This is a genomic window from Maribacter polysaccharolyticus (genome assembly GCF_028882255.1).
Classification (GTDB): Bacteria; Bacteroidota; Bacteroidia; order Flavobacteriales; family Flavobacteriaceae; genus Maribacter_A; species Maribacter_A polysaccharolyticus.
Genome location: NZ_JARBUY010000008.1, coordinates 4,509 through 62,179, shown reverse-complemented (window position 1 = coordinate 62,179; position 57,671 = coordinate 4,509). Strand labels below are relative to the sequence as shown.

The window sequence follows — 57,671 nt, the reverse complement described above, 5'->3', positions numbered from 1 at the left end:
TTAGAACCGATTTGGACAATGCATATGGCCATTTCTTGGTAAAGGTATTGAACGATTCTTTCGGTGAGGATGTGGTCCAGATCCGGATTATGGGGGGTACCGTACCCATTGCCCCTTTTATCAACGAATTGAAAATACCGGCTTTCATCGTACCTTTGGTAAATGCCGACAACAATCAGCATAGTCCGAATGAAAACCTCAAAATCGCTCAAATCGCTTATGGCATCAAAGCATTTTATGGCATTTTGAGTACCCCTTTGAATTAATACGTAGTCTTGTTGCCATTACTGTAATGCACAGTGGTCATTAACATTCCTTAACAGAGGTTTACAACGCCTTTAACGGAGATTTCGACTTGCGAATCCTATATTAAGGTTGAACATAAAAACCGAAAAAATGGGAATAATCAAAGACAAAAAGAAATTCAAAAGAAAAGTACAACAATCAAATCCTACCAATCCAACCGGTAATACCGGTATCGATACCAATACGTTCGATATAGACAAGACCACTATAAAAAAGCAACAAAACAAGAAATAGTCTTTACTACCCAATAGGGTTTAAAAACCCTACCGGTAATAAAAGTGATTTAAGCTATATGGACCTACAAGATCAAACAACCTTGTAGGTCCTTTTTTTACCATTACATTAAGCCGAGTTTCGACTCGCATTGATATTTCCGTAAAGGGATCTGGTTACTATCTTCTCATAGATTTCCTTATAATCCGTTTCCTGACCTATTTTTTGGAGGGCATATTGTTGGATCACCAGAAGTGGCAGTACGATATTCTCCCTGATTTGTATCGATTCCCGTGAAATACCTTCATTTTCCATTAAAACATTGGATCCTGAAATCAACAATAGCATTTCTTTCGATAGGAGGTATTCATTATAAAGGATATTCCAAAATTCGCCGTATTTCGCATCTTCCTTCATATAACTCGTCAATTCAAAATAGCATTTGGTGAGCGACATCATACTATTATGCATCAAGGCCTTAAAAAAGGGAACTTCCTTGTACATTTTCTTCAATTCCCTGAGGCGCCCCGAGTCACGGATGGTTTTTATAGCCGTACCGATACCAAAGTAACCAGGTACATTCTGTTTCAATTGACTCCATGAACCGACGAATGAAATAGCCCTTAGGTCGCTTAATGTCAATTGTTTTTTATTCCCACGTTTCCCAGGCCTACTGCCGATGTTCGCCTTTTGGTAATATTTGAGCGTACTCCTGTTTTCGAGATAGGGAATGAACATTTCATGGTTTTTCAACGCATCGTACTTGGCAAAACTCAATTCGGACAATTCCTCCAATAATTTTCGATGCTCCTTGGAAATCACATTTTCCTTTCCGAATAGGTTATTGGACAATCCGGCGGTCAACAATTGTTCACAATTATGCTGAAATTGTTCCTTCGTCCCATAGGTACTCGTAATGGTCTGCCCTTGAATGGTGAGCTGAATCTCGTTATTGGCGATATCTTTGGTCTGGGCAGCATAAAAACGATGTGTTCTACCTCCACCACGTGCCGGTGGGCCTCCCCTACCATCGAAAAACATGGCTTTTATATCGTTCTTTTTACACACCTTCGACAATTGTTCTTTGGTTTTAAGGATAGACCAGTTGGCCTTAACATACCCTCCGTCTTTGGTACCATCGGAAAATCCGAGCATCATGGTCTGTCTTTTCCGCCGCTGCTCAAGGTGTTTTTGATATTCAGGCAGATCAAAAAGGGTCTGCATGATACCTTCTGCCCCGGACATTCCCTTCATGGTTTCGAATAGGGGAATGATATCAAAGGTAATGGCATCCTTTTCCCAACCGGCCCATCGGAATAGACCGAATACAAACAACACGGAGAATATATCCTCAGAATTACTGATGATATACCTATTGCAACCGTCTTCCCCATTTTTGGCTTGTATGTCTTTCAACTGTTGAATATTCAACAAAGTGTCCTTGACAATATCCTCATAGGTATCGGGATCGGCCGTTATTTCTTCCCTCAATAACAAATCAATCAGTTCCGACTCTGAAACCTCGGACAAACTTTCCTTTAAATACCCGTTTTCCTTTAAAATGGTTTCAACGGCCAAGACATGTTTGCTATGATCCTGCCGTATATCAAGTGAGGCAAAATGGGTCTTGAAAATCTTTACCTTATCAATAAAATGATCCAATTTACTTAAGAAGAGACCATGATACTCATTGACCAATAAGTCGCGCATTTCCATCAAGGGATCGATGATCTCTTCGTAAGCGATCGGCCTTTTTGAATCGAACATTGCCGAATACACCTTATTGCGCAAAGCCTTTAAAGGGTCCTGTATTTTGGCGAAGGTTAGTTTTTTCTGAAGGGATTTAAGGTCGTTATAATAGCATTTTAAAAGGTTCAACCTTAATTCATCGGCAACATTCTTGGTGATTTCAGCGGTCACAAAAGGGTTTCCGTCCCGGTCACCGCCCGGCCAGAACCCAAGTTTCATGATGTTATGGTTCTCAAAATCATCGTTATCAATATTCTCTTTTATATAGGCATACAGATCACCCATCGCATCATAGTAAACATGCCGTAGTATATAAATGATATTCTTGGCCTCATCCAAAGGTGTGGGCTTTTGACTGTTCATTAATGAGGTAAGTCCCAATTGTTGTAGGGTAACATCGATGTCATCGATCTTATTATCCACGATAAGCGACCGCAGATCGTTCATAATATCGAGAACGGCCGAAGTATAAAATTGGGTTGGGTGCGCGGTAAGAACGATCCGGGCACTGAAGTTCGATAGTTTTTCGGCCACCTTATCCCAACTTTTCGTCTTGTTCACCAGTTGAAAATAATCCTTGATGGAAAGGGAATCGCTATGCTCTTGCAGCTTTGGAAAAGCCGCATCCTCTACACTATCGTATAAAACAACTTGGCGTTCTACATATTGTATAATGCGGAACATAAAATCGATCTGCTCCTTTTCATTCTCAATATTCACATAATTCGCAAAAAATGATTCCAGGATTTCTTGTGGATTAAGGCCCGCTTTCAAGCCTTTAACGGATTGATGGTGCAAAAGGGGCACGACCATACCGACATTCTCGATATTCCGATAAGGTAAATTAAGGAACAGGCTGTTATACACATTGAACTTGTTCTGAACCGATTTTTTAAACTCCTCTAATCTTTCTATTTGATGCATAGTTTCTCGTAAAAGTATCCTATTAACCAAGGGATACGGATGTACCCCCATTGACGTAACAAATACCGGCATTTTACACCGGTCGATTTTGCTTGTTTTTTATACCAACAAAATACGGCACTAACCCCACAAAACCAACATAAAGGTCAATTTAATATCCGTTTTGTTATGGATTTCACTAAAAAAACGGCCGGTATTGCAACACCCTATAATCCAACGTATTGAAGCTTGGGTTTTTGGCCTTTAGCACCTTATACGCTGTCAGGCTGCCTACTGCCCTATTGGCAGCTCCTGAGGGTGCGGTCAATGAAACGGTCCTGATGTTTCTTTGGGTACCTTTGGCGTTCGGAAGATTGAATTGGTGGATCCTAGGCACTTGATCATCGACCACTTCCAATTCAACATGAAATTCTTTTAGGTGTTGCCGAAAAAAATACTCGGGACCGTTTTTACTATTACCTCCCGTGAACAACAAAGTGTCAACCTTTTCGTAAACTCCCAGATAACCCAAAAGGTTCCTTAGCTTAACATGTTGCATTCCCGAATCCGAAGCATCTATTTTGCTCCGCCTGGCACTTTGCACAATATCGCAAATTCCGATTTTACGTTCAAGCAGAAATCGCTTTCGCTCTTCGATGGCCTCCGATGTGGTTTCAAACTTCAGGTCCAATTCGAATATCTTATCCAGTATGTGCCATAATTGGCCGTCCTTACTTCCATAACAGAAGTCGACATCACCCTCCTTTAACCGTCCCATGGTAAATCGTGGGGGCGGCAAGGTGCCAACGATCAATTTTGTAGCCTCTTTGAACAGAAAGGGCTCATAGGGGTGGTCGTGAAAAAACATAATGTGATTTTTGGTATTGACAAGAGCGGATTTATCAGCATCAAAGATACCACTTTCATCCCTTGGAAATCACCATTGACTAGCAATGCTAAAATCCGTACTTTTAATAACATCGAAAAAAACAAGATATGGGAAAAGGGGACAAAAAGTCGCGAAGGGGCAAAATAGCCAATAATTCTTATGGTGCAAGAAGGCCTAGAAAAATAAAAAAAAGGGTTACCGTGGAAGAAAAAATAGATATCAAGAAAAAGAAATAATGCCTAATCGATAACGAAATCCAAGGTGACATCACCGTTTTCATCCAAACCGACTTCATAGGTGTAATAGCCTAAAGGCAATGGGCTCTCCCCAACAAAGTCGATGGGTTGCAATACATAGGTTTCCTCACCAACCAAAATATGGATATAGGCATAGACATATGCCGTTTCATAAGCCAAGTATTCGGAATATGAATCGGAAGCAAGATTCGTATGAACCATCTCTTCGTCCCCTACCTGAATGGCGTCATACGGTAGGGTACTTACATTCTTTACCCTTATCCACACCCCATCCAACACATCATCGCGATCGGTACAACCGATAAGGAATACAAACACACTGATTGTTAAAATAAGGAACCGTTTCATATTCTTGGCTTTAGCTTCGTAAGAATACAACGGCGTAATCGCAAAAATATTCTACCGGATAAAAACGGGCTCGTTTTCTTTTAACGTATGTTCCTCACTGTAGCGGTAACCATCGCGGTTAAAAGCACGCACATCTTCCAAAGTTTTTACGTCTTCGTCCACAATATACCTGACCATTGCCCCCCTTGCCTTCTTTGCGAAAAAACTGATGATCTTCAATTTATCGTTTTTCCAATCCTTAAAAACCGGGGTAATCACGGGCACTTTCAATTTCTTTTCATCAATAGCCCCAAAATATTCCTTACTGGCCAAATTTATGAACAGTTCATTTTCTTCCAACTCGGTATTCAAATGATCCGTCAATTCTTTTTTCCAAAATTCGTAAAGATTTTTTTTGCGCCCTATTTTCAAGGAGGTTCCCATTTCCAGACGGTATGGCTGAATAAGGTCCAACGGTTTCAAAATTCCGTATAGACCGGATAAGATGCGCAATGAATCCTGAAGTTTATCCAATTTTTCTTGGGGAATGGTATAGGCATCCAACCCTTGGTAAACATCACCACTGAACGCATATATGGCAGGTCTGGCATTTGAAGGATCGAAAGGGATGGAAAAGTTTTGGTTACGCTCCCAATTCAACTCGGCCAGATTATTTGAAATCCCCATCAACTTTGATAATGCAATGGGCTTCTTTTTCACAAGAACCTTGTTCAAGGTTTGGGCCTTCTCCAAAAACAACGGTTGGGAAAACCTATCTGTAGGTAAATCACGTTCAAAATCCAAGGATTTTGCCGGTGAGACAACAATCTTCATACGTTTCAATTTTGACCCTAAAAATACTAAGGATTATGGTATTGGTCCACCCCTTTAAGGTAGTAGTTTTCAATACCGATATAAAGGGAATTTATCATGGCTTACTATGCTTGGCATAATCTTGCCATTTTAGGATACATTGCGCCATATCTTCCGGGAGTTCCGTATCAAAACGCATATACTCCCCGGTTACGGGATGCACAAACCCCAATGTTTTTGCGTGTAATGCCTGTCGGGGCAAGATCTTAAAGGCATTATCTACAAATTGTTTGTATTTGGTAAACGTAGTTCCCTTCAATATTTTATCCCCCCCGTAACGTTCATCATTGAAAAGGGTATGCCCAATGAATTTCATATGCACGCGTATTTGATGCGTACGCCCCGTTTCCAATTTACAGGACAACAGGGTTACATACCCCAACCGCTCCAACACCTTATAATGGGTCACGGCTTCCTTGCCTTCGTCCCCAAGTGGAAACACCTGCATTTGCAATCTATTTTTCGGATTCCTGGCTATATGTCCTTCAATAGTACCTTCATCCTCCTCGACATTACCCCAAACCAAGGCTATATATTCACGTTCAGAGGTTTTATCAAAAAACTGCTTGGCCAAATGTGTCATTGCCGCCTCCGTCTTTGCAACCACCAAGAGTCCGGAGGTATCCTTATCGATACGATGTACCAAACCTGGTCGCTCATCCTCATTTGTGGGCAAATCCTTCGTATGGAACAATAGGGCATTGATCAAGGTACCCGAGTAATTCCCGTGTCCGGGATGCACCACCATCCCTGCCGGTTTATTGACCACCATTAGGGACTCGTCCTCATAGACGATATCCAATGGAATATCTTCCGGAGTCAGCAATAATTCATGGGGCGGATGCTCGAATAAGACTTTCACCTCATCCCCGGCCTTTACCTTATAATTCTGCTTTACAATAGTCCCGTTCACCCAAATATGGCCATCCCTTGCGGCCTGTTGAATTTTGTTACGGGTGGCATTTTCGATGAAATTCATCAAAAATTTATCGACACGCAGGGGTTCTTGCCCCTTTGAGGCAAGGAATTTGTGGTGCTCATAGAGCTCCTCGTCGTTAGGTTCTTGTTGATATGGACCCATAAGTTATTCAGAATCGGCTTTAATTTGGGCACGTTCGGTAATACTGCCGTTACCACATATCAATTCTATTTTGGAAGTCTTGGGAAGTTTATCCCCTGGTTTGATATACTTGCCTTTATATTTTATTTGATACACCATATCTTTCCCAAGCTCATCGATATAGGTTACCCGTTCCACATCCAAACCAACCGCCTTAAGCATTGACGAGGCATTACGCTGGGTTACCTGAATGATATTCGGTACGGTAACTTTTTTGTATCCCGATGGATTTACCGTTAAATAAATCTTCCGGTCTTCCTTTACCTTGGTTCCCGCTTTTGGATCTTGTTCGATTATCGAAAACCGGGGATAGTTGGGGTTGTATTTGGCCGAATCCAAAACCTCATAGCGGAGCCCGGCCTTTTCTACCGCTGACCTCATATCCATTACGGACATCTTTGCGAAATCGGGGACCTCAATAAACTCCCCATGACGGGTAGAACTGTTCAACCATCGCAGCGTAACGATGACCAATACCACTGCAACCACAAAGGCCAAAACCAATTGTATCAAAAACGTACGACTGCGTAAAAAGTTAAAAAAATGTCTCATCAAATTTTATTAATCCCACAAATATAGGAAATGAGGTAAAACTATATGCGACCACAACCCCAAATGTTAGTTAAAGGACAAGGCTATTTTCAAAACGCCAAAAAAAACACCGTTTGGTTCAAAAGAAACCCACCGCTTTTTCTTTACTTTGAACCTTAAAATCACTCCTGGATCAATTGAGATACTATGAAGACAAAAGTGGCCATTATCATGGGCGGTTATTCAAGTGAATATAAAATCTCACTGAATAGCGGCAATGTGGTACATTCCTATCTGGACAAAACCGAATTCGACAGTTACCGTATACATATTTTCAAGGACAAATGGGTCTATGTGGATGGAAATGAAACCGAATTTACTATCAACAAGGACGACTTTTCCGTTGTCGTCAATGGGCAGACCATTACATTTGACTGTGTTTTCAATGCCATTCATGGTACACCGGGTGAAGATGGATTGATGCAGGCCTATTTTGAACTGCTCGGCATACCCCAGACTTCATGTGACTACTATCAAGCGGCACTGACATTCAGCAAGCGCGACCTTTTAAGTGTATTAAAACCCTACGGAATCAAATCGGCCCCTTCCTATTACCTCAATATGGGCGACCCTATCGATTTGGATGCCATAATCGAAAAAGTGGGTTTACCATGTTTTGTAAAAGCCAACAAGGCGGGAAGCAGTTTCGGTATATCCAAAGTGTATAAAAAGGAGGCTTTACGAACTGCGATCGAAACGGCCTATCAAGAAGACGATGAGATTATCATCGAAGCCTTTTTAGAGGGTACCGAAGTCTCTGTAGGTGTCATAAAATATAAAGGTGAAACCATGGTTCTACCGATTACCGAAATCGTTACCGAAAACGATTTTTTCGATTATGAAGCCAAATACGAAGGAAAGTCACAGGAAATTACCCCCGCGAGAATAAGTGCGGAACAAGAAAGGAAAGTCAGCGAAATGGCAAAACACGCCTATGAGGTTTTAAAGATGAAAGGGTTCTCCCGCAGTGAGTTTATCTTTGTTGACAACGAACCCTACATGCTGGAAATGAATACCACCCCTGGATTGACAACGGAAAGCATTCTGCCCCAACAGGCTAAAATAGCGGGAATATCGCTTTCCGAGCTATTCGGGAATGCCATACAGGAAGTATTGCCCAAAAACCCCTAACTTTACCCCATGAGACGCGCTATTTTCCCAGGTTCTTTTGATCCCTTGACCTTAGGACACCACGATATTATTACGAGGGGAATAACCCTTTTCGACGAACTTATCATTGCCGTCGGCATCAATGCGGATAAAAAATACATGTTTTCCCTTGAGCAAAGACTCGAATTCATCACAAATGAATTCAGGAACGAACCGAAAATAAAAGTGCTTACCTATGAAGGGCTAACCGTGGATTTTTGTGAAAAAATGAATGCCGGTTTCATATTACGTGGGTTGCGTAACCCTGCGGATTTTGAATTTGAAAAGGCCATCGCCCACACCAATAGAAAACTTTCCGACATCGAAACGGTCTTTTTATTGACCTCTTCGGGCAAATCTTTCATCAGTTCTTCCATTGTAAGGGATGTTATCAGAAATGGAGGGAATTATTCGATTTTGGTTCCCGAAACGGTAAAGGTCTTATAACACCTTTTGGCCATTTTCAATGGTCCCAAGGTCATCCAACCGCAACAAAACCTACATTATTGTAATCATTTTCGCGCTTTTATGGGACTTGCAAAATGTTTTGATATTGCCTAAATAACCCATCACAACTAGTATTGCCCAATTCACAACAAAGCTTAAGGCAAATTGGATAATACCGATATCTTCGTAAGAAATTACACCGCAATGATAGATGGCAGACGGACTAAACTGAACAATTATTTGATAAAACAACTGCCGACGGCAACTGTTTTTTTGAATAAAAACCTCGAGGTGGCACATGTTTCCGACAAATTCGTGGATGATTTCGAATTGGTGAACGATGTTATTTTAGGGCAAGGGATAGCTGTAATATTCAAAACATTAAGCCCGGAAGGTCTTAACAATCTCAAAGCAAACCTAAAGGGCATAAATAACCCGGCACACCGTGAAAGTTTCATTACGAAAGACAATCAGAAAAAAACATTCGAATGGAACCATGTACCTTGGTATGATGAAAATGAAGATATCATTGGGGTAATTGCCCACACCGAAGATGTCACTTCCAAAGTCAAAAATGAAATAAAAGTTGAAAAACTCGAATCGATCCTGACCGGAAAGTCCGAAATTGCAAAAATAGGTACCTGGGAATACGATATCGAAAAAGACACCTTATACTGGTGCGACACCACGAAGAACATCCATGATTTACCGCTTGATTACGAACCGAATGTAGATGCCGCATTGGAATTCTACAAAAACGGATACAGTAGGAACACCATATCCATGAGACTCAATAACGCCATCCAAAATGGGACTCCATGGAATGATAAACTCCAGATCATAACGGCGAAAGGAGAGGAAAAATGGGTCCTTGCTTCAGGAAAACCCATTTTCCACAATGATAAATTAATCGGAATCATGGGCACATTCCAAGATATTAATGACAATGTCCGATCACAAATAAAGATAAAGGAGAGTGAACAACTTTTAAAAACCTTGATCGATAACCTTCCGGTCAGTGTTTACATCAAAGACGTTGACTCACGAAAAATCCTGGTAAACAAGGCTGAATGTGATTTCGCCGGTGTGGAATATCCCAGCGAAATCCTTGGAAAGACCGATTTCCAACTTTACAATAAAAAAACCGCCCAAGAATTCCGGGACGAAGACCTGGAGGTCATAAGAACCTTAGAACCGATTTTGGGTAAAGAAACCGTTGGTAAGAAAAAAGATGGGTCCTTGATTTCCATGTTGGTCTATAAATTACCCTTACTCAATACGAATAATGAAATTGAGGGCATTATAGGGATGACCCTGGACATTACCGAAACAAGAAAGACCCAACGAAAGCTTGAGGAAAAAGAGCGTAATTTCAAAAGTATATTCAATACCTCATACCAGCTTGCCGGTATTCTTGATGTCAACGGCACCCTCGTCGAAATCAATGACACCGCCTTGGATTTTTCGAATACTACCGCTGATAAGGTTATCGGGAAAAAATTCTGGGAAACGGATTGGTGGCCAAAAACCGAAACGACCAAAAAGAATCTTCTAAAAGATCTAAGATCGGCCTTAAGGGGTAATTTCATTCGAAAGGAAGTTGTCATCCTCGATAAAAACCAAAATAATATACCCGTAGATTTTTCCATAAAACCCATTTATAACAAAAAAAACAAAATTGTTTCCTTATTGGCCGAAGGTCGCATTATCACTGAAATGGTCGTAGCAAGGGAGAAAATAAAAGAAAGTGAAGTAAAATTTAGGACTCTCTACGAAATGTCCCCTGTCAGCAATGTATTATACGATACCGAAACCGGTCAAATCATCGATTACAACCCCTCTTTCAAAAATACGTTCGGTTATGACACCAATAGCCTCCAGAACATGACCTTCTGGGAGCTTTTCGAGAATACCGGTAAAGACATAAAAAATAAATACCTTGGTGAAATATTGGACAAAGGTAGCTTTGGGCCATACGAAGACAAACTGATTCACAAAAAAGGTACGATCCATACCGTAATCATCAATAAATCCCTGATCGTCGACAAATTGGGCAAAAAACTTGTTTGGTCGACTATTCAGGATATTACCGAAGCCGAAAAGCAAGAGCGTCAAATACGTGAAGAACGCCAGTTACTGAAAACGGTTATCGATAATTTACCGTTGAACGTATATATAAAAGACGAACAATCAAGAAAAATCCTCGTCAACAAAGCCGAGTGTGATTATATGAACGTTGATAATGCGGATGAGATCTTGGGTAAAAATGACTTTGAACTTTTCAGCAACGAAATGGCACAAATGTCACGGGAAGAGGATTTACAGGTATTCAACACCTTAAAACCGATCTTGGGGTATGAGAAAAAACATAAAAACCTGGATGGGAAAACAACCACTTTCCTTACCTCCAAAATCCCTTTGATCGGCGAAAATGGAAGTGCCTATGGCTTAGTAGGTATAAGCCTTGACATCACTGACTTAAAACAAAAAGAGGAAGAACTCAGAAGTTTGATCAATGTCACTTCCTTACAAAACAAAAAACTGCTCAATTTTGCCCATATCGTATCCCATAATCTTCGATCCCATAGCGCGAATTTTTCGATGCTATTGAGTTTCTTGGTAGACGAAAAGAATGAGGAAGAAAAGAAAATCCTAACGAAAATGTTGGTCGAAGCATCGGATAATTTACTTGAAACCTTGGACAATCTAAACGATATACTCGCCATAAATTCCAACGTAAATTTAAAAAAGACCTCTCTAAACCTAAACAATATCCTTCACAAGATCAAACAAAACCTTTCTGCCTTCCTTGAAGACAAAAAAGTAACGATAATCAATAATATACCGGATCATGCCAACATCAAATCAATTCCCGCTTATGCCGAAAGCATTATCCTGAATTTAATCACCAATGCGGTTAAATACAAATCCCCGCAACGTGACCCTATCATCACGTTGAACACAACCCAAAAAGAAGGGTACACCGTTTTTAGTGTCCAGGATAACGGACTGGGAATAGACCTGGCTAAATATGGAGATAAATTATTCGGACTTTACAAAACCTTCCATGACATCCCTGAGGCCAAAGGCATGGGGTTATATATGTCGAAAAACCAAATCGAAGCCATGAACGGAAAGATCACGGTAACCAGCCAAGTTGGGGTCGGAACAACTTTTAATATATATTTTAATGAAAAAAATTAATTCCATCTTCATTGTGGATGATGATCCGATCACCGTTTTCGGCATTCGAAAAATGTTGGATACCTCAGTAACGTTCAATTCGATCAGCACCCATGTCAATGGTCAACTCGCTATTGACAGTATAAAGAAGATCATCGATGCAGCAGAAAAGACCCCGGAAGTTATTTTCCTGGATATCAATATGCCCATCATGGATGGTTGGCAATTCTTGGCCGAATTCGTTGAACTCCCTATAAAGGAAACCATTATCATAAACATCGTCACCTCATCCATAGACCCTGTCGACTATGAGAATTGGGAATTTTACAAGAAAAAAACCCATCATCTGATCCGGTTCAACAACAAACCGATAACCAAGGAAAGAATAGTTGAAATAACCCGACCTGTAGCATAAAGAACACGGAAACTCGGTAGTGTGGACTACCTACTCACCGAACAACGATTTTATATTCGTATATGAATTCTCAAGTGCCTTTTTGATTTTCTTTGGTCCCTTCCATTTCACCTTTTGGATCCCCTCGTCTTCCTGACCTACCAATTCACCATTATAGGAGGTCTTCATTGCGAACCAATGCACTTCTTTCAACTTATATTTACCGTTGCGCTTAAAAATGTGATAGGTGGTTTTCAAAAAGTTCTCGATCTTCAATTTTTGAACTCCCGTCTCTTCCATGACTTCCCTAACCGCACATTCCTCAATGGTTTCTCCCTTATCCAATTTACCTTTTGGCAAATCCCATTTATCATTTCTGTAAATAAATAGCACTTTCCCTTCGGAATTGGTCACAACCCCACCGGCAGCGATTTCTTTGGGAATGGTCTTGCAGAATTTTTTGAGGATCTCTTCATGATTGGGATGGTAGATGTAAGCTTGACCCAACTTTTTCTTAGCCAAAGCTTCTATAGCCTCACGGACAGAACCATTATTCAACAAAAAATATTTACTATTGGCAATATCCGACAATTCATTTGTCAAGATCAGGGGCAGTTCTTTAACAAAAACTTTATACATTTGCGAAATGGTTTTAGATAAAAACACGGCAAAAAAGACTGCAGAGCTTCTGTTGCAAATTAATGCAATAAAGTTGAAACCCGAAAATCCTTTTACATGGGCTTCGGGTTGGAAATCCCCGATTTATTGTGATAATAGAATTATCCTATCCTACCCATCCATAAGAAATTTTGTGCGGGAGGAAATGGCAAAACAGGTTGAAGCCCTATATGGCAAACCCGATGTAATCGCAGGGGTAGCTACCGGGGCCATAGGTATAGGGGCCTTGGTGGCCGATTACCTGGGACTCCCTTTTATTTATGTTCGCCCGGAGCCAAAATCCCACGGACGCCAAAATCAGATCGAAGGACTATTGGAAGATGGCCAAAGTGTGGTGATCATAGAAGATTTGATCAGTACCGGCAAAAGCAGCCTGAATGCGGCCAATGCCCTTTCGAACGCTGGAGCGAACATCAAAGGTATGCTAGCCATATTCACCTATGGATTTGACGCTGCGACCATCAATTTTGAAAAAACCGGACTTGAACTCCACACCCTTTCGGACTATGCCCATTTAATAAAACAAGCATCAGAGACCGGCTACATCAAGGAAGATCAACTCAACACCCTTTTGGAATGGCGTAAAGACCCTTCCCAATGGAACAAATAATCGATTCGACATGCATATAGAAACGCCTAAAAATACCATCAACAAAAGCGCAAAGGAAGTTTATGAATTTCTTACCGATCTTCAGAACTTTGAGAAACTTATGCCCGAAAACATTGAAAAGTTCGCGGTCTTGAATGATGATCGGTTTCTTTTTGCCCTTAAGGGAATGCCTGAGATCGTATTGGAACGCAAGGAGCAGACACCACACCAAAAAATCGTATTGGGTGCCGCCAGTGACAAACTTCCTTTTACCCTAACGACCGATATAGTTGCGCTGAATGAAAATTCCTGTGAGGTCAATTTGAGTTTCAGCGGTGAATTCAATGCCATGATGGCCATGATGATCAAAAAACCCATAACCAATTTCATGGGTACATTATCAGATAACCTGGGCACGCTATAAAGCGGCCTTAATACATCAAACTGATTTCTTTCATATTATACTCCTTTAGGACCTCGTCCTCAAGGGCTACCATTAATTTGCCTTGTTTGGAGACCCCTCGGATGAACCCCATGAATACGGTGCCTTCGGCATCTTTGAACGTAGAGGGTTTATCCTTTCTGAACAATACCCTTTCGTAACTTTGCTTAACATAGGCAGTACCTTTTTGCTCTAAATCGGAAAAAGCGGTTTTCAAGGCATCGCGAAACAAGACCACCAACTCATCAAGATCGAACATTTTGCCACTCAATATGGAAAGTGACGAAACATTCGGAAGATTTTTGAACGTTTTTTGGTTCACATTCAATCCAATTCCGATAACGGAGGAAACCAATCGATTTCCGGATAAAATATTTTCAATTAAAATTCCACAAATTTTCGAATGTCCTGACAGAATGTCGTTTGGCCATTTAACCCGTAGATCAGGTATATTTAAATTGGTCAAAGTATTGAAAACCGCTAAGGAAACACACATATTCAACACGAAAGGATTGGTCATTTCGAGCATATCCAATCGCTTTAAAACACTGAATGTCAGGTTTTTACCTGCTTCCGCCTCCCAAGTCGTCCCCATTTGCCCCCTTCCCAGGGTTTGTTCACGGGCCACAACTATCGTAAAATCGTCCAAGGGTCTTTCATTCATTAATTGCCTTAAGTACAAGTTTGTAGAGGGCGTGGCACCAAGTTTGATTATCATCTTATCCTACCTTAGAAAAGCGTGTAACACCTATTGTTAATTTTTTTAAGGATAAAAGAACAAAAAAATAATAACTTTGTAGAAATTAAAACTTTTGAATGCAAAAAAAGAAAGCTAGTGCAGACGAGTTAATAGCATTGATTTTAGCAGGAATCGAAGAAGTAAAAGGTCAAAATATAACTTTACTTGATTTAAGGGAAATTGAAAACACCGTATGTGATTACTTCATAATATGCGATGGTACTTCAAACACCCATGTGAACGCCATTGTTGGATCTATCCAAAAAACAGTTAGTAAGGCCACCAAGGACAAGCCTTGGCATGTTGAAGGGCAAGAAAATGCTGAATGGGTCTTGATGGATTATGTCAATGTCGTCGTTCACCTATTCCAAAAACAAATTAGAGAATACTACGATATAGAAGGACTTTGGGGCGATGCAAAATTCACCACAGTGGAAAGTAGTATAAATCAGTAAAAAAAAATAATGGCAAAAGACAACAATACAACACCCAAAAAACCAAAATTCAGTTCTTGGTGGATTTACGGACTTATTGCAGTATTTCTTATTGGGTTTCAATTCATTGGCGGTGGCAATCTCGCCAATACCAAAAAAACGACTACTTCCGAATTACAGGAGTACCTTAGGAACGGCGATATCAGTAAGATACTCATCATTACCAATACCAACCAGGCCAAGGTTTTCCTTACGGATGAGGCTTTAAGGAAAGAAGTCCATAAAGATGTAGCGGAAAAGCCCTTGTTACCTACTACGGGTGCGGTCCCCCAATATATTTTGGATTACGGGGATCTACAGATTTTCCAAAATGAGATCACCGAAATCAAAAAGGATGAAAACCTGGATACCATAGTGGAGTTCGATAAAGAGTCGAATATTTTAGGGGATCTATTACTGGGTATACTTCCTTTCGTATTGATCATAGGGATTTGGATCTACCTCATGCGACGTATGTCCGGTGGCGGCGGCGGTGGTGCTGGAGGCCAGATTTTCAATATCGGAAAATCAAAGGCCAAACTGTTCGATGAAAAAACCGATACCCGTACTTCTTTCAAGGATGTTGCCGGATTGGAAGGTGCCAAAGAGGAAGTGGAAGAAATCGTGGAGTTTCTTAGAAACCCGGATAAGTACACCTCTTTAGGGGGTAAGATTCCGAAAGGAGCCTTATTGGTAGGCCCTCCAGGGACAGGTAAGACCTTATTGGCAAAAGCGGTTGCCGGTGAAGCCAAAGTTCCGTTTTTCTCCCTTTCAGGATCGGATTTTGTCGAGATGTTCGTTGGTGTAGGGGCTTCTAGGGTACGTGACCTTTTTAAACAGGCCAAAGACAAATCCCCAGCGATTATATTTATCGATGAAATTGATGCCATAGGTAGGGCCAGGGGAAAAAACAATTTCACGGGATCAAATGATGAACGTGAAAATACCCTTAACCAATTATTGACCGAAATGGATGGTTTCGGAACCAATACCAATGTAATCGTACTTGCTGCAACCAACAGGGCGGATGTATTGGACAAGGCCTTGATGAGGGCAGGTCGTTTTGACAGACAGATTTATGTAGATCTACCCGATATTCGCGAACGAAAAGAAATTTTTGAAGTCCACCTAAGGCCCATCAAGACCGCTGAAACCTTGGACTTGGATTTCTTGGCACGTCAAACCCCCGGTTTCTCAGGTGCCGATATTGCCAACGTATGTAACGAAGCTGCCCTAATCGCCGCTCGAAAAGAGAAAAAAGCGGTTAGCAAACAAGACTTTCTCGATGCGGTGGATCGTATTGTCGGCGGATTGGAGAAAAAGAACAAGATCATTACGGCCGGTGAGAAAAAGACCATTGCCTATCACGAAGCCGGTCATGCCACGGTTAGTTGGATGCTCGAACACGCAGCACCACTGGTCAAGGTGACCATTGTACCTAGGGGCCAATCCTTGGGAGCCGCTTGGTATTTACCCGAAGAAAGACTGATCGTCCGACCCGAACAAATGAAGGATGAAATGTGTGCCACCCTCGGGGGAAGGGCCGCTGAAAAAGTGATTTTCGACAAAATATCCACAGGTGCCTTAAGCGATTTGGAAAAAGTCACCAAACAGGCAAGGGCCATGGTAACCGTATATGGTTTAAATGAAGAAATAGGGAACCTAACCTATTACGATTCCTCGGGCCAGAACGAATACGGGTTCACCAAACCTTATAGCGAGGAGACGGCGCAAAAAATCGATACCGAAATTTCGAAAATCATAGAAGAACAATACAAGCGGGCCATCCAAGTACTGGATGACAACAAGGATAAACTTATTGAATTGGCCGAACGTCTTTTGGAAAAAGAGGTTATTTTTAAGGAAGATTTGGAAAAGATTTTTGGAAGAAGGCCTTTTGACAAACATTTCGATGGCAAAGGGCAAGAAGTGAATGAAGAAACCGAAGCCAAGGATAAAGAAACCATTGTAGAGGAAGAAGAAACAGAAAACAAGGAAAAATAAATAAACCCGATTTTACAGCCCCCTGTTTTCCTTTGGGAAAACAGGGGGCTGTAGAACACTTTAATCACATTAATGGGGCTATTTGATAAACTATTCGGAGGCGGCAAAAAAAAGGTTACCAAAGAAACCGTGGAAACACGAGGGGTTCATATGCCTGATTTGAATATTCCTGTTGATGAAAAATTCACCATTTATTTTAAAAAAAATGGGGGTAAATTCATCTATTGTGATTCATTCCAAGAAACATCCGAAGCACTCCATAACATTGTACTTGAAAATAATTGGGAAAACCATCCCTTCTTTACAATGAACCCCATGCTAAAGGATAGGTTTTCCAAAGAACAAATAACATTCACCGACAATACGAAGGAAAGTGAAGTATTCTTTACGACCTGCGAACACCTTATTGCCCAAAACGGATCTATTTTAGTCTGTTCAAACCAATTGATGGAAAAGAAACTTTACGAATTACCCGATAACATCATCGTATTTGCAACAACAAGCCAATTAGTGGAGTCCATTGGGGAAGGCCTTAAGAAAATAAAGAAAAAATACGGCCATAGTATTCCGGCCAATATCACCACCCTGAAACACTTTAAAGCAACAAACGAAAATTCTGATGACTTTTTAACCTACGGTAGTAGCTCCAAAAATCTCTATCTTTTACTTTTGGAAGATCTTTAGTATGAAAGAAGTTTTAAGAAGGGCACTTTCCGGAGCGGTTTACATCATTCTATTGCTATCAGCAGTATTTCTGAGCTCGGATGCTTTCGATTTCCTGTTCATGATTTTTGGACTAGCCTGCCTCTATGAATTCAAAAGGTTGGTTCACCTAAAAGGATACCATATTTTTATAGCCTATTTGGCCTTGTGGTGGGCATTTATCTATTTGGTACATGACAAGTGGTTGATCAATATCTTGATGTTCCTTACCATTTCAACGAACATTGTCCTGCTCTTTTTCCTGTTTTCGAAAAAAGAACGTCCCTTCAAATTTCATCACAAGTTTATCATTGGTCTTTTTTATATCGGTGGCGGCTGTATCTTTCTAACCATGATACCGTATAAAAACAACGATTTTGCCAAATTGTTGATTATGGGTATTTTTATCCTGATATGGGTCAATGACTCTTTTGCGTATCTGGTAGGAAGTACAATAGGTCGAAATAAATTATTTCCCAGGGTCTCTCCCAAGAAAACCGTTGAAGGGGCTTTGGGCGGATTGGCCTTTACATTGATCGCCGCTTATTTCCTTGGTAGGTGCGAACCGATCATCGACCCCATACAATGGATGATCTTAGCTGGGATAATCGTACTTTTCGGCACCCTTGGGGATTTGATAGAGTCTAAATTCAAAAGAGCTAGTGGGGTAAAGGATAGTGGGGCTATTATTCCCGGCCATGGCGGTCTTCTTGATCGTCTTGACAGTATGGTTTTTGCAGCCCCTTTTGCCTATTTAACGTTAAATATTTTCACTTATGTTTCATAAAGAGGGCCAAACGATAATCTTAACCACCTTTACCATCGTTGTTGGTATTGTGCTACTTTCAGGGTTTTATGTAGGCAACGACTGGTTGCGTTGGGGACTTCAGGCCTTCTCAATGCTGGTATTGATCCTGATTCTACAATTCTTCAGGAACCCAAAAAGAAGTGCGAATAATCTCTTTGATGAAATCCTGGCCCCGGTCGATGGCAAGGTCGTTGTGATCGAAGAGGTTCTCGAAACCGAATATTTCAATGACAAAAGGCTCCAAGTATCGATTTTCATGTCCCCTTTCAATGTACATGTAACCCGCTACCCCATTAGTGGTACGATCAAATATTCCAAATACCACCCAGGCAAATACCTAGTGGCATGGCATCCCAAATCGAGTACCGACAATGAACGCACCACAGTGGTCATCAACACCCCTAAATTCGGTAAAATCCTATACCGTCAAATAGCAGGCGCCATGGCAAGAAGAATCGTAAATTATGCCGAGGAAGGTGAAAGCGTAAGTCAAGGGGAAGACTCTGGTTTTATTAAATTTGGTTCTAGGGTAGACTTATTGTTACCTTTGGATTGTGCCATTACCGTAAAACTGAACCAAAAAGTTGTCGGAGCCAAAACTTGTATCGCTACCTATGTTGATAAACATGAAGAAAGAGACTTTACGTAAAGAATTTGATGAAGCCGTGGCTGTGGTCAACGCCTACACAGAACCGCTTCCTGCAGATCTCTTGCTAAAACTATATGCCTATTACAAAATCGCGAATAAAAATTTTGACAACCCCGGAAGTAAAACCCCGCTAATCAATGCTTTTAAAGCGAATGCCCTTTTTCAAGCCAAGGATATAAGCCGTGAAGAAGCGATGAAATCCTATATTGCATTGGTCGAAAAAGAAATCAAGAATTGATGCCCCCCTAACCGATACCATTTTTAGATCACGCCTCTTAAGTACGGCACATAATAAATTATAACGGTTTCCCGTAACCCCTATTAATACCTCCTATTCCTTCTTCCCACAGCTTACCCCATTAAGTGTAGCTTGGCATCTATTAAAAAACACCCTTATTTATTGCGGTTTCGGAAACGTTTAAAAGCTATCTGTAGGGTATCGTATCCAGAACATGGTTGATCGCCTCCAATCGTGCTTCGGTCTTTTTATCCGCTTTTATGATTACCCACGGGGCATGATCCGTATGGGTATCCTTCAACATCACTTCCTTGTACTTGGTATATTCATCCCAAAGACCTTGGGCTTTCTCATCTACGGCAGACAATTTCCACCGTTTCAATTCACTTTTTCGAATATCATCAAAACGCTTTGCCTGTTCTTCCTTGGAAATCGAGAAATAAAATTTAATAAGATAGGTATCGGATGAAATGATCATCTTCTCAAAATCATTGACCTGCCCCATGAACCTTTCATATTGTTCCACGGTACAGAAGCCATTCACCGGCTCAACCACTGCCCTATTATACCAACTACGATCAAAAAACACGATTTTTCCGGGCTTTGGCAATCTGTTCACATACCGTTGAAAATACCATTGGCCTTCTTCGTCCTCAGTGGGCTTGTTCAACGCCACGATACGGTAATATCGCGGATTGATATAAGCGGACATTCGTCGTATGGCCCCTCCTTTACCAGCCGCATCCCTTCCCTCAAAGAGGATAACGATCTTCTTTCTGTTCGCTATGGCCCATGTTTGGAGCTTTACAAGCTCTGCCTGTTGCTCCCGTAATCGCAATTCATATTTTACCTCTGCCAATGTTTTCTGCAAGTCGATTTTTTTATTCGCGAATAACCGTTTAAGGCCCTGCTTGGAATTGAGTAATTCCAAATCATCAGCTGTTAAGTCAATTTCCTTGATTTCCCTCATATTTTATATATCGATTTGTTTGGCATTTCTATAATAGCGGACAATAACGTTCGGGTCCGGTTGTATGAGACTGGAGACATCCTCCTTCTCGGAATAGTCAAAATTGGCCAATAAATAACGCATGCTTTCCAATCTTGCCGTTTTTTTATCGTTCGTCTTTACAATGATCCATGGTGAAAAATCGGTATGGGTTTTCGTAAACATCTGTTCCTTATAATAGGTATACTTGTCCCACAGTTGTTGCCCCATTTTATCCACGGGACTGAATTTCCATTGTTTTAAAGGATTTTTGAGTCGTGCATTGAACCTTTTGTTCTGCACTTCCTTCGATATCGAAAACCAAAACTTTATAATGATCACCCCATCTTCGTACAACATATGCTCGAACTCCGGGACCTGCACCATGAACTGTTTGTACTGGGCTTTATCACAAAATCCCATAACAGGCTCAACCACGGCCCTATTATACCAACTACGGTCAAAAAACACGATTTCCCCAGGATTCGGCAATTCTTTGATATACCTTCGAAAATACCACTGTCCCCTCTCATTCTCGGTAGGCTTCGAAAGTGCAACCACCCGGGAAGTGCGAGGATTCAAATGCTCTACGAAACGTTTTATGGAACCTCCTTTACCGGCAGCATCACGACCTTCAAAAAGAACGGCGACCCGTAATTGGTTTTTGTTGATCCATTGTTGGAGGTTTACCAATTCGCTTTGAAGTTTACTCAATTCAATTTCATACTTTACATTTCGAACGACATTGTCGATATTGACACCTTTTTTTTTGGCGATGGTGATCAAGTCTTTCCGGCTTTTGGCCGATTGTAAATCCTCTGCGGTAAATTTCATGTATTACATTATTATTTTCTAAAAATACGAATTTGGACAAATCATGGCGTCAACCAAAAATCATGTCCTGATAAATGGTTACGGGTTAAAAACAAATGGGGGTCGGGCTTAACTAAAACGGACCGATCATGATATGTGCCCTATGGGTACCGGGATCCATCAACCAGGGCATTCCTTTTGCATGCGGTTTTATCGGCAATCCCGTTTCCTCGGGTGTGGCAAAAGGGGTGTAGATCACGTATCTGAATTGCCCATCCTTGAGCATTCCGGTCGATTTATCGTAGTTCTCTTCCGTTCCAAAGTAGATATAGGTCATACTGGGCGCCTTGGGCATCGGTATTTTACCCTTAGCGACCTCCGCTCCACGGATTTCACGTATTTCCTTGGTATTCTTCCCTTCTGCCGTAAGTTCCCTTCCACGGGCCATAAAAGGTTCAAGTTTTTTGGAATAACAAGAAACACTGATTCCTTCTTTATTGGGGTCGTCCCCAAGGCAAACCAGATTGTTTTTCCCTTCCCGCAATACGACCAATTCACCCGATGCATCGTAACCATAGACCATGGCAGCATCCCTATCTTCCTCCGGAGCGGGCAATACGGCGGTCTGTATTTGGATTTCCACGGGCAGTATTTCTTTTTTTTCTTCTTGGGCATACATCCCAAGGGAAACCAAGGACAAAATAAAAAGGACAAATTTCATCATAAGAAAATCTTTTTCTTAAAGATAGTAATCTGTCTCTTAATTCGGCAATTTAGGATTTAAAAATCCCCTTTGCTTATTTTACTTTGGTCGTGAACATTTTTTTCCCTTCCAAATAGCCCACCATTTCATCCCCGGAATTCACCTTACCCGCTCCTTTGGCCGGTGTACCCGTCAATAGGATATCCCCTGGATTCAATGTCATGATTCCAGAAACATAAACGATCATTTTCGCCACATTGGTAATCATAAGGCCACTATTGCCTTTTTGGATCTCTTCCCCGTTAAGGGTCAATGAAAAATCAATATCCTGAACATCGGGGAATTGTTCGATAGGCAAAAATGCCGAAATCGGGGTAGCCCCATCAAAACCTTTGGCCAAAGCCCACGGACCTTTATTGGGTTCCCTACTTTTCTTCAATACATCTTTAGCCGTTAAGTCATTCGATAAGGCAACGGCATCCACAAAGGACAATGCATTTTCCGGAGTGGCATTTTTACAGGTTTTTCCAATTCTAAAAGCCAATTCCACCTCATACCAAACATCATTGGAAAATGAAGGCAACTCCAAGTCCGCATCATTCTCCAAAAGGGAGGAGTCCGGTTTTGTGAAAATCATGGGTTCCACTTCTCCTTCCGGAAGTTCACTTAAATCATTGACATAATTTTTCCCTATTGCGATAATTTTCATAATTTATCTATGGTTTATTATTCTAAATTCGCTAAACTTTTCTCTAAGGTAAGGATTTTGGCTTCGGCATCTGCCTGTTTTTTACGCTCCATGGCGATGACCTTTTCCGGTGCATTGTTCACGAACCGTTCATTGGAAAGTTTCTTTTGTACCGATTTCAAAAATCCCTCGGTGTACTTTAATTCCTCCTTTATTTTTTTGACTTCCGCCTCAATATCGACCGCCCCACTTATGGGTATGAAATACTCATTGCTTTTTACCCTAAAGGTCAGCGCCCCATCTACGGCAGTATCGACATAGGATATGGCAGAAACATTGGTCAATTTTTTGATAATGGTATCCCAATCCTGTTCTTGACCCCCTACATTCAGGACAGAAAGATCCAAACTTTCCTTCATGGGGATGTTCTTCTCTTTTCGAATGGTACGGATACCCGATATGACCTCTGCCGCGAATTCGAATTGTTGGATCAAGGCATCATCAACCTTCTCCATCTTCGGCCATTGCGCAATGACCAAAGCTTCCTCTGGCGTACGTTCTGCGATATGCTGCCAAACCTCTTCGGTCAAGAAAGGCATAAAGGGATGCAATAATTTCAAGTTATTCTCAAAAATGCCAATGACCTCATCAAAAGACGTTTTATCTATGGGTTGTTGATAGGCCGGTTTAATGATCTCCAATAACCAGGAACTGTAATCGTCCCAAATCAGTTTATAGATTGACATCAAGGCATCTGAAATTCTATATTTACTAAAATGATCCTCGATCTCAGCCAAGGTTTGGTTGAATTTTGCTTTATACCATGCAATGCCCAGCTTAGAGGATTCGGGTTGTGGCAGGTCTTCCACTTCCCAACCCTTAATCAATCTAAAGCCATTCCAAATCTTATTGGCAAAGTTCTTTCCTTGTTGGCAAAGGTCCTCATCGAACAGCAGATCATTTCCGGCGGCGGAACTCAACAAAAGCCCTACCCGGACCCCATCGGCCCCATAGTTTTCGATCAACCCCAATGCATCCGGTGAATTACCCAATGATTTGGACATTTTACGCCTTTGTTTATCCCTGACGATCCCGGTAAAATAAACATTTTCAAAAGGTTTTTCATCCCGATATTCATACCCGGCGATGATCATACGCGCCACCCAAAAGAAAATAATATCGGGACCGGTAACCAAATCGCTCGTAGGGTAATAATAATTGATATCCCGATTTTCGGGCTCCAATATTCCGTTGAAAACGGTCATCGGCCACAACCAGGAAGAGAACCAGGTATCGACCACATCGGCATCTTGTCTCAAATCATCCAATCCCAGGTTTTTATCATTGGACCGGGCCCTGGCCATTTCCAAGGCTTCCTCTTTGGATTCGGCCACTACAAAATCATCCTGTCCATCGCCATAGTAGTAGGCCGGGATCTGCTGCCCCCACCATAATTGCCTCGAGATATTCCAGTCACGAATGTTCTCCATCCAATGGCGGTAGGTATTTTCGAACTTTTTAGGGAAGAAATTGATTTCATCGGTTTCCAAAACGGCTTTGATCGCCGGTTTGACCAAATCTTCCATTTTCAAGAACCATTGTTCCGATAAACGAGGCTCGATTACCGCCTTGGTCCTTTCCGAAGTACCTACTTTATTGACATAGTTTTCGGTCTTTACCAAAAACCCTTTCTCCTCAAGTTCCTTTTTTATTTCCTTGCGCACCACAAAACGGTCTTTCCCTTGATAATGCAACCCAAAACTGTTCAGTGTCGCGTCGGCGTTGAAAATATCCAAGGTTTCCAAATCGTGTTTCTCCCCAAGGGCCTTGTCATTGATATCATGGGCCGGGGTTACTTTCAAACATCCCGTACCGAATTCCATATCCACATATTCATCTTCGATGATCGGAATGGCCCTATTACAGATCGGCACAATGGCTTTCTTTCCTTTTAAATGGGCATATCGTTCATCGTTGGGGTTAATACAGATGGCGGTATCCCCCAAGATGGTCTCAGGACGGGTGGTCGCAATGGTCACTTTTTCATCGGACCCTTCAATGGGATACGACAAATAGTAGAGAAGCCCTTGTTTTTCCTCATAAATAACTTCTTCATCCGATAAGGTGGTTTGGGCCTCTGGATCCCAGTTTACCATACGGTATCCGCGATAAATCAATCCCTTGTTATACAGGTCAACGAAAACCTTGATCACCGAAGCCGACATGGCATCGTCCATCGTGAAGGCGGTACGGTCCCAATCACAGGAACATCCCAATTTCTTCAATTGCTCAAGGATCACCCCTCCATATTCATGCGTCCAATCCCAGGCATGATTTAAGAATTCTTCCCTGGTCAGATCAGCCTTATTGATCCCTTGCTCTTTTAGTTTCGCAACGACTTTTGCTTCGGTAGCAATGGAGGCATGGTCGGTTCCGGGCACCCAGCACGCATTTTTACCTTGCAATCGGGCCCTACGGATCAATACATCCTGTATGGTATTGTTGAGCATATGGCCCATATGCAGTATTCCGGTAACATTTGGTGGGGGTATTACGATGCTATAAGGCTCTCGATCATCGGGGGTGGAATGAAAATATTTTTGGTTCATCCAGTAGTCATACCAGTGATTCTCTACCTTTTGAGGTTCATACTTAGAAGGAATATCCATTTTTGGAACAATTTTTGTATAATGTTTAAATCGGCAAGCAAAAATAAACCGAAAAGATGTGATAATTTATATTTTCATAGGGTTTTTGGCCCTATTTGAAATACGAAACAAAAATAAGTAACGTTATAAGATAACAAAAACAATTTTGGACGTTCGTTTAAAAAGATTAATTTTGAAATTCACCCTAAATATTTAATAATGAAAAAAATAGTACTTGTATTATTTGTAGGACTATTGGGATTTGGCTTAACCGCCCAGGAAACCAAAGCTAAAATCGAGTTTAAAACCGAAACCGTTGATTACGGTCAGATAATAAAAGGTAGTGATGGTGTGCGTGTTTTCGAATTCACGAACACTGGGGATGCCCCTCTTATCATAAGTAAGGTTAGTTCCAGTTGTGGATGTACGATCCCCAAAAAACCGGACGAACCGATCTTACCAGGGGAAACCGGCGAAATTCAAGTAAAGTATGATACGAACCGTGTTGGTCCCATCAGAAAAGCCATTACGGTCATCTCCAATGCGGAAACCCCAACTAAGGTCTTAAAGATCAAAGGCGAGATAAAAGCCAACGGAACGAAATAGTTGAAACTTTTTCGGAAATATATACCCTGATTACAGAAGTTATGTAGTCAGGGTTTTTTATGTTTGAACAGATCCTCTAGCACAAAGGAAAACAAAAGATTACTGTTGTACCTTTCGATAAGTACCCTCACCTTCTTGCCCTTACTATCATTGAGCATCTGAATGATTTCCTGGATCTTGTACTTGTGAACACGCTTTCCGTCAACGGCCAAAATAATATCGCCTTCCCTCATTCCTGCCGATTCGGCAGGACTACCGGCCCGAATGCCCGAAACCACTATCTCCGGCACCAAACTTAACCTTGTATTACCCTCAAACAGTATTTGTACATTCCCAAAGGCACCTTCCCCGCCTTTTATCACTCCGTACCCATTGGAAATACGTTGGGATACCAATCGCATTCCATCATGTTGCAGGGTAATTCCACTTAAATTATAATGGAAGGGCGATTTGAACATACCGTTCTTTCTCAAGGTTAACTGGCTATTGGGATAGTCAAAAATAATATTGAAACGCCTTAACACTTCCCCCCCGATACTCCCGTTCCTATTTCCGAAATTATCAATCGTTGCGAATGATTCGATATCGGGGAACGCCGCCTTCGCCTCCCTAAGAACGAAACTTCCGATCTGAATACTACTGACTTTGGTTCGTTTTCCAAAGACATCCCCGCTTAAACCTTTTCCCAGAAAATCATCATAATGCGCTTCCGGAACACCGATATCATCATCCTCAAAAAGCCAGATCGCATCGGTACTGCCCGTATCGACCAACAAATGCACGGGCACACCTTCTGAACCCTCAATCAGCACATGGGCATCAAGGTAAGCCTTGTTTTTATGGATGGTCATGGGCAAGGTCTCGGATCTTCTATCCTTTTTGTACTTATACTGTTTGGGATCATAAAATTTGATGACCTGTGTCGCATAATTGATATCGACCACAAAATCCCGAAATAGGTCATACCCTATGATACCATGTACCGGGATGCCCAAACTGGTCGAAAAATTCAGGGTTCTATCAATGACCACATAAAGTAATTGCCTCCGATTCTCGATGTTTTTCAACCTAAAGGTATTCCCCCGGGAACTTAAGGCCTTAATGGACCCCCCATCACCCAGCCCCCTGATATTGATTTCCGAAACATTGTTGATCTGTATGGAATCCTGATCGGTAATATTAAAAAGAATGGGCTTACTGACCCCACTATCCAGCATAAAGGAAAGTTCGGTCCCATTGACCTCTATAGGTAATATGATCAGGTTATTGACAAGCTCGAACTTGATTTTTTGGTATTTCATACCTTTGGGCAATTCAAAGGCCTGCCCCATTCCCAAAATGGGAAAACAGCACAATATTACCCAAAAAAACACCCTCATATATTTCATACTTACCACAACTCGTTGGGGTTACCCTTTAATTTACACAAAATACCCCTTAAATTACTGTTAATTAACAATTTAAAAAGACATGAAATAAACCCGTTTACGGTTGTTTGGTTCCTAATGATTTCTCATTTTTGTTTAAAATTAAGAACGTATGCCATCCATTTCGAAGAAAGGGACAAAGATGCCCGAATCACCCATTCGTAAATTAGTCCCTTATGCCGAAAAGGCGAAAAAAGAAGGCGTTGAAGTAATCCACTTGAATATTGGCCAGCCCGACATCAAAACGCCCCAAATCGCTTTGGATGCCGTAAAGAACAATACCCTTTCGGTACTCGAATACAGTAATTCGGAAGGCTCTGAGGCTTATCGTAAAAAACTGGCCTCATATTATGCAAAGCACGACATCCATGTCACCGCCCAGGATATTTTGGTGACTACGGGTGGTTCTGAAGCATTGTCCTTCGCCCTGGGGAGTATCGCGGACTCCAACGATGAGATCATCATCCCCGAACCGTTTTACGCGAATTATAACGGATTTGCAACCGCCATGGGCATCAATGTAATACCGGTGGTATCGCGGATCGATGATAATTTTGCACTGCCCCCCATTGAGGAATTCGAAAAACTCGTTACCCCCAGGACAAAAGGCATACTTATTTGTAATCCGGGTAACCCCACAGGGTATTTATACACCCGGGAAGAAATAGAAAAATTGTCTGCCATTGCCAAAAAACATGACATTTTCCTCATATCCGATGAAGTATACAGGGAATTCACCTATGACGGCAAGAAACATTTCTCCATCCTTCAGCAACCCGGAATGGAAGAACATGGGGTCGTTGTCGATTCGGTCTCAAAAAGATATAGCATGTGCGGTGCCCGGATCGGTTGTCTGGTTTCGAAAAACAAGGAATTATTAAAAACGGCCCTTAAATTCGCCCAGGCCCGTTTGTCCCCCCCCACCTACGCACAAATTGCCAGTGAAGCAGCCTTGGAGACCCCACAAAGTTATTTTGAGGATGTAAAAAAAGAATATGTTTCAAGAAGAAACCTGCTTATTGCGGAACTTGAAAAGATAGAAGGGATCAAAATCGGATATCCGCAAGGGGCCTTTTATTGTATCGCCGAACTACCTATTTCGAATTCCGATCATTTTGCACAGTGGCTATTGGAAGAATTCAGGGTAGACGGGGAAACGGTGATGGTAGCTCCGGCAGCTGGTTTCTATGCCTCCAAAGGCCTGGGCAAAAACCAAATACGCATCGCCTATGTCCTGGAAAAGGATAGCTTGAAAAGGGCAGTACATATCTTGAAGGAAGCATTGAAAATTTATAAGGACCAATGAACGTCCAGGAAAACATATCCCTAAAACCCTACAACACCTTCGGCATTGATGCCAAGGCCAGGTATTGGAGTGAAATCAGTTCCATTACGGACTTAAAAGAAGCCTTGCGATCAAAAATCCACCCCAGGCTATTTATACTAAGTGGGGGAAGCAATATGCTGATCACCCAAGACATAGATGCCCATGTCCTGTACATAAACATCAAAGGCAAGGAAATAATAAAGGAAGACGACGACCATGTTTACCTTAAGGTCATGGCAGGCGAGGTTTGGCATGATATGGTAGTTTGGTGCCTAGAACGTGATTTCGGCGGTTTGGAAAATTTATCGCTCATTCCCGGGCGAACGGGTACTGCCCCCATTCAAAATATCGGGGCCTACGGCATTGAACTCAAGGACACCTTCGTGAGTTGTGAAGCCATGGCCATCGATGACGGGACCATCAAGGAGTTCACAAAAGAAGATTGCCGATTCGGCTACAGGGAGTCTTATTTTAAAAATGAAGGAAAGGGGAAATACGTAATAACTTCGGTCACTTTCAAACTCTCCAAAAGAAACCATAATCCCAATACGTCTTATGGGGCGATAAATACCCAATTGGAGCAATGGGGCATTAAAGAACCTAGCATACAGGATGTTTCAAAAGCCGTTGTGGCCATTAGACAAAGCAAACTACCAGACCCCGAGGTGTTGGGCAATAGTGGTAGCTTCTTTAAAAATCCGGTCCTTTCAAAAGCGAAGTTCGAAACATTTATTTCCGAACATCCCACGGCCAAATATTTTAAAGTATCCGACGGTTCCTATAAGGTACCTGCCGGTTGGCTAATAGAACAATGCGGCTTTAAAGGCAAACGTTACGGGGATGCGGGGGTACATAAGAACCAGGCTTTGGTACTCGTGAATTATGGTAATGCGACAGGCCATGAGCTCATAGGGCTCGCCCAGAAAATTACGGAGGCCGTTTACGAAACCTTCGGTATTGCCATACAACCCGAGGTGAATATCATAAAATAACCCCTGCCGAAAAACAACAGGGGTTATGCCAAACCAAACTAACCAAAAATTAAATGTACAGTTACCAATTGTACATCCAAATAATCATAACTTTGAGATAACGCCACTTATAGCAATCAATTTTATAATTTAGCGTTTAAAGGATATACGGAAACGATTAATGGATTGGATGCCAAGAGATTGAATTTTTTTCGAAGATAAACCAGTATATGAGCGTACTTCTAGAGAAGCATATTGTTGAATTATTACAAGAGCGGAATGAAAAGGCCATTTCCCTCCTGTACGAACATTATGGGGATACGCTTTATGGGGTTGCGAAAAAAGTAGTCCGTGATGAAGAATTGGCCCAGGATGTCTTACAGGAAAGCTTTGTGAAAATCTGGAAAAAATCGGATTCCTACGACCCTTCAAAGGCAAAATTATTTACCTGGTTGTTCAGGATCACCAGAAACACGGCCATTGACAAACTGCGCAGTGTCAACACAAAAACGGATAAAGAAATCCAAATGGACGTTTCGGACGTATATAGTTTAGGTGTTGATAGCATCAACCCTGAATTCATGGATGTTCGTGAGAATCTTGACAAAATAGAGGAAAAGTACCAAATCGTACTCGAAGCCTTGTTTTTCGAAGGAATGACCCAACAAGAAGCCAGTGAGGAATTGGATATCCCCCTAGGGACCATTAAATCCAGGTTGAAGATAGGGCTCAGGGAATTGAAGAAGATCTATGGACCCACAATGATGCTCGCACCCCTATTAAATCTAATGTGATGAAAGAAAAAATAAAAATATTCCTGGATTCCGATCTACTTGAAAAGTATTTATTGGGAACCACCGATGAATCCGAATCCTTACAAGTGGAAAGGTACTTGGCCATGTATCCCGAAGTAAGGGAAACCTATAACGAACTTCAGGAAAACTTGGAGATTTTCGCCAAATTACACGCGGTTAAAACTCCCGACGGGTTACGGGACAGGATCCTTGCCCGGATCAAATCGGAAAACGCTAATAGAAAAAAATTCTTCAGGTATGCGATCGCGGCCAGTTTTGCGGCGATGATGTTCGCCGGGGCCTCCTATTTCCTATGGGACCAAAACCAAAGCCTACAAGAAGAGAATATCATCGTGAACAACAAGATCGAGAACTTGAAAGAAGACATGCGACTCGAACTGGAGGATGTCCGAAACCAATTCATTGTATTGAACAACCCACAGACGAAAAGATTCAATGTCAAAGGAAACAAGAATGCCAAAGAGCTGAAGGCCGTGGCCTATATCAATCCTGTAAAAAAGCTGTCCTATATCAATGTCAAGGAACTTCCCCATATCGCCGACAACCAAAGTTTTCAAATGTGGGCCGAGGTCAATGGTGAAATGATCAACCTCGGGATCATCGATGAAAAGGCCGGCAAGGAAAAGTTACTTGCACTGCCCTATGCCGACGAGGCCGTTAGCTATATTACCATTGAACCCAAAGGGGGCAACCTGACCCCGACCGTGGAGAATATAGTTGCCAAGATCGATTATTAGTCCGTAAAATACAGTACATATTTCCCAAGCCTTGACGATACAGTCAGGGCTTTATTTTTATATCTTTGTAGAAAATTTCACTATGAAACTCATTCTATTGACAATAGGTCTTTTAGCAGTAGCCTTTGCAGGTATAGCCATTAAAATTTGGTCTAAGAAAAATGGACGTTTCGCAGGAACTTGCGCCAGTCAAAGTCCTTTCCTGAACAAAGATGGGGAAGCCTGTGGCATGTGCGGGAAATTACCGGGCGAGCGGGATTGTGAGAACGAAACGGCCCCAAAACTGCACTGAAAACCAACCCGGAGGACATAAACCATTGCTCTGACGTGATTAATAGCGAAGAATCCTTACATGAAACGATCAACAGGGCAAAAATGGGCAACCAAATAGCCTTCAGTAGTTTGTTGGATACTTTTTGGAACGATGTTTACGGGTTCCAACTCAAGCGTACCGAAAATGAAAATGACGCTGAGGACATCACCATACAGACCTTTTCAAAAGCATTTGACAAAATCGACACCTACGACGAATCGTACAAATTCAAGACTTGGCTGATTACGATTTCGAAAAATATCCACATTGATTTGATCCGCAAAAGAAAAAGAAACATCTTTCAAAGTAGCGGCAGCCCGGATGCGATTTCCAAGGTATTGGACGATGCCCCTACCGCTGAGGACAAGCTGATCATTGAACAGAATTTGGCAACCCTTTTGGAAAATATCAAAAAATTGAAACCCCATTACCAAGAGGTGATCAATCTCCGCTATTTTCAAGAGCTGAGCTATGCCGCCATTGCCAAAGAACTGAACGAACCGATCAACAATATCAAAGTGAAGTTGTTAAGGGCCAAAAAATTACTGGCCGAAATCATCAAAAAAAAGAAATAAACCCTTTTATAGTGTTCAAAAGGCCCCTACCTATTGGGTTTTCATTACCATTTTGAATGATGGGCCGTACATTATTTTGTTCGTATATTTGTAGAAAATTGAATCTATGGCTGTAGAGAGCGTTATTCCCCCGGCAGGCAAACCAAAATGGTTGCGTGTTAAGTTACCGACCGGAAAAAAATACACCCAATTACGGGGATTAGTGGATAAATATGAACTGAATACCATTTGCACCTCCGGGAGTTGCCCCAATATGGGGGAATGTTGGGGCGAAGGTACCGCCACATTCATGATTTTAGGTAACATATGCACCCGTTCTTGCGGATTCTGTGGGGTTCAGACAGGCCGACCTTCTTCGGTTGATTGGGCGGAACCCGAAAAAGTGGCTAGATCCATTAAATTAATGGAGATCAAACATGCGGTGATAACCTCGGTCGATCGGGACGATTTAAAGGATATGGGGTCCATCATATGGGCAGAAACGGTCAAGGCCATTCGAAGAACGAGTCCAAAAACCACCCTGGAAACGCTTATCCCTGATTTTCAGGGTATCGAAAGGCATTTAGACCGAATTGTCGAAGTGGCACCGGAAGTTATTTCCCACAATATGGAGACCGTTAAAAGGCTTACAAGGGAAGTACGCATTCAGGCCAAGTACGAAAGAAGTCTAGAGGTATTGAGGTATTTACACGACCAAGGGGCAAACCGAACCAAATCGGGAATCATGCTAGGGCTCGGTGAGCTCGAAGAAGAAGTGTTGGAAACCATGGAGGACCTAAGAAATGCCAAGGTAGATGTGGTTACCATCGGGCAATACCTACAGCCCTCGAAAAAACATTTACCCGTACAAAAATTCATCCTCCCGGAACAGTTCAAAAAATACGAGGAAGCCGGCTATAAAATGGGCTTCAGACATGTTGAAAGCGGGGCATTGGTTCGCTCCTCCTACAAGGCCCACAAGCATATCAATTAATGTGCGCGGCCTTTTAAGGATTACCAAAAAACAAATAGGACGCTTTCTATGAAAAAAATCAATATCGGCATTAATGGTTTCGGTAGGATCGGCCGTACCCTATTCAGATTATTGAACGACCATCCACACCTGAATGTTGTGGCCATCAACGATTTGGCAAATGCCAGAACCTTGGCCCACCTCCTTAAATACGACAGTATACATGGGGTATGGAACAATGGGATCACCCATGATCCCGACGGTATACTCATCAATGGCAAAAAAATCCCCTTGACGAACGAGAGTTCGCCGGAGCACATCCCCTGGGCAAAACATCAGGTGGATATCGTTGTGGAATGCAGTGGCAAATTCAAAACCAAGGAAGCGTTGCAGCACCATTTGAACAATGGTGCCAAAAAAGTCATACTCTCTGTCCCCCCGATTGATGAATCGATAAAAATGATCGTCTTTGGCGTCAATGAAAGTATAATAGGGTCCGAGGACGACATTATCTCCAATGCCTCCTGTACGACCAATAATGCCGCGCCGATGATCAAAGTGATCAACGGACTATGCGGTATTGAACAGGCATATATTACCACCATACACTCCTATACTACCGATCAGAGCCTACACGATCAGCCGCATAACGACCTGCGTAGGGCGAGGGCGGCCTCCCAATCGATTATCCCGACAACTACAGGGGCGGCCAAAGCACTTACGAGGATTTTTCCCGAACTTGCCAACGTCATAGGGGGTTGTGGCATTCGGGTACCGGTCCCCAACAACTCGTTAACCGACATAACTTTCAACGTAAAAAAAGAAACCTCCATCCAAGAAATCAACGATGCATTTAAGGATGCATCTGAAAATGAACTGAAAAACATACTTTTTTATACCGAAGACCCTATAGTTTCCATCGACATAAACAATACTTATCACTCTTGTACGTTTGATTCTATAATGACTTCCGTAATTGGAAAAATGGTAAAGATCATTGGTTGGTACGACAATGAAACAGGATACAGCAATAGGATCATTGACGTCATCAACTTATTAATAGAAAAAAGATTTGTTTGAACATTAAAAAACCATATATCGGCCTAAAAGGCTTAACCTTGGTCTTCTTGTGCTTGTGCCTTGGCATTTGCAGCACCACCTATGCCCAAGACAATACGGCCCAAAACGATGTGGAATCCTACTTTGAAGAGGCCAGGACCTATAGGAACAAAAACCAAATAGACCTAGCACTCCGGTCTTTGGAGAAGGCCGCCTCATTGGCCGAAGCGAACAAAGACGTCAAAAAGCTTATCGACAGTTACAATATGTTCGCTTTGCTTTATTTAAAATTGAATAAGGTAAATACGACCAAGTATTATTGGGATAGGGCAAAGGTACTTTTGAACGAAGTGGAATATCCTTATGGTGATGCCATCTACAAATATATCGAAGCCATCCTACTTTTTAGGGACGATCAGAACTTCCAAGCCATTTTTATGCTCAATGAGGCACGGCAGCTCAATAATGATCGGAATTTCTTCAACAATATTTTATTGACCGAAGGTGAAATCTACCTCAACCTGGAAAAATACGAGAGTGCAACGAAGAATTTCAATTCGTTGATCGTAAACACCGATATATACGAAAAGGAATACCTTTCCACCAGGGCTTATCTAGGACTTGCCTCAACCCAAATGAAAACCGGAAATTATGAGGATGCGGCCAAGAATGCGGAGAATGCCCTAAGGTTGGCCGAGGAAAATGGATTTTCGATCGAGATAGTAAACGGTAACAGTCTCTTGGCCGAGGCCAATGAAAATATTGGCAACTATCAAAATGCCCTAACGGCCACACGTAATTTACAAACCGCCAAAGACTCCCTTTTCGGTATCGAAAAACTGAGCATAGAAACCAAAACGGCCGATGAGATCCACAATGAGAACATGGCCAATGAGATCAAGCGCCAGGACGAACGTATTGAGGAGTTGAGCAAATCGGCAAACCGCTCCGAGATTACTGCCATACTGACTTCCGCTTTCTTGATCATCATCTCGCTATTGGCCGTATCGTTATACAGGAACAATCAGATAAAGTTAAAAACGAACGCCCTACTCCATACAAAGAACAGTGAGTTGCAGGCCGCCAGGGATGAGGCGGTCAGTGCCATGGAAGCCAAAACGAACTTCCTATCGACCGTTAGCCACGAACTACGAACACCGCTGTATGCCGTTACGGGTCTTACGCATTTATTGTTGGAAGAAAATCCGAACGAAAATCAAATAGAACATCTTAAGGCCTTGAAATTTTCAGGGGATTACCTACTCAATTTCATCAATGATATTCTTCATATCAATAAGATCGATGCGGATAAGTTGGAACCATTGATCATGGAATTCAACCTCAATAGGCTTTTAAAGGAAGTCATCGACTCCCTACAACAAAGTGCCAAGGGCAACAGAACCAAACTGATCCTGGACTATGACGAGAGCATTCCTTCGCATCTGATGAGCGATCCCGTAAAACTCTCACAGATTTTCATGAACCTTATCGGAAATGCGCTAAAGTTCACCAAAAATGGGGAGGTCACGGTAAAAGCCCAAATGGTTCATAAAGAAGAGGATGAGATTACCGTGTATTTCGAGGTCAAGGATAACGGAATCGGTATTTCAAAAGAACAGCAGGAAAAAATATTTGATGGGTTTGAACAAGGTTCCATACAGATCAATAGGGAATACGGAGGCACCGGTTTGGGGCTGACCATCGTAAAAAGCCTACTAGGCCTGTTCGACAGTAAGATAAAATTGGAAAGTGAATTGGGCAAAGGAAGTGCTTTTTACTTTGAATTGAAGTTGAAATGCAAGGACAACATCATCGACAACGTTCCTTTTGAGATCGTCAAAGAGGATTATGATTTTAAGGGACTTCGTATATTGATCGTGGAAGACAATAAGATCAATCAGGTCATTACCAAGAAAATGTTGTCAAAGAAAGAAATCGAGGCCGATATTGCGAACAACGGTACGGAAGCGATAGAATTGGCAAAAAAGAATACGTATGATGCCATTTTAATGGATATCCATATGCCGGGGATCAGTGGGGACGAAGCGACGATCGAAATACGGAAGTTCGACAAGATCACCCCTATCATAGCCCTTACGGCCATTTCTTTGGACGATAGTTTGGAGGTCTTTTATGCCGCCGGCTGTAACGACATCGTCACCAAACCTTTTAAACCCGAGGTTTTTTATCAAAAAATAGGCGAGAATATCTTCGGGAAACAAACGAACAGCTCCCCTATTGCATAAAATCGTGGATCGCCTTTTCCAAAATCGCCCCTCCTCCATTAAGGAATTCGTGCTTTACCTGTATATAATACAGATCGGCCACTTTGCCCTTTAATCGGGCAAAATCCTTTTCGGTGGTCAGTACGATCGGTTTTGAATTGAAAAGTCCAATTTCGGAAGTGCTGAAAAAATGGTGGTCCCTATATTCCAGATGTTCCAAATCAACACCCCGATCGATCAAATAACCCACCAAGGGCTTCGGATTGGCTATTCCCGTGACCAAGGTTACCCTTTGCCCCAAAAGATCCTCCAACGATAACGGGGCCCCGTTCCCTTTTAGGCGATGGTCATACCTTAATTGGCTGAACAATACCTGTTGCTCCTTTTTGGGCTTTAACGATTTCAATACTTGGGTTTGCCGTTCATTATCCAAAGTATCGGGACATTTGGTCACCACGATCACATGGGCCCTTCGGGCTTCCCTTTTGGAATCCCTTAAATTGCCCGTGGGCAAATACCGATCCTTACTATATAAACCGTCGTAGGCGGTAAGCAATATCGAAAAACCGGGCTTTACCTTACGGTGTTGAAAGGCATCGTCCAATAAGACCAGGTCAGGATGTACCGATTTTTCCAGATTGGCGATCCCATTGCACCGATCGGCATCGACGGCCACGGTTATTTTCGGGAATTTCTTGAAAATCTGGTAGGGCTCATCGCCAAGTTCTTCCACATTACCTCCGTCCGATGCTATTTGAAACCCTTTGGATTTACGTTTATATCCCCGACTCAGCACGGCCACCTTATACCTATCTTGCAGTAGGGCCACCAAATACTCGATCATCGGTGTTTTACCGGTGCCACCGACACTTAGGTTGCCCACACAGATCGTTGGGGTTTTGAACGAAGTACTTTTTAAAATACCGAAATCATAGAGTACATTTCTGACATGTACCACCAGGCCATAGACCAGGGAAATCGGAAAAGCTAATTTTCTAAGGAGTTGCATTAGAACGAAATTATAATATTTTATCTTTGATAACCCTATAAAACAAGAAAATGATCGTAAAAGAAGTAACCGGGATATTGGAAGAATTGGCCCCTTTGGGCCTTGCTGAGGATTTTGACAATGTAGGCCTTTTGGTCGGCGATGACCATCAGAAAGTTACGGGAATCCTAGTAACCTTGGATACTTTGGAAAATGTGGTCGAAGAGGCCATTGCCCAAAACTGTAACCTGATCGTCAGTTTCCATCCGATTATTTTCAACGGACTTAAAAAACTCACAGGCAAAACCTACGTTGAACGTGTGGTCATAAAAGCCATCCAAAACCATATTGCGATCTATAGCATGCATACCGCCTTGGACAATGTCATGCAAGGGGTCAATGCCGAAATCTGTCGGGTATTGGACATCATGGAACCCAAAATACTTATCCCCCAAAAAAACACCATCAAAAAACTGACCACCTATGTACCCCTTGAAGCGGCCGACGATCTAAAAAACGCATTATTCGAAGCTGGGGCGGGTACTATCGGCAACTATAGCAACTGTAGCTTTTCTGCCGAGGGTACGGGCTCGTACAAAGCCAATGAAAATGCCCATCCCACAAAAGGCCGGATAGGCCAAACCCATTTTGAGAAAGAAATGCAACTCAACATTACCTTTAAATCCCATGTTGAAAAGAAAGTAATGAGCGCCCTCTTTAAGCACCACCCGTATGAAGAAGTGGCCTATGAGGTCCTTACCCTTGAAAATACCGATCAAGATATCGGGATGGGCATGATAGGCCACCTCGAAAAACCGATGAAGGAGGTCGATTTTCTGCTCAAGGTCAAGGAAAGGATGCATGCCCATGGTATTCGACACTCCGCCTTACGGGAAAAGCCCATTGAAAAAGTAGCGGTTTTGGGAGGTAGTGGGGCTTTTGCCATAAAAGCCGCAAAAGCCTCAGGAGCAGACATTTTCATTACCGCAGACGTAAAATACCACCAGTTTTTCGAAGCGGAAGGAACAATGGTCATTGCCGATATCGGACACTATGAAACAGAACAGTTTACAAAAAATCTTTTAGTTGATTATCTTACAAAAAAAATTCCTAATTTTGCAATCCGTTTATCGGGAAGTAAAACGAATCCTATCAAGTATTTATAAGTATGGCAAAAAAAGGTGATATAACCGTAGAAGAGAAGCTTAGGGCATTGTACGACTTGCAATTAATCGATTCCAGAGTTGATGAAATACGGAATGTTCGAGGGGAGTTACCCTTAGAGGTCGAGGATTTGGAAGATGATGTACTTGGTTTGAAAACCAGATTGGACAAGCTAAAGACCGATGTTGAGACGATAAACTTCGAAATTACGGCAAAGAAAAACCTGATCGATGAATCCAAAGGATTGATCAAAAAATATACGGAGCAACAAAAAAATGTCCGTAACAGCAGGGAATTCAATTCCATCAGTAAAGAACTTGAGTTCCAGGAATTGGAAATACAACTTGCCGAAAAGAACATCAAGGAGTTCAAAGCCCAGATAGAGCAGAAAAAAGAGGTGATTGCCGCTACCAAAGAAAAATTAAGCGAGCGCGAATCACATTTAAAACATAAAAAAAGTGAATTGGACGCTATTTTGGCCGAAACCGAAAAAGAAGAAAAAGCACTTTTAAGCAAATCATTGGAGTACCAAGAGCAAATCGAGGAACGTTTGGTGAAGGCATATACAAGAATCAGGAATAACGTAAAAAACGGTCTTGCAGTCGTACCTATCGAAAGGGGGGCCTCAGGAGGTTCTTTCTTTACCATACCACCACAGGTTCAGGTAGAGATCGCATCACGCAAAAAAATAATTACCGACGAACATAGTGGAAGAATCCTAGTCGATCCCGTTTTGGCCGAGGAAGAAGCCGAAAAAATGGAGAAATTGTTCGGTGAGATCTAATAGTTCGTTTACACTATAATCAAAGACCATCCTTGTTGATGGTCTTTTTTTTATACCTCTATTTTGATGCACTTCCACCCAATAAAACGATTATTTATTGGACGCGATTATTTCGGCCCAGATCGAACACATAGGTTACGATTCAGAAAAACCATCCAAGGATCGACGGTGTTAAAAAAACTGATTTTTATCATACCCACTCATTTTTTTGGCCAAAAGGCCCTTTTTGATCCGCTTACAATATTTTCCATTAAAAGGATGTCACAACCGGTTTTTGCACTTTTATGATTATAACCCAACAATTAAAGGCATTTCTGTTATTTTAACCACCCTAAATAGCATAAAATTCATCTTTGTGATCAAACATGACATTTATCATATAATCGATCTTGAACATTGCGCTATCTTTGCAGCTTCAAAATAAAAAATACAAAAAAATGAAAATTACATTCAAACCTTTTAACAAAAGTATCCTCCTATTATTTTCCCTTTTGTTGACCCAAACGATCTTTTCACAAGAGTTCAAACTTTCCAAGACCGGTTCTTCAATGACCGTTTTGGGAACTTCATCAATACACGATTGGGAAATCGTCGCGGAAGAACAATCAGGAACCATACAACTCGGGAACGATGGTGATAATATCACTATCAAAGCCTTAAAATTGACCATTCCTGCAGAAAGCCTTAAAAGTGGAAAAGGCATGATGGACAACAACACCTATAAGGCGTTAAAGACCGACAAGTACAAAAACATCGTATTTGAAATGACCAAGGTAAAAGAAATCGTACCCAATGGCAACAACACCTACAAGGTAGCATGCTCAGGAGATTTGACCTTATGTGGGGTAACCAAAAACTTATCGGAAAACTTCTTGATGACCGTAACCAATGACAAAGTTACCCTTACCGGTGAAAATTCCTTTAAAATGACAGAATTCGGAATAACCCCTCCAAAAGCCCTAATGGGAACCATTAAAACCGGGGATGAGGTAACCATCAAGTATGCTTCGGTATTGACCAAATAATCTTTTGAATATCCATTAATATTATCAACAACTATATCAAATTAAATTTTAACAAGTATGAAAACGACAATCAGTAAATTAATTTTCGCAGCTATAATGGTCTCGGGCCTTTTTGTGACTGCACAGGACAGAAACCTTGACAACTACAGGCAGCCCAGTAAAGATGGAATCAATGTTTTTGAAGCCCCAAAAGACACCGTAAGCACTTTTGAAAACGTGAAAGTAAGGGTAGGTGGAGCCTTTGCCCTTCAATTCCAAGCCTTTGACCATGAAAATTCAGGTGCCGTTGAATTGAAAGAACTAGGTGATAACTTTAACTTGGCTACTGCCAACCTCGATCTAGATGTTGCTTTGGCCGATGGTGTGGGAATGCACCTTAGGACCTACCTTTCTTCAAGGCACCACACCGAGCCTTACGTAAAAGGAGGATATTTCCAAATTGACAATTTGAATTTCATCAGCCCCGGTTTCATGGAAGATCTTATGAAGAAAGTAACCATTAAGGTTGGGCATATGGAATTGAACTATGGTGATGGCCACTTTAGAAGAAGTGACAACGCCATGGCCTTATACAATCCTTTCGTAGGGAATTACATCATGGATGCCTTTACTACCGAAGTAGGTGGGGAAGTATACTATAGGGACAACGGATTTATCGCAATGGTTGGTCTTTCCAATGGTAAATTGAACCAAAGCGCAACCAGTCCTGATACTACCGATCCTTCAGTTATCGCCAAATTAGGATACGACAAGCAAATAAACGATGATTTACGTTTTAGATTGACCGGTTCCCTTTACCAAACCAACAAATCTTCACGAACTTATTTATATGCAGGTGACAGGGCCGGTTCTAGATATTACTTCGTAATGGAAGATACAGACGCTACTTCTTCTGACAACTTCAGATCAGGACGATTCGATCCAGGGTTTAGCAATAAACTTTCTTCGATCATGATCAACCCATTTGTGAAGTACAAAGGATTGGAGTTCTTTGGAGCATTGGAGTTCTCTAGCGGTAAAACCACTGCAGAAACCGAAAATAGGACAGCCAACCAATTTGTTGGGGAGCTTTTATACCGATTCGGACAAAACGAGAATTTCTACGTTGGCACAAGATATAACTCCGTTTCTGCCGAAACAACCGATGGTTACGATGTTGATATCAATAGATTCAATATCGGTGGAGGTTTATTCTTCACTAAAAACGTCATGGCCAAATTGGAATATGTATCACAAACCTATGACGGATATGATGCCACAAGTATTTACAACGACGGTAAATTCAATGGTATAATGCTTGAAGCCGTAATCAGTTTCTAATATTTTTTTTATAAGTTTACACAATTATCCTAGGAATATTGATTTTATATTCCTAGGATTTTTGCCCTTAAGTCTATATTGCAAACAAAGTCTTATAAATTTTAACCTATGAAAACCCTTATTCTTTTTCTTTTTGGATTTCTAAGTTTATCATTTTTAAAAAACGATGAAGCGATAAATACAACTGAAATTTTCATCGCTTCCGATAGCGAACTTATCATCTCCGGAACCAGTAACATCAATAGCTTTGATTGCTCTTATAATTTGAACAATTTAAATGACCCCATTCGTGTAAATTTCAAGAACAATGGAGGGCATATGGACTTCGATTCCACCCTATTGAAATTACAGAACACCTATTTTGATTGCGGACACAACCGAATCAACAAGGATTTCAACCAGCTTTTGAAAACCAGCCAATACCCCAATATCACCCTGGAGCTGAACAACGTAAAATACCTTGACAACAAAACCATTGCAGATGTGTCGATTGTCATTGCCAATGTCAAACGAAATTATCAAGTCCCTATCGAGCTATCCAAAGACAAAAACTTCAAGGCCAAAGGGGAGATGAACATACATCTGAGCGATTTTAATCTCAAAGCGCCGAAAAAAGCCCTAGGGCTTATTGTGGTGAACGATGCCTTGACCGTACATTTTGATCTAACCCTTAAGCAACATTCCTAGTTCTTATCTTTTTACAGGGTAATGGGTAAAACGATGTCTATGTTATGCCCTAGCCAAAAGACCTAGCATTTTTTGTTCCACTTCCTCCGAATCCCAATTGGTTTCGATATCTGGAAGTTCCATGACCTGTTCCATGATTTTTTCCTGGGCATCCCCGATGGCCAAAGCCTCGGCATAGGGCCTATCGGAAAATGTTACCCTGGAGTATAGCGGAACCCACTTATCCGGGTATTTTTCCGCAAACCTATTTTCAATCTTTTTTTGAAGCAAAAATTTGGAATCTGCCGTTTTACTGCTCATTTCAATAAAATTGCGATAACTCAATTCCGCAATGGCATCGGCATTCGGTTTCCGTTCTTTTTGATAGGTTTGGAAAATGGTCTCCCAATCGTCACCATAGTCCTGGATCAATTTATTGAGCATATAAATGTCCTCGAAACCGGCATTCATTCCTTGTCCGTAAAAAGGGACAATGGCATGGGCCGAATCGCCCACTAGGGCCACTTTGTCCCAATAGGTCCATGGATAGCACTTCATGGTGACCATGGCACTGGTAGGGTTCGTAAAGAAATCAGTGGCCAAATTTTCAATTTCATGGTCTACACTGGGGAAACTGGTCTCAAAAAACCTTTCGGCATCTTCCTTGGTCTTAATACTTTCAAAAGAAACCTCCCCTTCAAAAGGCATGAACAGGGTACAGGTAAAACTACCATCCAAATTGGGCATGGCGATGAACATGTACTTTCCCCTTGGCCAAATATGAAAGGAATGGGCATCCAATTTATGCGTGCCATCGGCATTTGCCGGAATGGTCAACTCTTTATACCCAACATCAATGAAATCCTGGGAATAATCGAACCTGCTACGGCGTTGCATTTTATGCCGCACCCGGGAGAAGGCCCCATCGCAACCAAAGATCAAATCGAATTGATACTCTTTCCACTCCCCTTTTTCGGTGGCCCCGGTAAATAATTTGGCTTCGGGCAGATCTACATCCCATACTTTTTCCTCGAACTTAAAGGTCACCCCAGCCGCTTCGGCCAGATCGATCATCCTACGGTTCAACACCCCTCTCGATATCGACCAAATCGCCTCCCCATCCTTGCCATATTCCTGAAAATACATGGGTTTACCTACCAAATGCATGGCCCTTTTATTTAAGGGAATCGCTATTTTTTTGATTTCTTCCTCAATACCGATTTCCGACAGGGCTTTCCAACCCCTATTGCTCATGGCCAGATTAATGGAACGCCCTGAAAAAACTATGGTCCTGATATCGGGTCTACGATCGAAGACAGTGACCGTATGGCCATGCTTTCTAAGATAAATGGCCAATAGGGAACCTACCAGACCAGATCCTACGATGGCAATGTTCTTGGGTTGTTGTTTCATTCTAAATTGGGAAAAAATACGGTTAGCATGTAAATTTAGTAAAATAAACCGCAATCCTACAATTACCGGAATATGGGAACCTTGGCATCCCCGCCCCGGATCGAAGTCGCCTACCCCCCCCTAATGGCAACATCCAAAACGACTTCTAGGTGCGTATATATTTTACATTCCGCTTCGGCGTCACTATATATCACAAAAAAAGTCCTTCACAATCGGATTGTGAAGGACTTGTTATTTTCCATGCCATTCTTAAGCAAGTGGGTTATTCCAATATACCGTCTACGATTCCGTAGGCTATGGATTCCTCTGCATTCATCCAATAATCACGGTCAAAATCCCTAAGCACCTTTTCATAATCCTGATCACAGTTCTCGGCCAAGATCTTTGCACTCAATTCTTTCGTCTTGATGATTTCCTTTGCCTGGATCTCTATATTCGATGCCTGACCCCGAGCTCCGCCACTTGGCTGATGGATCATTACTTGGGCATGGGGCTGAATAAAACGTCTTCCCTTTTTACCCACGGATAGCAATATCGATCCCATGGAGGCCGCAAGCCCCGTACAAATGGTCGACACCGGACTTTTTAATGACTTGATGGTATCATACATGGCGAAACCTGAAGTCACATATCCCCCAGGGCTATTGATGAACAACTGGATCTCTTTATTATTCTGCATATCCAAATACAACAAACGATCGATTACGTGCTTGGCCGATTCATCATCTACCATGCCCCAAAGAAAGACCTTGCGTTCTTCCAATAACTTTTCATCTATTGCTTCCTGTACTTTTCCCTTTTTAGAACTCATCCTATTTAATTTAAGAATTCAAAACTAAGCAATTTATTAAAAATAAACTTATCTCAAGGTTATCGAATTACATTAAAAAAAAGCCGGTGCCCCTATAGGTGTCTTTTCCTTCCTTCCCGTCCCTTATTTGTGCCATCCCAAATGCTCGGGGATGCCCCGAAGCCGTCCGTTTTGCATCAATTTAACCTTATTTTATGTTTGCGTGCCCTCCCGTTATTGGCGCGTATGCGTTATATTTGAACAAACCTATGAAATGAGAATAACCACCTTCCTTCTGTTTTCCCTGTTATGTATGGGGTGTAAAACAGAAAAAAAAGAGGCCAAGCCTACCCCTGAAAAAGCATTCACCATAGTGGAAAAAATAGCCAATGCACATGGTTTCCAAGAATGGAAAAATGTGGGGGAGCTACGCTTTACCTTTAATGTAGATCGGGACAGCTCCCATTTTGAGCGCAGTTGGATCTGGGATATCAACAACAACCAAGTAACCGCCATTTCCCAAAAAGATACCGTTACCTACCACAGGGCGCAGTTGGACAGTATTACCGATAAAATAAACGGTAAATTCATCAACGACAAATATTGGTTATTGGCCCCGTTCAACCTGGTTTGGGACAAAGGGAATTATACGTATGAACATTACGAAAACGAAGTGGCTCCCCTAAGCCATAAAACCATGCACAAAGTAACGCTTGTCTATGGCAATGAAGGAGGATACACCCCTGGCGATGCTTACGACCTTTATTTTGGTGATGATTACCGCATACAGGAATGGGTATTTAGAAAAGGAAACAGTCCGGAAGCATCCCTAGTGACCATCTGGGAAGACTATGCGGATATAAACGGACTCCAAATTTCACGGAAACGCAGTAATGACAAAGGTTTTTTATTGTATTTCACCCATTTGGCCGCACAAAAAAAATAAATCCGGACTTACGTAATCACACGTTTACGATGCAATAGCAGGGTTGCCATTAAGATAAGGAGGACACAACCCAACAGCCCTATAAAGCAAATAACCAAGGACCACGTCTTGGCAACAACCCCTAAAATGGGAGGGGCGACCAAAAATCCGGAATACCCCATACCTGCGATAAAGGAAACCCCTTGGGCCGAGTTGATTCCCGGGACATTACCACCAATGCGGAAAAACTCCGGGGCCATGACCGAAAATCCCAAACCGATCAGAGCAAATCCTAAAATCGCCATATACGTAACCGTAGAAAGTACCATAACAAACCCGACGATGGCCGTACATGCCCCCAAGGCCACGATTTTCACCGATCCGATCTTGGTGCTTATGGCATCTGCCACAAAGCGCCCCAGGGTCATGGTGATTTGAAACCCCAAAAATCCGGCACCCCATAATGCTTCGGGAGCCATACTTATTTCCTTTAGATACAAGCCACTCCAATCTATAATGGCCCCTTCGCTCCCCATAGCGATAAACGCCACCGCACCAATGACCATCAAGGGTTTAAAAAGTTTCATATTAAAGGGTTCTTTACGCACCGGGGCCGCCTTTACGTGGTAATACCGCTTAAAGAAAATCGCGTTCACGCCAAGGACCAAGACCACCGCCATAAGCATGTGTACGGGCGGACTACCGATGGCCATGATAAAGAAACTTCCCAAGCCGGCCAAAACACCCCCTAGGCTAAAAAAGCCATGGGCCGCCGACATGAACATTTGCCGGTCCTGTTTTTCTATCTCGGTGACCAGGGTATTCATGGCGATATCGGTAAAGCCATTAAAAGCGCCGAATAGGTATAACGCCCCCATAAGCAGGTAATAATCTGGGGCCAAAAGCGGCAACAAGGCCATGATACTGCTACCGAGGATCCCCAGGGAAGTCGCCTTCCCCACCCCTATTTTATTGATGACCTTGGCGGCAATGGGAAAAACGGTAAATACGCCAAACGATAAAAAAAAGATGGCAATCCCCAAATCGGCCTTATCGATCCCCAATTTTTCCTTGACCGATGGAATATAGATGACCCAAGTACCGAAGAGAATGTTAAGACTCGCAAATACCCATGCCGGCCCAAAATAGCGTGGATTTTTCAAGATGGTCCGAAGTGATTTCATTGGTAAGGATTTTTTCGGCAAAACTACTTAAAATCGCTTATGCACACTACTTATTTTGCCTTAAAACACCCTGCTTCAGAAGTTGCCCGAACCGGTACATATCCTCATACGAACAATAAAAAGGAGCCGGTGCCAAACGCATGACATTGGGCTCGCGCCAATCGGCAATGACCCCTTGCCCCATCAGAAAATCAAATAGGGATCTTCCTTGTCCGTGCAGTAATACACTGAGCTGACACCCTCGGTCTTTCGGGGTAATGACCTCAAAGCTACCCCCTACTTCCTTGGCGATTTCTTCAAGGATGAATTCGAGATACGCAACGATCCGCTGCCTTTTCCCGACCAAGGCATCCATACCCACTTCCTCAAAAAGTTGTAATGAAGCCAAATAAGGTGCCAATGCCAATACCGGCGGATTACTGATCTGCCAGGCATCGGCAGTTTCCATGGGTTCAAAAACGGGCTTCATCAAAAATCGGGTTTCCTTTTTGGTGCCCCACCAGCCTTCGAACCGCGGTATTTGGTCCTGACCCAAATGTTTTTTATTGATGAACACCCCGGAAGCATTGCCCGGGCCGCTGTTCATATATTTATAACTGCACCAAGCCGCAAAATCAACATCCCAATCGTGCAATGCCAAGGTGACATTACCTACCGCATGGGCCAAATCCCATCCCACCATGGCTCCAACGGCCTTTCCGGCCTTTGTAATGGTCGCCATATCGAACGCCTGACCGTTATAGTAGTTTACCCCACCGATCAACACCAGGGCAAGTTCTTCCCCCAATTCCCCTATTTTGGCCAATACATCCTCGGTGCGCCAAAAGTGCTCCCCTTTTCTTTTCTTGACCTCAACGATGGCCTCATCGGGATCCATACCATGAAACCGCACTTGACTGTTCAAAAGATATTGATCACTGGGAAAGGCCTTTTCCTCACATAAGATCTTAAACCGTTTTTTTGTAGGACGGTAAAAGGATACCAGCATTAAATGAAGGTTGACACTCAAGGTATTCATCACGGAGACCTCTTCGGGAAGTGCGCCCACAACCTTTGCCAAGGGTTTGGCCAAGCGTTCATGATAATCCCACCAGGGTTTATCGGCATGAAAATGACCTTCAACTCCCAACTTTCTCCAATCCTCCATGACCTCATCAACATAGGCCTGGGCGATTTTAGGCTGTAGGCCAAGGGAATTTCCGGTAAAATATATGACCTGTTTGCCCGCTATTTGGGGAAAATGAAATTGTTCCCTATAATCTCGTAGGTTGTCCGCGGCATCGAGCTGTTGTGCAAAGGCGCGGGTATTTTGGAATTGCATAGGCTTCTTTTGTTCAAAAGTACGATTTCGGATTAAAAAACAAGGGCTTTAAAGCCACCGTTATTCCAACCGCATTTCGATGATATGTCTCTTGAATCCGGCTTTTTCATACGCCCTAATGGCACTCCCATTACCGTTATAGACGGTCAATCTTATTTCTTTCAACCCTTTGGCATATGACCATTCCTTTAAACCTTCCAAAATCTTGGTGTTCACCCCCCTGCCCCGATATTCAGGGACCGTGTACATAAAACCCAAATACGAATAGCGCTCGTGTACCAGATACGGTTTTGCAGGTTTGATCAAGGCATAGCCCGATGCGATGACCTTACCCCCAATTTCGGCCACGACCACATGGGCATCGTCATCTTCGATCATTGCCCCGATATCATAATAGGAAATGGGATCTGCATCCAGGGTAACATCAAAAGGCCTTTCCGCTTGGATCACCCCTTGTTCAAAGCTTCGCAAAAGCTCCAGATCGTCTAGGACCGCCCCTCTGACCGTAATCGAATCCATAGTTCGTTGAATTAAAAAGTCCACTTCTTGAAATTTCAAGATAGTACATATTTAGCTACTTTTACAAAAAAATAAGGTATGCATTTTTTATCTTCGGACATCGAGGAATATATACAGGAGCATTCGGAAAACGAACCCGAATTACTACAAGCCCTTTCCCGTGAAACCCACCTAAAAGTCATTCAGCCCAGAATGATCACCGGGCATTTTCAAGGGAGGGTCCTTAGCCTGCTCTCGAAAATCATACGCCCCATCAACATTCTCGAAATAGGCACCTATACGGGCTATTCTGCCTTATGCCTTGCCGAAGGCCTTCGCAAAGACGGCCAATTGCACACCATCGACATCAATGAGGAACTCGGCAGCATACAGCGCAAGTATTTCGACCAAAGTACGTTTGGACCCCAGATCGTACAACATACCGGAGACGCCCTAAAGATCATCCCTACCTTGGACATGACCTTTGATTTGGTGTTTATAGATGCCGAGAAAAAGGATTATCCCAAATATTATGAAGCGGCCCTTGAGAAGACCACTTCGGGCAGTATCATCCTCTCGGACAATGTATTGTGGTCGGGTAAAGTGGTAGAACCCGTAAAGGAAAAGGACAAGACCACCAAGGTACTTTTGGAGTACAACCGAATGCTCAAGAACGATCCACGGGTAGAGACCGTGCTGTTGCCCATCAGGGACGGGTTAACCCTAAGTAGGGTACGATAATCCTCTGGTACAGGTTGTAAAAAGCGAAAGCGGTGAGTATACCCACCAAGGCCCCGACAATGATATCCGATGGGTAATGCACCCCAAGGTACATTCTGCTCAAGGCGAAAAGTAAGGGCCAAATATAAAATACCCAACACCACTTAACCCTTTTGTACAGAAAAAGGACAATGATCGAGGTGATCGAAAAAGAACTGGCCGCATGACCGGAGAAAAAACTAAACGTGGAGGGGTCGTGTACGATACGCAGCATGATGCGCACCGCTTCATCATTATTGGGGCGTAACCGGGCAAAATAGCCCTTGGTCAAATCGGTGGCCATTAAGATAAAACCGATCAAGGCCACTACCGTCAAGGTGACATAAATGGCTTCCTTACGCTTATATTTCCAAAAAATCAGGACGAAAAAAAACATGAACAGGGGGACCCAAGTGTAAATATTGGTAACGGTCAACCAAAAATGATCGTATCTCTCGATCCCTAAACCATTAATAAAAACCAGTGCATCCCTATCCCATTGCAAAATTCTTTCGAGCATAGGTAACGTTGTTTATTTCCGCTTTACAGTACCGCTGACATCATCGACATTCTTTTTAATGTCCTCATATCCTTTTTTAAGGTCATCGCCCAATCCGGATTGCAGGTTTCCTTTTACCTCATTGATATCCTTTTTGATATCCTCAACGAAACTGGTATCGATCCCTTGCTTTTCGGCGCTTTTTTGAATCTCCTGTTTTATATCTTCGGTAGCATCCTTGAGCTGGCGCATACCTTTCCCCAAGCCCCTGGCTATATCGGGAATCTTATCGGCACCGAATACCATCACCACAATGAACATGATGAAAAAAATCTCAGCACCGCTGATAAATAAAAACAACATTGAATACATACGCCAAATATAGTGAAGTTTACTTGCTAAATAAAAAAGAGGACCTTTAAAAAGTGCGTCTACCTGTATCATCGTAACGGGGTCGGGAACAACGTTTTACCGTTCTCCAAGCTATATCGACCACCCGAAACGGGACAGATCCAAAGATCACACGAATTAAAAATCCTCCTTTTTTGTTATCGCAAACGGTAATTACCCTTTTACGTTCGACTTGAACCTATCAAAGTCGTCTTGCTGTTCTTGTTTTGGCCATGAATTATTGCTGGTATCGATATCGGCGGTTTCCTCTTTGGGATCTACCATGATACCAACCAATTCACTTTGGGAAGAAAGCACCAATTTAACTTCGGTATCGTTCTTTCTCCAAATCTCCGGTGGGTAGGTAATGTTTTCCTTGGTCCCATCGGCATAGGTATATTCAACGATCAAAGGCATGGGTATACCTCCTGGCTTGTCATAAGTAACCTCGTAGAAGTACTTCGGACTTTTAACCTTCGCCCTTTCTTCGGCCGTCATATTGTCCATCATGAATTCCCGTAGGTTCTTTGAACTTTGAAGCGGTGACTTCCCTTTTAAATTCGGGTCAAAATCCTCGCTATCCTCATCGGCCAAATACACTAAAGGAGGTAAATCGGCTTCGGTAAGGTTGCGCTCGGCCATATACTCCTGCATTTTTTTACCGGGTTTATCCGATACGTAATACTTTTTGATCCCCTTTACCCCTATATCAACATAATCGGTGGTATAGAACCAACTTCTCCAAAACCAGTCCAGATCCACGGCAGAGGCATCTTCCATGGTCCTAAAGAAATCCTCAGGGGTAGGATGCTTGAATTTCCAACGTTGTGCATAGGTTTTGAAAGCATGATCGAAGAGCTCACGTCCCATGACGGTTTCCCTTAATATATTCAAGGCCGTAGCTGGCTTGGCGTAAGCGTTTGGTCCCAACTGGTAAACGTTCTCAGGATTCGACATGATCGGCGAGATCGTACTTTGGTCGCCACTCATATAAGGTACTATCTTTTTTGGATCTCCCCTTCTGGAAGGATAGGACTTTTCCGGAGCGATCACATCTGGATGCTCTTCCCCGAATTCCTGTTCTGCCAAATATTGCATAAAGGTATCAAGACCTTCGTCCATCCATCCCCATTGGCGTTCATCGGAATTGACGATCATAGGAAAGAAATTGTGCCCTACCTCATGAATGATCACACTGAGCATCCCGAATTTGGTACGATCCGAGTAACTACCGTCTTCGTTGGGCCTACCGTAGTTCCAGCAGATCATGGGATATTCCATTCCTTGATTTTTCGCATGTACCGAAATGGCTTTCGGGTAAGGATAATCAAAGGTATGTTTTGAATAGGTCTTTAAGGTCTGTACAACGGCCATGGTAGAATAGTCGCCCCACAAAGGATTACCTTCTTTTGGGTAAAGCGATATGGCCATTACGTCCCTGTTGCCCATTTTAACGGCCTGCATGTCCCAAACGAATTTTCGGGAAGTCGCAAAAGCGTAATCACGCACATTTTTGGCCTTGAACTTCCATGTTTTCTTTTCTTCCGAAAAACCTTTCTCTGCGGCCTCGGCCTCTGATTGGGTGACGATCACCACAGGTTTGTCGTACGACTTTGTCGCCTTTTCATACCTTTTCAGCATCTCTTTGGAAAAAACTTCCTTTCTATTCTGAAGTTCCCCCGTAGCATCGAGGACATGATCTGCAGGAACCGTGATATTCACCTCATAATCCCCAAAAGGAAGTGCGAATTCGCCTCTTCCCCAGAACTGATGGTTTTGCCATCCTTCCACATCGCTATAAACGGCCATTCTTGGAAAGAACTGTGCAATTACATAAGCCCTGTTCCCATCTTTGGAAAAATACTCATATCCCGAACGGGCCCTGTTGACCGTATGATCGGGAATGTTGTACCACCATTTGACCGAGAACGACACTTGTTCCTTACTCTTAAGCGGTTCCGCGATATTCACCCGCATCATGGTCTGGTTGATCGTATAGGATATAGGCTTCCCTGCGGCATCCTTTACGTATTCTATGTTGAATCCACCATCGAATGGCTCATCCATATACTTGCCTACGAAACCACCCGGTTGTTCGGCCAATGGGACCCCACTCCCATCCCTTAGGGGCGACTTACTGTCTTTGGCCCTAACGTTCTGGTCCAATTGCAACCATAGAAACTCAAGGACATCGGGGGAATTATTGGTATAGGTGATGGTCTCGGTGCCATAAATCCTGGCATTCTTATCATCCAATTCAATATCTATTTTGTAATCGGCCTGCTGCTGGTAGTAGTCAGGTCCGGGCGTTCCCGAAGCGGAACGATAGGTGTTGGGAGTTGCGAACTCCTGATACATTTGTCTAAACTTACTTTGGTTGGTGTGGCCTGGTTCTTTGGTGCTTTGCTCGACCTCCTGGGCAGAAACAACTGCTGTGAACAGCAATAAAATCGATGCAAAACCATACTTGATTCTCTTCATATGATGTGAAATTAATTTAAGACGGGAATTTAAAGTTTTTTCAACCATTTCTAAATGCTCCTCAGAAGTTTAACATACCTTTATTATTTTCCCTTATGAGAACAAAACTTTTCTTTGTATCCCTCACCTTTATATGAACCACATTTTGTTGTTCCCCATAAAGATCGGTAAGCACTTCGTTCTGTACGGCAATCGATTGCATGGTCGCTTCCGGAACCCCGGTGATTTCGAGATAACAGACCATGATGTCCCCATCATATTCCTTACCCAGAAAATCGTACTCCTGCACCTTCCCGTTTACGTACACCAGGAATTTTGACCTAAGGTACTTCTCGATATAGGCATCGGCCAATTGGGATTCCTTATCCGTATCCAACTGCGCCTTTATCCCGTAGCGTTCAAGAAGTAGGGCCTCAAAATCATCGATGAAAATGCGGGAAACGATCTGCAGGGCCTGGTCCTTTTCGGAATAGGTGACATTGGTAACGCTTACATAATATTTGTGGGCTGTGGCAAATGCCAATAAAGGCAAGAACAATAGCACCATACACTTTTTAAAACCATTTAATTTCATACGGTATACATTATAATTGGGACGATGCAATCTTTATGCCAGACCTTTCGATCAATCGAGTCCGTTATTTTCCTTATAAACAACACTTTTTTTCCGCATATATTCCCAGATCTTAAAGCGATCGTGGGAATCGACCAGGGATTGGAATTCGGGATCCACTTCACAGTAATACATAAAATCATCTATTTTTTCTTTCGGGATCCGAAATTCACTGGTATACAGCGAATCGGCATAAAATGTCCTGACCCGCTGGGTACGTTCATATTTCCTGTTTCTGGCGATGCGTTGTTTCAGCATTTTGGTACGGCCCGTGATGGCGTTGATCAGGGGATCGAAACCCATGAAAGGATTGGCGGTTGCCGCATACAGTTCGCGTTCTGCCTGGGTAAGGGTTTTTACGTTCGCATTGGGCAACCCCAAGGTAGACGCCGTTACCACGGGCCCGATATCGGTACGCCCCAGATCGATGGCCATATTCCCGGTAAGGTTATAGGGCATGACGACCACTTCATCCAACTCGGTGATCGATTCTTCCATTGGTACGTACAGTAATTTACTGTCAAAGACCGCTTGGGTGACCACCAGGGTCTTTCGCTTGTACTGTACGGCCGAGAATACCAACGTATCGTACAATTTGGCCGCAATGGAAAAGTACCCTTCATTATCGGAAATCGTAGCTTTCAACGCTGTCGTGTTTATGATATGGGTGGCGGCCACATCCCCGCTCTCACTATAGACCCTTCCGCTGATCTCTTTGCTTGGGAGTGTCTGGGCACTAGCAACGGCACCCGAAAAAATCAATAAAATAAGCAGTAGCCTACTTTTCCTCATCGATTTGGCTCAGGAAAATTTTACTCTGGTTCACCAAAAATTCGATCAACTCAAATTCGTTCTCCTTTCTCAATAAGGTGCGCGTAGGTATCCTAAGGTCACAATAGAGCAAGAAGGCATCGATCTTATCCTGGGGCAACTGTAGATCCTCCATAAAAAACCGATCATCATAGACCTGGCGCATGACATCACTCAGTTTCAAGGGAGGACGATTCTCTTCCTCGATCTTGTTGTTCGAAGTTACCAACGCCTTAAAGATATTCACGAAATTAATCCCATCTTTCATTCCCCTTTGGTATTGGGGCATGGCTATGTTCTCTACCTCACTCGAGCGATCTATTTCATACTCATACTGCTTGAATTGATCGTTCTTGACCTCCAGGAACTTTTCCTGTTCTTCGGAGGTGACCACGACTTCATCGAGTTTTGTTATTTTTTCTTCCACCTCTACGACCAATCGGCCCTTACGTAAGATCTCTTCGGTAACGGTAATCATACGTAAATTGAAATTCACTGCGGAAAACACCAACTCATCACCTTCTTTTACCCGGATCAGGAACTCCCCGTTGGCATTGGTAATGGTCGCCATTTCGGAGGTCGCATTGATCACGTTTTCATCGGGTACGACCATATTGCGGTGCAATACCTGTCCGCGCAATAAACTCCGACCATCATCTTCTTGTGAAAAACCGGCGTTAATGGACAATAAAAAACAAATAGAAAGTAAAAGTGGTTTCATCAAGTATAATTTACAAAATATAAAGGAAATATAACTAAACGGTTTTAAAAAACGGTCAACTGTAAACTTTTGTTAATTTGTCTTCCTGCCGCACCCGATCAAATCGGGGCACCCGCCTAAACCACTAGGGTCCAACCTTTAAAAATACGGGAAGGTTAAATGACCCTTCAACCCGATTTGCGGTGATTTCAACTCCAAAAATTAGGTATATATCGATATAATTCTATTTTTGTTCGTCATCCTATTGGGAAGTTCCTTGCGGAATTTGGATAAAATAGGTGAAAAATGGCCATCATACGTAAAAAAAGGGTGCTGTAATCCACAATACCGAAATCGGGTCGGGAATTACCCGGAGTACGGCACCCCGGATAAAACAACGCCAAGGTAGGCGTGGGTTTTAAGCAACACAAAGAAATTGGAAACTAATGAAACGAACACTATTTTTTCTGGTTTTGGGCCTTTTATGGGCCCCGACCGTTACAGGGCAGATCAAGATCGGGGACAATCCCCAGACCATAGACCCGGCATCGGTCTTGGAACTCGAAAGCGGTTCCCGGGTGCTGGTGGTCACCCGCGTAAGTACGGCAGGGATGAATGCCATTGTCCCATTGCCCGGGGCCGTGGTCTACAACACCGACCTCGAATGCTTACATTATTACAATGGTAGTGAATGGATCAATATCTGTGAGGAAGTGGGCGGTATCCCCAATTTGACCACGGATCCCTATGTTAATACCCGGAGTACCATTGTCATTACCACCAATGGGGAAAACAACCATATCGAAGTGGCTCCCAACAGCATACGTACCGAGCAGATCGTAGATGGGGGCATCAATGGGGTCGATATACAGAACAACAGTATCGGACAGGACAAACTGGCCAACGATGCCGTAAGTGCGAACGAACTCGAAGAAAATGCCGTTGGGGTAAATGCCTTGAACAATGTGGAGGTCGAGGATTATTTTACGAATGTCGTGGGCTATATCACCACGGCCGATATCGTCAGCGAAGATGGCGGAAACGACCTGATGATGGGCTTGGACGGTGGGGCCTTTTATGACGAGCAACCCGTTCTGGATGCCGTACAGGCCAACACCGATGGCATAACCGTGAATGCGGGAGCGATAACGACTAATGCCAATGCCATCAGTACTAATTCTACAGCTATCTCGGACCATATTGCCGATGATGGGGATTTGGATGATCAAAATGAGATATTGACCAGTGCTATTATTGATGGTAATGAACTGGTCTTGACGGAATCGGGTACTGAAACACGGGTTGATCTAGGTACTTTTAACAATACGGGTAGTGATAACCAGGACCTATCAACAAATGGAAACCCTGGAAATATTTCTATTGACAATGGGGGTACTCTTAATTTAAATGTCAATGATGGGGATTTCGATGCAACCAACGAAATTCAAATTGCAGCTGAGGTTGATGTAGCCACCAATCCAACGAATTATACGGAAACGGCAACAAATGTAGAGGGGCATTTGATAGGGATTGATAATGCAATAGGTACAATCATTTCCAATGGCGGATCTGATGGTGTTGTAACGAACATAGGAACAACTGGAAACAATTTAAACGTAACCGGGATCAATGGTGGATTCAATGGCAATGTGGATTTAGAACCTTTAGTGGATAACGCTGTATCGGATAATGGCTATTTAACTTCAGAAGTTGATGGCAGTATGACCAATGAAATTATCACAGCATCGACATTAACAGGTAATATCTTGACTATTACTGAAGGGGGAATTGATTTTGATATCGACTTGACCGGTCTTGGTGGGGGCGGTGAGATCCCCGATAATGAACTTATCACAAATGCTGAATTGGTCGGTACTGATTTGATTATCACCGACCCTGGTCAAACCTGGACCATTCCACTGGCATCCTTAGGAGGTGGAGGTGCAGACGGTGTTGTTACCAATGTAGAATTGCAAAGTGGAACAGATTTAGTCTTCACCGGTACGGGTGGTGGTTTTAATGGAACAATAGACCTTTCCAACATCGATACGACGCTTGACGAAGCAACCGTGGATGGCTTTGTTGCAAATAATGGCTTTCTTACTGCAGAATTGGATGGCGATGTTACCAATGAAGTAATCACCGCTTCTTCATTATCAGGTACCACCTTAACAATTACTGAAGGAGGAATTGATTTTGATATTGATTTATCTGGACTTGGAAGTGGTTCCCTCGATTTAGCCAGTGTTTTAACAAATGGCAGCAGTGCTGGGAACAGTCAAATCAATGACCTAGTAGACCCAACTTTGCCACAAGATGCTGCAACACAAAATTATGTGGAAAATAGAATAGCTACTATTCTTGCCACAGGAGGAGTCGATGGTGTGGTTTCAAATGCATTTCTTTCGGGCACTGAAATTGATTTCATTGGATCAAATGGCGGGTTCAACGGCACAGTAGATTTAGACCCTGTGTTTAGCACTGACATAGAACTTGCATCGGCTATCGCAGCTTCAGATGCCGCCGATGGGGACACCAGTAATTTCAATGAAATCCAGACCCTTTCCGTCTCAGGTGACCAACTTTCCATTTCAGGGACAGGTGGGAACACCGTCACGATTCCCTCCGGCTTAGCAGACTGGACTACAATGACCAACATTCCAGCAGATTTCGCCGATGATATCGACAACACCCTGGACGAAACTGCCGTAGACGCTTTCGTGGCCAACAACGGATACCTGACCGCTGAGGTCGATGGTGATACTACAAAT

General features: G+C 42.6%; 59 protein-coding genes (1 of these 59 only partly in view). 33 read left to right on the top strand and 26 right to left on the bottom strand.

Annotated features, from left to right (window positions below; all coding sequences use genetic code 11):
• A protein-coding gene (locus PHU20_RS18955; RefSeq protein WP_274826988.1) for a M20/M25/M40 family metallo-hydrolase crosses the window boundary here: on the top strand, positions 1-266 show its end. 1,231 nt of this gene lie to the left of the window's left edge; the window shows 266 of its 1,497 coding nt (coding positions 1,232-1,497); the start codon falls outside the window, past its left edge; the stop codon is at positions 264-266.
• 130 nt (positions 267-396) lie between these two features.
• A complete protein-coding gene (locus PHU20_RS18950) occupies positions 397-540 on the top strand; it encodes a hypothetical protein (RefSeq protein WP_274826987.1) in 144 nt (47 codons plus the stop codon).
• 108 nt (positions 541-648) lie between these two features.
• Here the strand turns inward: PHU20_RS18950 and PHU20_RS18945 are convergent, their stop codons facing one another.
• Both PHU20_RS18945 and PHU20_RS18940 read right to left on the bottom strand, forming a co-directional pair.
• Positions 649-3,192, bottom strand: a complete 2,544-nt coding sequence (locus PHU20_RS18945) for a phosphoenolpyruvate carboxylase (RefSeq protein WP_274826986.1) — start codon at positions 3,190-3,192, stop codon at positions 649-651.
• 178 nt (positions 3,193-3,370) lie between these two features.
• A complete protein-coding gene (locus PHU20_RS18940) occupies positions 3,371-4,039 on the bottom strand; it encodes a uracil-DNA glycosylase family protein (protein ID WP_274826985.1) in 669 nt (222 codons plus the stop codon).
• Between the two features lie 128 nt (positions 4,040-4,167).
• Here PHU20_RS18940 and PHU20_RS18935 point away from each other — a divergent pair, with 128 nt between their 5' ends.
• Entirely contained in the window at positions 4,168-4,296 is a 129-nt protein-coding gene (locus tag PHU20_RS18935) for a 30S ribosomal protein THX (RefSeq protein ID WP_274826984.1), read from the top strand.
• 3 nt (positions 4,297-4,299) lie between these two features.
• Here the strand turns inward: PHU20_RS18935 and PHU20_RS18930 are convergent, their stop codons facing one another.
• The 4 genes from PHU20_RS18930 to PHU20_RS18915 form a co-directional block, all read right to left on the bottom strand.
• Positions 4,300-4,665, bottom strand: coding sequence for a hypothetical protein (locus tag PHU20_RS18930; RefSeq protein ID WP_274826983.1), 366 nt, complete (start codon positions 4,663-4,665; stop codon positions 4,300-4,302).
• Between the two features lie 51 nt (positions 4,666-4,716).
• Complete coding sequence (yaaA, locus tag PHU20_RS18925) at positions 4,717-5,478, bottom strand: peroxide stress protein YaaA (RefSeq protein ID WP_274826982.1); 762 nt, start codon at positions 5,476-5,478, stop codon at positions 4,717-4,719.
• A 94-nt stretch (positions 5,479-5,572) separates the two neighbouring features.
• On the bottom strand, positions 5,573-6,598 hold the full coding sequence (locus PHU20_RS18920; protein ID WP_274826981.1) for an RluA family pseudouridine synthase: 1,026 nt from the start codon (positions 6,596-6,598) through the stop codon (positions 5,573-5,575).
• A 3-nt stretch (positions 6,599-6,601) separates the two neighbouring features.
• Positions 6,602-7,189, bottom strand: coding sequence for a PASTA domain-containing protein (locus PHU20_RS18915; protein WP_274826980.1), 588 nt, complete (start codon positions 7,187-7,189; stop codon positions 6,602-6,604).
• Positions 7,190-7,375: 186 nt separating this feature from the next.
• Between PHU20_RS18915 and PHU20_RS18910 the strand changes: the two genes are divergently transcribed.
• The 4 genes from PHU20_RS18910 (at position 7,376) to PHU20_RS18895 (ending at position 12,422) form a co-directional block, all read left to right on the top strand.
• Complete coding sequence (locus PHU20_RS18910; RefSeq protein ID WP_274826979.1) at positions 7,376-8,359, top strand: D-alanine--D-alanine ligase; 984 nt, start codon at positions 7,376-7,378, stop codon at positions 8,357-8,359.
• 9 nt (positions 8,360-8,368) lie between these two features.
• Positions 8,369-8,824: a pantetheine-phosphate adenylyltransferase gene (coaD, locus tag PHU20_RS18905; protein WP_274826978.1), complete on the top strand. Its 456-nt coding sequence runs from the start codon at positions 8,369-8,371 to the stop codon at positions 8,822-8,824.
• Between the two features lie 165 nt (positions 8,825-8,989).
• Positions 8,990-12,028 (top strand): PAS domain S-box protein, encoded by a 3,039-nt coding sequence (locus PHU20_RS18900; protein WP_274826977.1) that lies wholly within the window; start codon positions 8,990-8,992, stop codon positions 12,026-12,028.
• Positions 12,015-12,422: a response regulator transcription factor gene (locus tag PHU20_RS18895; protein WP_274826976.1), complete on the top strand. Its 408-nt coding sequence runs from the start codon at positions 12,015-12,017 to the stop codon at positions 12,420-12,422. The genes PHU20_RS18900 and PHU20_RS18895 overlap by 14 nt, the downstream gene beginning before the upstream one ends.
• 30 nt (positions 12,423-12,452) lie before the next feature.
• Here PHU20_RS18895 and PHU20_RS18890 read toward each other — a convergent pair whose 3' ends face one another.
• Positions 12,453-13,040 (bottom strand): NUDIX hydrolase, encoded by a 588-nt coding sequence (locus PHU20_RS18890; RefSeq protein ID WP_274826975.1) that lies wholly within the window; start codon positions 13,038-13,040, stop codon positions 12,453-12,455.
• Positions 13,041-13,047: 7 nt separating this feature from the next.
• Here PHU20_RS18890 and pyrE point away from each other — a divergent pair, with 7 nt between their 5' ends.
• A complete protein-coding gene (pyrE, locus tag PHU20_RS18885) occupies positions 13,048-13,689 on the top strand; it encodes an orotate phosphoribosyltransferase (protein ID WP_274826974.1) in 642 nt (213 codons plus the stop codon).
• 10 nt (positions 13,690-13,699) lie between these two features.
• Positions 13,700-14,092 carry an SRPBCC family protein gene (locus PHU20_RS18880; RefSeq protein WP_274826973.1) on the top strand — a complete coding sequence of 131 codons (393 nt, stop codon included), beginning with the start codon at positions 13,700-13,702 and terminating at the stop codon, positions 14,090-14,092.
• A 7-nt stretch (positions 14,093-14,099) separates the two neighbouring features.
• On the opposite strand, the gene PHU20_RS18875 is transcribed toward PHU20_RS18880, so the two are convergent.
• Entirely contained in the window at positions 14,100-14,828 is a 729-nt protein-coding gene (locus PHU20_RS18875) for a biotin--[acetyl-CoA-carboxylase] ligase (RefSeq protein ID WP_274826972.1), read from the bottom strand.
• Positions 14,829-14,926: 98 nt separating this feature from the next.
• Between PHU20_RS18875 and rsfS the strand changes: the two genes are divergently transcribed.
• The 6 genes from rsfS (at position 14,927) to PHU20_RS18845 (ending at position 19,723) form a co-directional block, all read left to right on the top strand.
• Positions 14,927-15,304, top strand: coding sequence for a ribosome silencing factor (rsfS, locus tag PHU20_RS18870; protein ID WP_274826971.1), 378 nt, complete (start codon positions 14,927-14,929; stop codon positions 15,302-15,304).
• A 9-nt stretch (positions 15,305-15,313) separates the two neighbouring features.
• A complete protein-coding gene (gene ftsH / locus PHU20_RS18865) occupies positions 15,314-17,326 on the top strand; it encodes an ATP-dependent zinc metalloprotease FtsH (protein ID WP_274826970.1) in 2,013 nt (670 codons plus the stop codon).
• 72 nt (positions 17,327-17,398) lie between these two features.
• Positions 17,399-18,010: an LUD domain-containing protein gene (locus PHU20_RS18860; protein ID WP_274826969.1), complete on the top strand. Its 612-nt coding sequence runs from the start codon at positions 17,399-17,401 to the stop codon at positions 18,008-18,010.
• Between the two features lies 1 nt (position 18,011).
• On the top strand, positions 18,012-18,815 hold the full coding sequence (locus tag PHU20_RS18855; RefSeq protein ID WP_274826968.1) for a phosphatidate cytidylyltransferase: 804 nt from the start codon (positions 18,012-18,014) through the stop codon (positions 18,813-18,815).
• Positions 18,805-19,485, top strand: coding sequence for a phosphatidylserine decarboxylase family protein (locus PHU20_RS18850; protein ID WP_274826967.1), 681 nt, complete (start codon positions 18,805-18,807; stop codon positions 19,483-19,485). Before PHU20_RS18855 ends, PHU20_RS18850 begins: the two co-directional genes overlap by 11 nt.
• Positions 19,463-19,723, top strand: coding sequence for an acyl-CoA-binding protein (locus tag PHU20_RS18845; protein ID WP_274826966.1), 261 nt, complete (start codon positions 19,463-19,465; stop codon positions 19,721-19,723). Before PHU20_RS18850 ends, PHU20_RS18845 begins: the two co-directional genes overlap by 23 nt.
• Before the next feature lie 187 nt (positions 19,724-19,910).
• On the opposite strand, the gene ppk2 (PHU20_RS18840) is transcribed toward PHU20_RS18845, so the two are convergent.
• The 5 genes from ppk2 (PHU20_RS18840) to PHU20_RS18820 all read right to left on the bottom strand — a co-directional run bounded on the left by ppk2 (PHU20_RS18840) (position 19,911) and on the right by PHU20_RS18820 (position 25,584).
• Entirely contained in the window at positions 19,911-20,693 is a 783-nt protein-coding gene (ppk2, locus tag PHU20_RS18840; protein ID WP_274826965.1) for a polyphosphate kinase 2, read from the bottom strand.
• A gap of 3 nt (positions 20,694-20,696) precedes the next feature.
• On the bottom strand, positions 20,697-21,545 hold the full coding sequence (gene ppk2 / locus PHU20_RS18835) for a polyphosphate kinase 2 (protein WP_274826964.1): 849 nt from the start codon (positions 21,543-21,545) through the stop codon (positions 20,697-20,699).
• Between the two features lie 112 nt (positions 21,546-21,657).
• On the bottom strand, positions 21,658-22,248 hold the full coding sequence (locus PHU20_RS18830) for a hypothetical protein (protein WP_274826963.1): 591 nt from the start codon (positions 22,246-22,248) through the stop codon (positions 21,658-21,660).
• Between the two features lie 73 nt (positions 22,249-22,321).
• Positions 22,322-22,936: a fumarylacetoacetate hydrolase family protein gene (locus PHU20_RS18825; RefSeq protein WP_274826962.1), complete on the bottom strand. Its 615-nt coding sequence runs from the start codon at positions 22,934-22,936 to the stop codon at positions 22,322-22,324.
• Positions 22,937-22,953: 17 nt separating this feature from the next.
• Positions 22,954-25,584: a valine--tRNA ligase gene (locus PHU20_RS18820; RefSeq protein ID WP_274826961.1), complete on the bottom strand. Its 2,631-nt coding sequence runs from the start codon at positions 25,582-25,584 to the stop codon at positions 22,954-22,956.
• A gap of 198 nt (positions 25,585-25,782) precedes the next feature.
• Between PHU20_RS18820 and PHU20_RS18815 the strand changes: the two genes are divergently transcribed.
• Complete coding sequence (locus PHU20_RS18815) at positions 25,783-26,169, top strand: DUF1573 domain-containing protein (RefSeq protein WP_274826960.1); 387 nt, start codon at positions 25,783-25,785, stop codon at positions 26,167-26,169.
• A 47-nt stretch (positions 26,170-26,216) separates the two neighbouring features.
• Here the strand turns inward: PHU20_RS18815 and PHU20_RS18810 are convergent, their stop codons facing one another.
• Positions 26,217-27,470 carry an aspartyl protease family protein gene (locus tag PHU20_RS18810; protein ID WP_274826959.1) on the bottom strand — a complete coding sequence of 418 codons (1,254 nt, stop codon included), beginning with the start codon at positions 27,468-27,470 and terminating at the stop codon, positions 26,217-26,219.
• A gap of 238 nt (positions 27,471-27,708) precedes the next feature.
• Between PHU20_RS18810 and PHU20_RS18805 the strand changes: the two genes are divergently transcribed.
• The 9 genes from PHU20_RS18805 to PHU20_RS18765 all read left to right on the top strand — a co-directional run bounded on the left by PHU20_RS18805 (position 27,709) and on the right by PHU20_RS18765 (position 36,591).
• On the top strand, positions 27,709-28,902 hold the full coding sequence (locus PHU20_RS18805) for a pyridoxal phosphate-dependent aminotransferase (RefSeq protein ID WP_274826958.1): 1,194 nt from the start codon (positions 27,709-27,711) through the stop codon (positions 28,900-28,902).
• Positions 28,899-29,915, top strand: coding sequence for a UDP-N-acetylmuramate dehydrogenase (gene murB, locus PHU20_RS18800; RefSeq protein WP_274826957.1), 1,017 nt, complete (start codon positions 28,899-28,901; stop codon positions 29,913-29,915). Before PHU20_RS18805 ends, murB begins: the two co-directional genes overlap by 4 nt.
• 209 nt (positions 29,916-30,124) lie before the next feature.
• Positions 30,125-30,688, top strand: coding sequence for an RNA polymerase sigma factor (locus PHU20_RS18795; protein WP_274826956.1), 564 nt, complete (start codon positions 30,125-30,127; stop codon positions 30,686-30,688).
• A complete protein-coding gene (locus tag PHU20_RS18790; protein ID WP_274826955.1) occupies positions 30,688-31,446 on the top strand; it encodes an anti-sigma factor in 759 nt (252 codons plus the stop codon). Before PHU20_RS18795 ends, PHU20_RS18790 begins: the two co-directional genes overlap by 1 nt.
• A gap of 82 nt (positions 31,447-31,528) precedes the next feature.
• Positions 31,529-31,738 (top strand): membrane or secreted protein, encoded by a 210-nt coding sequence (locus PHU20_RS18785; RefSeq protein ID WP_274826954.1) that lies wholly within the window; start codon positions 31,529-31,531, stop codon positions 31,736-31,738.
• A gap of 35 nt (positions 31,739-31,773) precedes the next feature.
• Positions 31,774-32,334: an RNA polymerase sigma factor gene (locus PHU20_RS18780; protein WP_274826953.1), complete on the top strand. Its 561-nt coding sequence runs from the start codon at positions 31,774-31,776 to the stop codon at positions 32,332-32,334.
• Between the two features lie 106 nt (positions 32,335-32,440).
• On the top strand, positions 32,441-33,307 hold the full coding sequence (lipA, locus tag PHU20_RS18775) for a lipoyl synthase (RefSeq protein WP_274826952.1): 867 nt from the start codon (positions 32,441-32,443) through the stop codon (positions 33,305-33,307).
• A 48-nt stretch (positions 33,308-33,355) separates the two neighbouring features.
• Positions 33,356-34,366, top strand: coding sequence for a type I glyceraldehyde-3-phosphate dehydrogenase (gene gap, locus PHU20_RS18770; protein ID WP_274826951.1), 1,011 nt, complete (start codon positions 33,356-33,358; stop codon positions 34,364-34,366).
• The gene (locus PHU20_RS18765) at positions 34,363-36,591 is read left to right on the top strand and encodes a tetratricopeptide repeat-containing hybrid sensor histidine kinase/response regulator (protein ID WP_274826950.1); all 2,229 of its coding nucleotides are present in this window, start codon (positions 34,363-34,365) and stop codon (positions 36,589-36,591) included. Before gap ends, PHU20_RS18765 begins: the two co-directional genes overlap by 4 nt.
• On the opposite strand, the gene lpxK is transcribed toward PHU20_RS18765, so the two are convergent.
• Positions 36,581-37,579 (bottom strand): tetraacyldisaccharide 4'-kinase, encoded by a 999-nt coding sequence (gene lpxK, locus PHU20_RS18760; protein ID WP_274826949.1) that lies wholly within the window; start codon positions 37,577-37,579, stop codon positions 36,581-36,583. The two genes, PHU20_RS18765 and lpxK, sit on opposite strands and share 11 nt — an antisense overlap.
• A gap of 50 nt (positions 37,580-37,629) precedes the next feature.
• Here lpxK and PHU20_RS18755 point away from each other — a divergent pair, with 50 nt between their 5' ends.
• The 5 genes from PHU20_RS18755 (at position 37,630) to PHU20_RS18735 (ending at position 42,538) form a co-directional block, all read left to right on the top strand.
• Positions 37,630-38,724 carry a Nif3-like dinuclear metal center hexameric protein gene (locus tag PHU20_RS18755; protein WP_274826948.1) on the top strand — a complete coding sequence of 365 codons (1,095 nt, stop codon included), beginning with the start codon at positions 37,630-37,632 and terminating at the stop codon, positions 38,722-38,724.
• Between the two features lie 2 nt (positions 38,725-38,726).
• Positions 38,727-39,506, top strand: a complete 780-nt coding sequence (locus tag PHU20_RS18750) for a zinc ribbon domain-containing protein (protein ID WP_274826947.1) — start codon at positions 38,727-38,729, stop codon at positions 39,504-39,506.
• A gap of 437 nt (positions 39,507-39,943) precedes the next feature.
• Positions 39,944-40,531 (top strand): YceI family protein, encoded by a 588-nt coding sequence (locus PHU20_RS18745; RefSeq protein ID WP_274826946.1) that lies wholly within the window; start codon positions 39,944-39,946, stop codon positions 40,529-40,531.
• A 57-nt stretch (positions 40,532-40,588) separates the two neighbouring features.
• The gene (locus PHU20_RS18740) at positions 40,589-41,851 is read left to right on the top strand and encodes a hypothetical protein (protein WP_274826945.1); all 1,263 of its coding nucleotides are present in this window, start codon (positions 40,589-40,591) and stop codon (positions 41,849-41,851) included.
• 108 nt (positions 41,852-41,959) lie between these two features.
• Positions 41,960-42,538, top strand: coding sequence for a YceI family protein (locus PHU20_RS18735; protein ID WP_274826944.1), 579 nt, complete (start codon positions 41,960-41,962; stop codon positions 42,536-42,538).
• Between the two features lie 42 nt (positions 42,539-42,580).
• Here the strand turns inward: PHU20_RS18735 and PHU20_RS18730 are convergent, their stop codons facing one another.
• Together PHU20_RS18730 and PHU20_RS18725 are read right to left on the bottom strand one after the other, a co-directional pair.
• Positions 42,581-43,930: an FAD-dependent oxidoreductase gene (locus PHU20_RS18730; protein WP_274826943.1), complete on the bottom strand. Its 1,350-nt coding sequence runs from the start codon at positions 43,928-43,930 to the stop codon at positions 42,581-42,583.
• A 262-nt stretch (positions 43,931-44,192) separates the two neighbouring features.
• Positions 44,193-44,741: a ClpP family protease gene (locus tag PHU20_RS18725; RefSeq protein WP_274826942.1), complete on the bottom strand. Its 549-nt coding sequence runs from the start codon at positions 44,739-44,741 to the stop codon at positions 44,193-44,195.
• A 253-nt stretch (positions 44,742-44,994) separates the two neighbouring features.
• On the opposite strand from PHU20_RS18725, the gene PHU20_RS18720 reads away from it, so the two are divergent.
• Positions 44,995-45,666, top strand: coding sequence for a hypothetical protein (locus tag PHU20_RS18720; RefSeq protein ID WP_274826941.1), 672 nt, complete (start codon positions 44,995-44,997; stop codon positions 45,664-45,666).
• 8 nt (positions 45,667-45,674) lie between these two features.
• Here PHU20_RS18720 and PHU20_RS18715 read toward each other — a convergent pair whose 3' ends face one another.
• Genes PHU20_RS18715 through PHU20_RS18705 form a run of 3 tightly spaced genes read right to left on the bottom strand, consistent with a single transcriptional unit; the run spans position 45,675 to position 48,708 of the window.
• On the bottom strand, positions 45,675-46,829 hold the full coding sequence (locus PHU20_RS18715) for an MFS transporter (RefSeq protein ID WP_274826940.1): 1,155 nt from the start codon (positions 46,827-46,829) through the stop codon (positions 45,675-45,677).
• A 46-nt stretch (positions 46,830-46,875) separates the two neighbouring features.
• Positions 46,876-48,150, bottom strand: a complete 1,275-nt coding sequence (gene kynU, locus PHU20_RS18710; protein WP_274826939.1) for a kynureninase — start codon at positions 48,148-48,150, stop codon at positions 46,876-46,878.
• Between the two features lie 60 nt (positions 48,151-48,210).
• Positions 48,211-48,708: a GNAT family N-acetyltransferase gene (locus PHU20_RS18705; protein WP_338040903.1), complete on the bottom strand. Its 498-nt coding sequence runs from the start codon at positions 48,706-48,708 to the stop codon at positions 48,211-48,213.
• A 39-nt stretch (positions 48,709-48,747) separates the two neighbouring features.
• Between PHU20_RS18705 and PHU20_RS18700 the strand changes: the two genes are divergently transcribed.
• Positions 48,748-49,389, top strand: a complete 642-nt coding sequence (locus PHU20_RS18700; RefSeq protein ID WP_274826938.1) for an O-methyltransferase — start codon at positions 48,748-48,750, stop codon at positions 49,387-49,389.
• On the opposite strand, the gene PHU20_RS18695 is transcribed toward PHU20_RS18700, so the two are convergent.
• The 6 genes from PHU20_RS18695 to PHU20_RS18670 form a co-directional block, all read right to left on the bottom strand.
• Complete coding sequence (locus tag PHU20_RS18695; protein ID WP_274826937.1) at positions 49,355-49,927, bottom strand: phosphatase PAP2 family protein; 573 nt, start codon at positions 49,925-49,927, stop codon at positions 49,355-49,357. The genes PHU20_RS18700 and PHU20_RS18695 overlap by 35 nt on opposite strands.
• A 12-nt stretch (positions 49,928-49,939) precedes the next feature.
• Positions 49,940-50,278, bottom strand: coding sequence for a Sec-independent protein translocase subunit TatA/TatB (locus tag PHU20_RS18690; RefSeq protein ID WP_274826936.1), 339 nt, complete (start codon positions 50,276-50,278; stop codon positions 49,940-49,942).
• Positions 50,279-50,470: 192 nt separating this feature from the next.
• Entirely contained in the window at positions 50,471-52,777 is a 2,307-nt protein-coding gene (locus PHU20_RS18685) for a M1 family metallopeptidase (protein WP_274826935.1), read from the bottom strand.
• 61 nt (positions 52,778-52,838) lie between these two features.
• Positions 52,839-53,351 (bottom strand): DUF6702 family protein, encoded by a 513-nt coding sequence (locus PHU20_RS18680; RefSeq protein ID WP_274826934.1) that lies wholly within the window; start codon positions 53,349-53,351, stop codon positions 52,839-52,841.
• 51 nt (positions 53,352-53,402) lie between these two features.
• Complete coding sequence (locus PHU20_RS18675) at positions 53,403-54,182, bottom strand: carboxypeptidase-like regulatory domain-containing protein (protein ID WP_274826933.1); 780 nt, start codon at positions 54,180-54,182, stop codon at positions 53,403-53,405.
• Positions 54,169-54,921: a hypothetical protein gene (locus PHU20_RS18670; protein WP_274826932.1), complete on the bottom strand. Its 753-nt coding sequence runs from the start codon at positions 54,919-54,921 to the stop codon at positions 54,169-54,171. Before PHU20_RS18670 ends, PHU20_RS18675 begins: the two co-directional genes overlap by 14 nt.
• A gap of 425 nt (positions 54,922-55,346) precedes the next feature.
• On the opposite strand from PHU20_RS18670, the gene PHU20_RS18665 reads away from it, so the two are divergent.
• Positions 55,347-57,671: beta strand repeat-containing protein (locus tag PHU20_RS18665; protein ID WP_420828691.1), on the top strand; the 2,325-nt coding region annotated here is incomplete at its 3' end.

Bases quoted from the DNA above. Each gene is read 5' to 3' on its own strand.
- PHU20_RS18950 (WP_274826987.1), top strand. From the start codon at position 397: ATGGGAATAATCAAAGACAAAAAGAAATTCAAAAGAAAAGTACAACAA.
- PHU20_RS18945 (WP_274826986.1), bottom strand. From the start codon at position 3,192: ATGCATCAAATAGAAAGATTAGAGGAGTTTAAAAAATCGGTTCAGAAC.
- PHU20_RS18940 (WP_274826985.1), bottom strand. From the start codon at position 4,039: ATGTTTTTTCACGACCACCCCTATGAGCCCTTTCTGTTCAAAGAGGCT.
- PHU20_RS18935 (WP_274826984.1), top strand. From the start codon at position 4,168: ATGGGAAAAGGGGACAAAAAGTCGCGAAGGGGCAAAATAGCCAATAAT.
- PHU20_RS18930 (WP_274826983.1), bottom strand. From the start codon at position 4,665: ATGAAACGGTTCCTTATTTTAACAATCAGTGTGTTTGTATTCCTTATC.
- yaaA (WP_274826982.1), bottom strand. From the start codon at position 5,478: ATGAAGATTGTTGTCTCACCGGCAAAATCCTTGGATTTTGAACGTGAT.
- PHU20_RS18920 (WP_274826981.1), bottom strand. From the start codon at position 6,598: ATGGGTCCATATCAACAAGAACCTAACGACGAGGAGCTCTATGAGCAC.
- PHU20_RS18915 (WP_274826980.1), bottom strand. From the start codon at position 7,189: ATGAGACATTTTTTTAACTTTTTACGCAGTCGTACGTTTTTGATACAA.
- PHU20_RS18910 (WP_274826979.1), top strand. From the start codon at position 7,376: ATGAAGACAAAAGTGGCCATTATCATGGGCGGTTATTCAAGTGAATAT.
- coaD (WP_274826978.1), top strand. From the start codon at position 8,369: ATGAGACGCGCTATTTTCCCAGGTTCTTTTGATCCCTTGACCTTAGGA.
- PHU20_RS18895 (WP_274826976.1), top strand. From the start codon at position 12,015: ATGAAAAAAATTAATTCCATCTTCATTGTGGATGATGATCCGATCACC.
- PHU20_RS18890 (WP_274826975.1), bottom strand. From the start codon at position 13,040: ATGTATAAAGTTTTTGTTAAAGAACTGCCCCTGATCTTGACAAATGAA.
- pyrE (WP_274826974.1), top strand. From the start codon at position 13,048: ATGGTTTTAGATAAAAACACGGCAAAAAAGACTGCAGAGCTTCTGTTG.
- PHU20_RS18880 (WP_274826973.1), top strand. From the start codon at position 13,700: ATGCATATAGAAACGCCTAAAAATACCATCAACAAAAGCGCAAAGGAA.
- PHU20_RS18875 (WP_274826972.1), bottom strand. From the start codon at position 14,828: ATGATAATCAAACTTGGTGCCACGCCCTCTACAAACTTGTACTTAAGG.
- rsfS (WP_274826971.1), top strand. From the start codon at position 14,927: ATGCAAAAAAAGAAAGCTAGTGCAGACGAGTTAATAGCATTGATTTTA.
- ftsH (WP_274826970.1), top strand. From the start codon at position 15,314: ATGGCAAAAGACAACAATACAACACCCAAAAAACCAAAATTCAGTTCT.
- PHU20_RS18860 (WP_274826969.1), top strand. From the start codon at position 17,399: ATGGGGCTATTTGATAAACTATTCGGAGGCGGCAAAAAAAAGGTTACC.
- PHU20_RS18855 (WP_274826968.1), top strand. From the start codon at position 18,012: ATGAAAGAAGTTTTAAGAAGGGCACTTTCCGGAGCGGTTTACATCATT.
- PHU20_RS18850 (WP_274826967.1), top strand. From the start codon at position 18,805: ATGTTTCATAAAGAGGGCCAAACGATAATCTTAACCACCTTTACCATC.
- PHU20_RS18845 (WP_274826966.1), top strand. From the start codon at position 19,463: ATGAAGAAAGAGACTTTACGTAAAGAATTTGATGAAGCCGTGGCTGTG.
- ppk2 (WP_274826965.1), bottom strand. From the start codon at position 20,693: ATGAGGGAAATCAAGGAAATTGACTTAACAGCTGATGATTTGGAATTA.
- ppk2 (WP_274826964.1), bottom strand. From the start codon at position 21,545: ATGAAATTTACCGCAGAGGATTTACAATCGGCCAAAAGCCGGAAAGAC.
- PHU20_RS18830 (WP_274826963.1), bottom strand. From the start codon at position 22,248: ATGATGAAATTTGTCCTTTTTATTTTGTCCTTGGTTTCCCTTGGGATG.
- PHU20_RS18825 (WP_274826962.1), bottom strand. From the start codon at position 22,936: ATGAAAATTATCGCAATAGGGAAAAATTATGTCAATGATTTAAGTGAA.
- PHU20_RS18820 (WP_274826961.1), bottom strand. From the start codon at position 25,584: ATGGATATTCCTTCTAAGTATGAACCTCAAAAGGTAGAGAATCACTGG.
- PHU20_RS18815 (WP_274826960.1), top strand. From the start codon at position 25,783: ATGAAAAAAATAGTACTTGTATTATTTGTAGGACTATTGGGATTTGGC.
- PHU20_RS18810 (WP_274826959.1), bottom strand. From the start codon at position 27,470: ATGAAATACCAAAAAATCAAGTTCGAGCTTGTCAATAACCTGATCATA.
- PHU20_RS18805 (WP_274826958.1), top strand. From the start codon at position 27,709: ATGCCATCCATTTCGAAGAAAGGGACAAAGATGCCCGAATCACCCATT.
- murB (WP_274826957.1), top strand. From the start codon at position 28,899: ATGAACGTCCAGGAAAACATATCCCTAAAACCCTACAACACCTTCGGC.
- PHU20_RS18795 (WP_274826956.1), top strand. From the start codon at position 30,125: ATGAGCGTACTTCTAGAGAAGCATATTGTTGAATTATTACAAGAGCGG.
- PHU20_RS18790 (WP_274826955.1), top strand. From the start codon at position 30,688: ATGAAAGAAAAAATAAAAATATTCCTGGATTCCGATCTACTTGAAAAG.
- PHU20_RS18785 (WP_274826954.1), top strand. From the start codon at position 31,529: ATGAAACTCATTCTATTGACAATAGGTCTTTTAGCAGTAGCCTTTGCA.
- lipA (WP_274826952.1), top strand. From the start codon at position 32,441: ATGGCTGTAGAGAGCGTTATTCCCCCGGCAGGCAAACCAAAATGGTTG.
- gap (WP_274826951.1), top strand. From the start codon at position 33,356: ATGAAAAAAATCAATATCGGCATTAATGGTTTCGGTAGGATCGGCCGT.
- lpxK (WP_274826949.1), bottom strand. From the start codon at position 37,579: ATGCAACTCCTTAGAAAATTAGCTTTTCCGATTTCCCTGGTCTATGGC.
- PHU20_RS18755 (WP_274826948.1), top strand. From the start codon at position 37,630: ATGATCGTAAAAGAAGTAACCGGGATATTGGAAGAATTGGCCCCTTTG.
- PHU20_RS18750 (WP_274826947.1), top strand. From the start codon at position 38,727: ATGGCAAAAAAAGGTGATATAACCGTAGAAGAGAAGCTTAGGGCATTG.
- PHU20_RS18745 (WP_274826946.1), top strand. From the start codon at position 39,944: ATGAAAATTACATTCAAACCTTTTAACAAAAGTATCCTCCTATTATTT.
- PHU20_RS18740 (WP_274826945.1), top strand. From the start codon at position 40,589: ATGAAAACGACAATCAGTAAATTAATTTTCGCAGCTATAATGGTCTCG.
- PHU20_RS18735 (WP_274826944.1), top strand. From the start codon at position 41,960: ATGAAAACCCTTATTCTTTTTCTTTTTGGATTTCTAAGTTTATCATTT.
- PHU20_RS18730 (WP_274826943.1), bottom strand. From the start codon at position 43,930: ATGAAACAACAACCCAAGAACATTGCCATCGTAGGATCTGGTCTGGTA.
- PHU20_RS18725 (WP_274826942.1), bottom strand. From the start codon at position 44,741: ATGAGTTCTAAAAAGGGAAAAGTACAGGAAGCAATAGATGAAAAGTTA.
- PHU20_RS18720 (WP_274826941.1), top strand. From the start codon at position 44,995: ATGAGAATAACCACCTTCCTTCTGTTTTCCCTGTTATGTATGGGGTGT.
- PHU20_RS18715 (WP_274826940.1), bottom strand. From the start codon at position 46,829: ATGAAATCACTTCGGACCATCTTGAAAAATCCACGCTATTTTGGGCCG.
- kynU (WP_274826939.1), bottom strand. From the start codon at position 48,150: ATGCAATTCCAAAATACCCGCGCCTTTGCACAACAGCTCGATGCCGCG.
- PHU20_RS18700 (WP_274826938.1), top strand. From the start codon at position 48,748: ATGCATTTTTTATCTTCGGACATCGAGGAATATATACAGGAGCATTCG.
- PHU20_RS18695 (WP_274826937.1), bottom strand. From the start codon at position 49,927: ATGCTCGAAAGAATTTTGCAATGGGATAGGGATGCACTGGTTTTTATT.
- PHU20_RS18690 (WP_274826936.1), bottom strand. From the start codon at position 50,278: ATGTATTCAATGTTGTTTTTATTTATCAGCGGTGCTGAGATTTTTTTC.
- PHU20_RS18685 (WP_274826935.1), bottom strand. From the start codon at position 52,777: ATGAAGAGAATCAAGTATGGTTTTGCATCGATTTTATTGCTGTTCACA.
- PHU20_RS18680 (WP_274826934.1), bottom strand. From the start codon at position 53,351: ATGAAATTAAATGGTTTTAAAAAGTGTATGGTGCTATTGTTCTTGCCT.
- PHU20_RS18675 (WP_274826933.1), bottom strand. From the start codon at position 54,182: ATGAGGAAAAGTAGGCTACTGCTTATTTTATTGATTTTTTCGGGTGCC.
- PHU20_RS18670 (WP_274826932.1), bottom strand. From the start codon at position 54,921: ATGAAACCACTTTTACTTTCTATTTGTTTTTTATTGTCCATTAACGCC.